The sequence below is a fragment of the Nocardia sp. NPDC004151 genome (assembly GCF_042874235.1).
Taxonomy (GTDB): Bacteria; Actinomycetota; Actinomycetes; order Mycobacteriales; family Mycobacteriaceae; genus Nocardia.
On sequence record NZ_JBIAMR010000001.1, the window covers coordinates 689,061 to 746,731 of the forward strand.

General features: G+C 67.7%; 40 protein-coding genes and 1 pseudogene (2 of these 41 cut by a window edge). 13 read left to right on the forward strand and 28 right to left on the reverse strand.

Annotation, left to right across the window (positions count from 1 at the left end; genetic code table 11):
• On the reverse strand, window positions 1-394 hold the 5' end (the start) of the coding sequence (locus ACFYTS_RS03155) for a helix-turn-helix transcriptional regulator (protein ID WP_357275186.1). It extends 479 nt beyond the left edge of the window; only the first 394 of its 873 coding nucleotides appear in the window; the start codon lies at window positions 392-394; its stop codon lies beyond the left edge, outside the window.
• A gap of 107 nt (window positions 395-501) precedes the next feature.
• Window positions 502-1,083 (reverse strand): DUF4282 domain-containing protein, encoded by a 582-nt coding sequence (locus ACFYTS_RS03160; protein WP_387300935.1) that lies wholly within the window; start codon window positions 1,081-1,083, stop codon window positions 502-504.
• Between the two features lie 371 nt (window positions 1,084-1,454).
• Between ACFYTS_RS03160 and ACFYTS_RS03165 the strand changes: the two genes are divergently transcribed.
• The 3 genes from ACFYTS_RS03165 to ACFYTS_RS03175 all read left to right on the forward strand — a co-directional run bounded on the left by ACFYTS_RS03165 (window position 1,455) and on the right by ACFYTS_RS03175 (window position 5,401).
• The gene (locus tag ACFYTS_RS03165) at window positions 1,455-1,922 is read left to right on the forward strand and encodes a hypothetical protein (RefSeq protein WP_387300937.1); all 468 of its coding nucleotides are present in this window, start codon (window positions 1,455-1,457) and stop codon (window positions 1,920-1,922) included.
• 191 nt (window positions 1,923-2,113) lie between these two features.
• A complete protein-coding gene (locus ACFYTS_RS03170) occupies window positions 2,114-4,372 on the forward strand; it encodes a molybdopterin-dependent oxidoreductase (RefSeq protein WP_387300939.1) in 2,259 nt (752 codons plus the stop codon).
• Between the two features lie 411 nt (window positions 4,373-4,783).
• Complete coding sequence (locus ACFYTS_RS03175) at window positions 4,784-5,401, forward strand: pyridoxamine 5'-phosphate oxidase family protein (RefSeq protein ID WP_357275178.1); 618 nt, start codon at window positions 4,784-4,786, stop codon at window positions 5,399-5,401.
• Window positions 5,402-5,408: 7 nt separating this feature from the next.
• Here the strand turns inward: ACFYTS_RS03175 and ACFYTS_RS03180 are convergent, their stop codons facing one another.
• On the reverse strand, window positions 5,409-5,864 hold the full coding sequence (locus ACFYTS_RS03180) for a GtrA family protein (protein ID WP_387300941.1): 456 nt from the start codon (window positions 5,862-5,864) through the stop codon (window positions 5,409-5,411).
• Between the two features lie 71 nt (window positions 5,865-5,935).
• Between ACFYTS_RS03180 and ACFYTS_RS03185 the strand changes: the two genes are divergently transcribed.
• The 4 genes from ACFYTS_RS03185 to ACFYTS_RS03200 all read left to right on the forward strand — a co-directional run bounded on the left by ACFYTS_RS03185 (window position 5,936) and on the right by ACFYTS_RS03200 (window position 12,297).
• Window positions 5,936-7,438, forward strand: coding sequence for an FAD-binding protein (locus ACFYTS_RS03185; RefSeq protein ID WP_387300943.1), 1,503 nt, complete (start codon window positions 5,936-5,938; stop codon window positions 7,436-7,438).
• Complete coding sequence (locus tag ACFYTS_RS03190; protein ID WP_357275173.1) at window positions 7,435-8,196, forward strand: decaprenylphospho-beta-D-erythro-pentofuranosid-2-ulose 2-reductase; 762 nt, start codon at window positions 7,435-7,437, stop codon at window positions 8,194-8,196. The genes ACFYTS_RS03185 and ACFYTS_RS03190 overlap by 4 nt, the downstream gene beginning before the upstream one ends.
• Before the next feature lie 145 nt (window positions 8,197-8,341).
• On the forward strand, window positions 8,342-10,273 hold the full coding sequence (locus tag ACFYTS_RS03195) for a galactan 5-O-arabinofuranosyltransferase (protein WP_387300945.1): 1,932 nt from the start codon (window positions 8,342-8,344) through the stop codon (window positions 10,271-10,273).
• 203 nt (window positions 10,274-10,476) lie between these two features.
• Window positions 10,477-12,297, forward strand: a complete 1,821-nt coding sequence (locus ACFYTS_RS03200; protein WP_357275169.1) for a glycosyl transferase — start codon at window positions 10,477-10,479, stop codon at window positions 12,295-12,297.
• 7 nt (window positions 12,298-12,304) lie between these two features.
• On the opposite strand, the gene ACFYTS_RS03205 is transcribed toward ACFYTS_RS03200, so the two are convergent.
• The 3 genes from ACFYTS_RS03205 to ACFYTS_RS03215 form a co-directional block, all read right to left on the reverse strand.
• Window positions 12,305-13,825, reverse strand: a complete 1,521-nt coding sequence (locus ACFYTS_RS03205) for a serine/threonine-protein kinase (RefSeq protein ID WP_387300947.1) — start codon at window positions 13,823-13,825, stop codon at window positions 12,305-12,307.
• 118 nt (window positions 13,826-13,943) lie between these two features.
• Window positions 13,944-15,578, reverse strand: a complete 1,635-nt coding sequence (locus ACFYTS_RS03210) for a protein kinase (protein ID WP_387300949.1) — start codon at window positions 15,576-15,578, stop codon at window positions 13,944-13,946.
• A gap of 33 nt (window positions 15,579-15,611) precedes the next feature.
• Window positions 15,612-17,486: a serine/threonine-protein kinase gene (locus ACFYTS_RS03215; RefSeq protein ID WP_387300951.1), complete on the reverse strand. Its 1,875-nt coding sequence runs from the start codon at window positions 17,484-17,486 to the stop codon at window positions 15,612-15,614.
• A gap of 68 nt (window positions 17,487-17,554) precedes the next feature.
• Here ACFYTS_RS03215 and ACFYTS_RS03220 point away from each other — a divergent pair, with 68 nt between their 5' ends.
• A complete protein-coding gene (locus ACFYTS_RS03220) occupies window positions 17,555-20,800 on the forward strand; it encodes an arabinosyltransferase domain-containing protein (RefSeq protein WP_387300953.1) in 3,246 nt (1,081 codons plus the stop codon).
• Window positions 20,801-20,953: 153 nt separating this feature from the next.
• Entirely contained in the window at window positions 20,954-24,313 is a 3,360-nt protein-coding gene (locus ACFYTS_RS03225; protein WP_387300955.1) for an arabinosyltransferase domain-containing protein, read from the forward strand.
• Between the two features lie 82 nt (window positions 24,314-24,395).
• Here ACFYTS_RS03225 and ACFYTS_RS03230 read toward each other — a convergent pair whose 3' ends face one another.
• The 19 genes and pseudogenes from ACFYTS_RS03230 to glf form a co-directional block, all read right to left on the reverse strand.
• Window positions 24,396-24,602 (reverse strand): DUF5988 family protein, encoded by a 207-nt coding sequence (locus tag ACFYTS_RS03230; protein ID WP_357275158.1) that lies wholly within the window; start codon window positions 24,600-24,602, stop codon window positions 24,396-24,398.
• A 61-nt stretch (window positions 24,603-24,663) separates the two neighbouring features.
• The gene (locus ACFYTS_RS03235) at window positions 24,664-25,140 is read right to left on the reverse strand and encodes a hypothetical protein (protein ID WP_387300957.1); all 477 of its coding nucleotides are present in this window, start codon (window positions 25,138-25,140) and stop codon (window positions 24,664-24,666) included.
• Window positions 25,141-25,223: 83 nt separating this feature from the next.
• On the reverse strand, window positions 25,224-26,768 hold the full coding sequence (locus ACFYTS_RS03240) for an acyl-CoA carboxylase subunit beta (RefSeq protein ID WP_387300959.1): 1,545 nt from the start codon (window positions 26,766-26,768) through the stop codon (window positions 25,224-25,226).
• Between the two features lie 52 nt (window positions 26,769-26,820).
• Window positions 26,821-31,947 carry a polyketide synthase Pks13 gene (pks13, locus tag ACFYTS_RS03245; RefSeq protein ID WP_387300961.1) on the reverse strand — a complete coding sequence of 1,709 codons (5,127 nt, stop codon included), beginning with the start codon at window positions 31,945-31,947 and terminating at the stop codon, window positions 26,821-26,823.
• Between the two features lie 104 nt (window positions 31,948-32,051).
• Window positions 32,052-33,974, reverse strand: a complete 1,923-nt coding sequence (gene fadD32 / locus ACFYTS_RS03250; RefSeq protein ID WP_357275150.1) for a long-chain-fatty-acid--AMP ligase FadD32 — start codon at window positions 33,972-33,974, stop codon at window positions 32,052-32,054.
• 415 nt (window positions 33,975-34,389) lie between these two features.
• Complete coding sequence (locus tag ACFYTS_RS03255) at window positions 34,390-35,373, reverse strand: cutinase family protein (protein ID WP_387300963.1); 984 nt, start codon at window positions 35,371-35,373, stop codon at window positions 34,390-34,392.
• Entirely contained in the window at window positions 35,370-35,885 is a 516-nt protein-coding gene (locus ACFYTS_RS03260; RefSeq protein ID WP_357275146.1) for a DUF732 domain-containing protein, read from the reverse strand. Before ACFYTS_RS03260 ends, ACFYTS_RS03255 begins: the two co-directional genes overlap by 4 nt.
• A gap of 505 nt (window positions 35,886-36,390) precedes the next feature.
• Window positions 36,391-38,175, reverse strand: a pseudogene (locus ACFYTS_RS03265) (alpha/beta hydrolase-fold protein); the annotation flags it as partial.
• A 142-nt stretch (window positions 38,176-38,317) separates the two neighbouring features.
• Window positions 38,318-39,343, reverse strand: a complete 1,026-nt coding sequence (locus ACFYTS_RS03270; RefSeq protein WP_387300965.1) for an alpha/beta hydrolase — start codon at window positions 39,341-39,343, stop codon at window positions 38,318-38,320.
• A 135-nt stretch (window positions 39,344-39,478) separates the two neighbouring features.
• A complete protein-coding gene (locus ACFYTS_RS03275; protein WP_387300967.1) occupies window positions 39,479-40,489 on the reverse strand; it encodes an alpha/beta hydrolase in 1,011 nt (336 codons plus the stop codon).
• 87 nt (window positions 40,490-40,576) lie between these two features.
• Window positions 40,577-41,536 (reverse strand): alpha/beta hydrolase family protein, encoded by a 960-nt coding sequence (locus tag ACFYTS_RS03280; protein WP_357275140.1) that lies wholly within the window; start codon window positions 41,534-41,536, stop codon window positions 40,577-40,579.
• Window positions 41,537-42,140: 604 nt separating this feature from the next.
• A complete protein-coding gene (locus tag ACFYTS_RS03285) occupies window positions 42,141-43,139 on the reverse strand; it encodes an alpha/beta hydrolase (RefSeq protein ID WP_387300970.1) in 999 nt (332 codons plus the stop codon).
• Between the two features lie 221 nt (window positions 43,140-43,360).
• The gene (locus ACFYTS_RS03290; RefSeq protein ID WP_387300972.1) at window positions 43,361-44,449 is read right to left on the reverse strand and encodes an alpha/beta hydrolase; all 1,089 of its coding nucleotides are present in this window, start codon (window positions 44,447-44,449) and stop codon (window positions 43,361-43,363) included.
• Between the two features lie 202 nt (window positions 44,450-44,651).
• A complete protein-coding gene (locus ACFYTS_RS03295; RefSeq protein ID WP_357275134.1) occupies window positions 44,652-45,632 on the reverse strand; it encodes an alpha/beta hydrolase family protein in 981 nt (326 codons plus the stop codon).
• Between the two features lie 316 nt (window positions 45,633-45,948).
• Entirely contained in the window at window positions 45,949-47,874 is a 1,926-nt protein-coding gene (gene zomB, locus ACFYTS_RS03300) for a flagellar motor control protein ZomB (protein ID WP_387301085.1), read from the reverse strand.
• 46 nt (window positions 47,875-47,920) lie between these two features.
• Window positions 47,921-48,868, reverse strand: a complete 948-nt coding sequence (locus ACFYTS_RS03305; RefSeq protein ID WP_387300974.1) for a decaprenyl-phosphate phosphoribosyltransferase — start codon at window positions 48,866-48,868, stop codon at window positions 47,921-47,923.
• Between the two features lie 26 nt (window positions 48,869-48,894).
• Window positions 48,895-49,479, reverse strand: a complete 585-nt coding sequence (locus tag ACFYTS_RS03310; RefSeq protein WP_357275130.1) for a phosphatase PAP2 family protein — start codon at window positions 49,477-49,479, stop codon at window positions 48,895-48,897.
• Complete coding sequence (locus ACFYTS_RS03315) at window positions 49,476-51,431, reverse strand: glycosyltransferase (RefSeq protein WP_387300976.1); 1,956 nt, start codon at window positions 51,429-51,431, stop codon at window positions 49,476-49,478. The genes ACFYTS_RS03310 and ACFYTS_RS03315 overlap by 4 nt, the downstream gene beginning before the upstream one ends.
• Window positions 51,431-52,627 (reverse strand): UDP-galactopyranose mutase, encoded by a 1,197-nt coding sequence (glf, locus tag ACFYTS_RS03320; protein WP_246598262.1) that lies wholly within the window; start codon window positions 52,625-52,627, stop codon window positions 51,431-51,433. The genes ACFYTS_RS03315 and glf overlap by 1 nt, the downstream gene beginning before the upstream one ends.
• 300 nt (window positions 52,628-52,927) lie before the next feature.
• Here glf and ACFYTS_RS03325 point away from each other — a divergent pair, with 300 nt between their 5' ends.
• Window positions 52,928-54,151, forward strand: coding sequence for a hypothetical protein (locus tag ACFYTS_RS03325; protein WP_387300979.1), 1,224 nt, complete (start codon window positions 52,928-52,930; stop codon window positions 54,149-54,151).
• Between the two features lie 98 nt (window positions 54,152-54,249).
• Here ACFYTS_RS03325 and ACFYTS_RS03330 read toward each other — a convergent pair whose 3' ends face one another.
• Entirely contained in the window at window positions 54,250-55,005 is a 756-nt protein-coding gene (locus ACFYTS_RS03330) for a MerR family transcriptional regulator (RefSeq protein WP_387300981.1), read from the reverse strand.
• A 113-nt stretch (window positions 55,006-55,118) separates the two neighbouring features.
• Complete coding sequence (locus tag ACFYTS_RS03335; RefSeq protein ID WP_357275118.1) at window positions 55,119-55,571, reverse strand: DUF4189 domain-containing protein; 453 nt, start codon at window positions 55,569-55,571, stop codon at window positions 55,119-55,121.
• 270 nt (window positions 55,572-55,841) lie between these two features.
• On the opposite strand from ACFYTS_RS03335, the gene ACFYTS_RS03340 reads away from it, so the two are divergent.
• From ACFYTS_RS03340 to ACFYTS_RS03350, 3 genes are all read left to right on the forward strand, one after another.
• On the forward strand, window positions 55,842-56,573 hold the full coding sequence (locus ACFYTS_RS03340; RefSeq protein ID WP_357275116.1) for a S1 family peptidase: 732 nt from the start codon (window positions 55,842-55,844) through the stop codon (window positions 56,571-56,573).
• Between the two features lie 162 nt (window positions 56,574-56,735).
• The gene (locus tag ACFYTS_RS03345; protein WP_357275114.1) at window positions 56,736-56,936 is read left to right on the forward strand and encodes a type II toxin-antitoxin system VapB family antitoxin; all 201 of its coding nucleotides are present in this window, start codon (window positions 56,736-56,738) and stop codon (window positions 56,934-56,936) included.
• Window positions 56,927-57,346: a PIN domain nuclease gene (locus tag ACFYTS_RS03350; RefSeq protein WP_357275112.1), complete on the forward strand. Its 420-nt coding sequence runs from the start codon at window positions 56,927-56,929 to the stop codon at window positions 57,344-57,346. The genes ACFYTS_RS03345 and ACFYTS_RS03350 overlap by 10 nt, the downstream gene beginning before the upstream one ends.
• Window positions 57,347-57,464: 118 nt before the next feature.
• Here the strand turns inward: ACFYTS_RS03350 and ACFYTS_RS03355 are convergent, their stop codons facing one another.
• Window positions 57,465-57,671, reverse strand: the 3' portion of a protein-coding gene (locus tag ACFYTS_RS03355; protein WP_387300984.1) for an NAD(P)-dependent oxidoreductase. Its footprint extends 432 nt past the window's final position; 207 of the gene's 639 nt are visible here — the last part of the coding sequence; the start codon falls outside the window, past its right edge; it ends in the stop codon at window positions 57,465-57,467.

Sequence of the window (57,671 nt, forward strand, 5' to 3'; positions counted from 1 at the left end):
ACTGCTCGGTCTGCAGCAGCCCGGGGACCAGCTCGTTCTCGTAGCTGATCAGCTTTCCGGCGGCTTCCTCGAGCCCGATGTAGACCTCGTAGCCCTCGTCGATCACATCGCTGAACTCGGTCCACCAGCCGCGGGCCTTGGTCTCGCGGGCCAGCGCGGTGAGCGGTTCGATAGCGTCCTCCGGCGCGCCGTAGATCCGGCACATGGCCTCGACATCCAGACTGCGCAACGACGTCTGACCGGTTTCGATGCGCCAGATCTTGGCCTCGGACCATTCCAGTCGCTGCGCCGCCACCCGGGTCGTCATGCGCGCGCGATTTCGCAGGTCGCGCAGGTGTCGGCCGAGCTGCCGGCGCGGCACGGTCGATCCGGTAATCCCCTGCGGTAGAGCCATTCGTCCCCCTATACCAGTGTTGCGATCGCATTGTTGCACAGGAAAACTCAGCGATCCATGGACACGGGACACGCTTCGGGCGGAGACGGAACGGGCCGCTATCCAGGCTACTTCCGGGAAGACCGTCGGCGGAAGCGCCAGAATTGCACTGCTTGAACATCTTTGGACAACTGATTGACAGGTTCCGCCACATCCGACAACGCCTGGAACAGATCGTCGGCCATATCGGAAATATGCTCGACCCGCGCCGCCAGCCGGGACGCGTTGAGCACGAACTCCAGCAGCAGGCGCACCACCGCGGCGATCACCAGGCCCAACGGCACCGCGAACACCACCGCGAACACGATTCCCAGCCACGCCGAGATTCGCCAGAGCCCTACGGTTCCCACGATCGGAATCGCGACAGCGCCCGCCAGGCCCAGCAGGTATGCCAGCGGCAGCAGAGTGCGGGTGGCGGCGCGGTGAAACTGCAGGTCCAGCAGGGCGCGGGCGGCATCCACGCTCCACGCGCCGAAAGCTCCTGGACTGGTGAAGGGTTCGACCGGCTCCTCGGCGTCCTCGCCCTCGGCGAGCCGCCGGGACATGCGACGGGTGGCGGCCTCCTTGAAGGCGGCCCAGCGGCCTTCCTCGATGAGCTCCTCGAGCTTCTCGAGCTCCTCGAGTTCCGACTCCCCCGGCTGTTCGGCCATGCCGACGATCTCCTCTCCCGCAGACCCGTTCGGCCGATTCTGTGTCTCCGGTTTCGGCCGATTCAGTGTCTCCGGTAACGCCGGAGGCCCGCACGACGAGAGAGTGTGTTGTAGAACACGTCGCGCCGCCGGCTGATGACGGGCTCCGAACCGAGAGATAGCGCCCTTGACGCGTCGTCGCAGGCGAGAGCCGGTCCGGCAACCGGGTGTCCCAGAAGAGCCACAGCACTTTCCGGACAAAGCGGACTGGACAAACGACGTTCTGCGACAGAACCGAACTCGCGGTGAAAAAGGGTGTGTAACGCCCCGAACCCCCCGCTCCGATACGCCACCAGAGCAGGAACTAGATCTACCGGGGAATGGAGAAACCAGTGCGTACGACGTTTTCGTCAGCCGTTGCGGAATCTGCGCAGGACTACATCCAGCGCGGCTGGACGGTCGCCGAAACCGCCAATGGCGTCTGCCTGGTCACCGACGAGAACATCGCGGGCATCGAGGTCACCGGTGACAGCGCCGCGTTCGTGCGCCGCTACCTGCGGGCCAACGACCTGACCGGCCCGGTCATCGAGATCCCGGGCGCCGAGCGCCGCGAGATCCACCTCGTCACCGGCCTGGCCAAGGCCGCGCGTGCCATCGAGGCGCTGCGCGAGGCCGGCGTGGTCGTCTACTCCGACGGCGCGGGCATCCCGCTGCCGCCGAGCAAGCTGTCCGCCGGTGCGGCCTGCTGGGGCGTCGCCCCGCACGAGGCCCGCTGGATCCCGCCGGTGGTCGCCATCGCCGCGGGCGTCCGCGCCGCCGCCAAAGGAGCCCGGCCGCAGGCGACCCGTATCGCCTCCTGACACCGGCTCCACGAACGACTCGAAACCCGCGAGTGCTCCCCGGCGCTCGCGGGTTTCACCGTATCCAGGTCCGAACGTTGCGAATTAAGAGATAACGGACATCAGCACAGGTCTCGCGATAGCCTGCTCCCCCATCGCGATTCGTCCGCCGCGGGTGTTTCGCCCGATCCGCCGCCGGGCGATCATTGGGTATGACCCACGTCACGGACAGCCCCCGGACCGCGCTGCGCACCTGCCCGCTCTGCGAAGCGGTGTGCGGACTCGAACTCACCCTCGACGGCAGCGACCGCATCGTGTCGGTGCGCGGTGATCATGCCGACCCCTTCAGCAAAGGCTTCGTCTGCCCCAAGGGCGCGACTCTCGGCCACCTGGACGGCGACCCGGACCGGCTCACCCGGCCCATGATTCGCGATCGCGCCACCGATACCTGGCGGGCCACGAGCTGGGACGAGGCCTTCGGGGTGATCCGCGAACGGCTGCCGCAGGTGTCGGCCGCGTACGGCAATCAGGCGGTGGGCCTGTACCTCGGCAACCCCAACGCGCACACCGTGGCCGGTGCGCTGTACGTGCCGCTGCTGATCCGGGCCCTGGCCACCCGCAGCCTGTTCTCCGCCAGCACCGCCGACCAGATGCCCAAGCAGGTGTCGAGCGGGCTCATGTTCGGCGACCCGCTCACCGTGGCGGTGCCCGACCTGGACCGGACCGACTACCTGCTGATGCTGGGCGCGAATCCGCTGGAGTCCAACGGATCCCTGTGCACCGCACCGGATTTCCCGGGTCGATTGAAGGCGCTGCGGCAGCGCGGCGGGCGCTTCGTGGTGGTGGATCCGCGCCGCACCCGCACTGCCAAGCTGGCCGACGAGCATCTGTTCGTGCGACCGGGCAGCGACGCCTACCTGCTGTTCGGGATCGTGCACACGCTGTTCGCGGAGGACCTGACCGACGTCCGGGTCGAGGTGAACGGGCTCGACGAGATCCGCGCCGCCGCGGCCGATTTCCCGCCGGAGCTGGTCGCCGCCCGCACCGGGGTGCCCGCCGAGACCATCGTGCGGCTGACCCGGGAACTGGCCGCCGCGCCCACCGCCGCCGTCTACGCCCGGATCGGGACTTGCACCGCCGAGTTCGGCACGGTCACGCAGTGGCTGGTGGACGTGGTCAATGTGCTGACCGGCAATCTGGATTCGCCCGGCGGAGCCATGTTCGCGACGGGCGCCGCGCTGGGCATCGTGCGGTCGCGGCCGTTCCGGACCGGGCGCTGGGGCAGCCGGGTGCGCGGGCTGCCCGAGGCCATGGGCGAACTGCCGGTGGCGACGCTGGCCGACGAGATCCTGACACCCGGGGACGGGCAGATCCGGGCCATGGTGACGGTGGCCGGCAATCCGGTGCTGTCCGCACCCAGCGGCGCGCGCCTGGATGCCGCTTTCGAGGGCCTGGAATTCATGGTGAGCGTCGATCGGTACCTCAACGAGACCACCCGGCACGCGGACGTGATCCTGCCGCCCCCGCGCGTCACACAGTCCCCGCACTACGACTTCGCGCTGCTCAATTTCGCGGTGCGGAACTACGCGCGCTACTCGCCGCCGGTGGCGCCGCTGGGCGAGGACGAGCTGTCCGAGGCCGAGGTGATGGCCCGGCTGGCGCTCGCGGTGTCCGGGCAGGAGCCCCAACCGGGGCTGGATCCGCTCACCGTGGTCGACGAGATCGTGATCGCCGGGACCCTGCACAAGGCCGGGATGGCCGATCGGCGCGCGGAACTGCTCGGGTCGAACACCACCGAGCAGCGACTGGACCTGATGCTGCGGCTGGGCCCGTTCGGCGAGTGGGCGGCCGCGGCGAACGCGCCCACGGTGCCGTCCGCTCCGGGCGATCCCGATTCCGGGGACTCGACCGAGAACTGGGCGGGTCGGCTGAATCTGCGAGTACTGCTGGACAATCCGCACGGCATCGACCTCGGTCCGCTGCGCCCGCGGCTGCCCGGCGCGCTGCGGACGGCCTCCCGGAAGGTGGAGCTCGCCCCCGCGCAACTGCTGGCCGACGTGGCCCGGCTGCGGGCGCGCGCGGACGACCGGCGGCCGGAAATGGTGCTGGTGGGGCGGCGACAGCTGCGCTCCAACAACAGTTGGCTGCACAATGTTCCACTGTTGGTGGGCGGGTCGAACCGGTGCACGCTGCACATCCATCCCGAGGACGCGACGCGGCTGGGGCTGGACGGGCGGGCCGTGGTGAAGTCGGCGGCGGGCACGGTGACCGTGGAGCTGGAGCCGACCGAGGACATCATGCCGGGGGTGGTGAGCCTGCCGCACGGCTGGGGACACGAGGACAGCGCGCAGGCGGTCGCCCGGACCCATGCCGGGGTGAACGCCAATGTGCTGACCGATGATTCGCTGGTGGATGTCCCGTCGGGGAACGCGGTGTTCAACGGGGTGCCGGTGACGCTCACCCGAGCCTGATTCCGGAGCCGCCTCGAAAAGACCTTTCGGTATTCATGTTTGAGTACCGAAGATCAGCGCCAGCTAGGGGGATGAAAACGATCGAGCCCGGTGCGAACGTCTGCGAAGTGGACAAAACAGGAATGCGAAATCCCCGCGCCCCCTGGGGATCTCGCATACCCGTACCCCGGAAGTGACCGGCAGCATCCCCACAGCTAAGGGACGAAGGTCCCTTGTGAGCCTTTTCATCCGGGAGGATCCTCGCATCGGGAAGGTTTGTCCGGCATCAGTCGAAGCACCCTTACCAGGGCAGATCTGCCGGTTCACGCATTCGCCACACGAAAATAGTTAAACCGTATAGGATTTCGGATGGCCGTAGTTCGTGGCCGAGCCTCTTCCATCCGGTATTTCAGCTACCAAAGGGGGCGCACGATGCCCGGGGTCAGAAACGGCAGCGACGGCGAGCGGGAACTGCAGGATCGGTACGGCACCGAGGACCGAGCGGAGCGCTTCTACTCCGATCAGGTACGGGATCGGCTCAATACCCACATGATCGATTTCATCCACCGGATGGATATGGCCTTCATCGCCACCGCCGACAAGCACGGCGAATGCGATGCCAGTTTCCGCGCCGGCAATCCCGGGTTCCTGCACGTGATCGACGAACGCACCGTCGCCTACCCCGAATACCGCGGTAACGGCGTGATGGCCAGCCTCGGCAATGTGCTCGAGAACCCGCACGTCGGCATTCTGATGATCGACTTCGTGCAGGACCTGATCGGCCTGCACGTCAACGGCACCGCCCGCATCGTGGACGACGCGCTCATGCGCCGCTGTGTCCCGGATCTGCCCGCCGAGTCCCGCGGCCGCATGCCCGAGCGCTGGGTGGTGGTGGATGTGGAGGAGGCCTACATCCACTGCCGCAAGCACATCCCGCACCTGGTGCCCGCGCAGCGGGAGGCCCGGCAGTGGGGCACCGACAATGTGCGCGCCAAGGGCGGCGACTACTTCCGGGCCAAGGAAGAAACCAGCGCCCTCGTCGAATCCTGAACCGCGCCTAATTGATCTTGAAGATCACCGCGCGCTGGACGATGAAGTTGATCACGGTGGCGGTGCCCTGCGCCACGCAGAACGCCAGGGCGATCCGCCACCAGACATCCGGCAGCGCGTAATAGCAGAGCTGGTTGATCCCCACCTGCAAGGCGAAGGTCAGCGCGTACAGGGCGATCACCGCCAGGAACCGCTTGCGATTCGGCTCGGCCTGGAAGGTCCAGCGCCGGTTGATCAGATACGCCGTCGTGGTGCCGGCGATGAAGCTGATCGACTTGGCCACCGGCAACGGCAGGCCCACCACCGTGAAAAGCAGGGTGTACAGGCCGAAGTCCACCACCGCGGAGAAGATGCCCGTCGCCAGGAAGCGAATGATCTGCGTCTTGAGATCGACATCCGTGCCACCCGGTTCGTCGACAAGGGGCAGCTCGGGCGGGAGGGGCAGATGGGGTTCCGCGGTCACAACGCAGAAGACTAATGCCCGCGACATTGGACACAAGCCTCGGAACGGTTATGCCTGTAGCCTCTATGCCGATGTCCACGAAAGCTCAGACCACTACCGAGGCCGCCGCCGAGCCCAGCTCGAACGGTGACAGCCCTGTAGTCGGCAAAGAAAAAGAGGGCACCGTGTCACAGCAGGGTTCGTTCGACCTGCCGACGCAGACTCGGCGCTTGACCGGTTGGGGACGCACCGCGGCCACCACCTCGGAAGTGCTCTCCACCAGCGACCCGGAACTGATCGCCAAGGCGGTCGCCATGGTCGCGGAGGACAACGACTCGAAGCCCGCGCACCTGCGTCGCGGCGTCATCGCCCGCGGCCTGGGCCGCTCCTACGGCGATCACGCGCAGAACGCCGGCGGCCTGGTCGTCGACATGACCGCGCTCAACCGCATCCACCGCATCGACCGGGACTCCCGGCTGGTTGACGTGGACGCGGGCGTGTCCCTCGATCAGCTGATGAAGGCGGCGCTGCCGTTCGGCCTGTGGGTTCCGGTGCTCCCGGGCACCCGGCAGGTCACCGTGGGCGGCGCGATCGGCTCCGACATCCACGGCAAGAACCACCACAGCGCGGGCAGCTTCGGCAATCACGTGCGGTCCATCGATCTGCTCACCGCCGACGGCAAGGTGCAGACCATCGGGCCGAAGAAGAACGCCAAGCTGTTCTGGGCGACCGTCGGCGGCAACGGGCTGACCGGCATCGTGTTGCGCGCGACCATCGAGATGACGCCGACCGAGACGGCGTACTTCATCTCCGACGGCATCAAGACCGTCGACCTGGAAGAGACCATCGCCGTCCACAAGGACGGGTCCGAGGCGAATTACACCTACTCCTCGACCTGGTTCGACGTGATCTCCGGGCCGCCGAAGCTGGGACGCGCCAATGTCTCTCGCGGTCGGCTGGCGAAACTCGATGAACTGCCGAAGAAGCTGCGCAAGAATCCGCTGAAGTTCGACGCCCCGAATCTGCTGACGGTGCCGGATATCTTCCCGAGCTTCGCGGTCAACAAGTTCACGCTGGGCATGGTCGGTGAGGCGTATTACGCGCTCGGCGGTAACTACACCGGCAAACTGATGAACTTGACGCAGTTCTATCACATGCTGGACGTCATCTCGGAGTGGAATCGGGCCTACGGCTCGAAGGGATTCCTGCAGTACCAGTTCGTGGTGCCGCCGGAAGCCCTCGACGAATTCACCAAGATCATCATTGATATTCAGGCATCCGGCCATCACTCGGCGCTCAATGTGCTGAAGTTCTTCGGTCCCGGGAACCAGGCTCCGCTCAGCTTCCCCATGGAGGGCTGGAACACCTGCTTCGACTTCCCGATTCGTCCGGGTCTCAACGAACTGGTCCGGGAACTGGACCGCCGTGTGCTCGAGTTCGGCGGCCGTATCTACACTGCCAAGGATTCGCGCACCGACGCGGAGACCTTCCACAAGATGTACCCCCGGATCGACGAGTGGATCAAGATCCGCCGGAGCGTCGACCCCACAGGCGTTTTCATGTCCGATATGGCGAGAAGGCTGGAGCTTCAGTGATCAATGCGGTAGGCAACCCGCAGTCCATTCTGCTGCTGGGCGGCACCTCGGAGATCGGCTTGGCGATCTGCGCCGAGTACCTGAAGAAGGGCCCCGCGCGCATCGTCCTCGCGGCCCTGCCGGGTGACCCGCTGCGCGAGGACGCCGTGTCGCAGATGAAGGCGGCCGGGGCCTCCGAGGTCCAGGTCGTCGACTTCGACGCGCTCGACACCGGCAGCCACCCGGCCGTGATCGACGCGGCCTGGGCCACCAGCGATATCGACGTGGCCATCGTCGCGTTCGGCATCGACGGCGACGGCGAGATCTTCTGGCAGGACCAGCGCAAGGCCGTCATGATGGCCGAGATCAACTACACCGCCGCCGTGTCGGTGGGTGTGCTGCTCGGCGAGAAGATGAAGGCGCAGGGCTTCGGCCGCATCCTGGCCATGTCCTCGGTCGCCGGCGAGCGGGTGCGCCGCTTCAACTTCGTCTACGGCTCCACCAAGGCCGGCCTGGACGGCTTCTACCTGGGCCTGGGCGAGGCGATCGCCCCGTTCGGCCCGCGCGTCACGGTCATCCGCCCCGGCATGGTGCGTACCCGGCTCTCCGCGCACGCCAAGGAGAACGGCCTCACCGTGAACAAGGAAGACGTCGCGCTGCTCGCGGTGTCCGCCTCGGAGAAGGGCAAGGAAATCGTCTGGGCCCCCGGCGTTTTCCGCTACGTCATGATGATCCTGCGGCACGTGCCGCGTCCGATCTTCCGCAAGCTGCCCATCTAGGCGAGTTTGCGATCAACGCCGCATTCCGGTCCCGGGGTGCGGCGTTTTTCATTTCCGGCGGGTCGGCCCCGGCGAGAGGTCCGCGCACGCGGCACTGGCTAGGCTGACCGGCGGTCCATGACACGAATGCGGAGGGCTGGTGCGGATGAGCGAGCGGGCGAGCGGGCGAGCGGCGGTGCTGGCGCGGCAGGCCGGTAGTGCGGCCGGGGAGGCCGTGCTCGCCGCCGTGGTGGCGGCCGTGGTGGCCGCGATCGGGCTCGAGGCGTTCTCGGTCGTGCACTGGCCGGCGTTCAACTCCTCCAACGTGACCCGCGCGCTCACCACGGTCGGGCAGGTGGTGGCACTGGCCATGCTGGTGGTCGCGGTCGTGTTGCTGCGCTTGCGTACGTGGGGGTGGGTAGCGAAACTGCTGTCCTGGGGCGGACTTTCGGCCTTCGTCACCGTGACGCTCGGCATGCCGCTGGCCGCGACCAAGCTGTACCTGTTCGGCATGTCCGTGGACCAGGAGTTCCGGACGCAGTATTTGACGCGGCTGACCGACAGCGCTGCGCTGCGCGATATGAACTACGCCGAACTGCCGCCGTACTACCCGGCCGGATGGTTCTGGTTCGGCGGGCGGTTCGCGAACCTGGTCGGCCTGGCCGGATGGGAGGCGTTCAAGCCCTACGCCATCATCGGGCTCGCCGTCGCCGCCGTGGTGGCACTCGTGCTGTGGTCCAACCTGATTCGCGCCGACTGGGCGGTGGCCGTGGCCGCCGCGACAACCGCGGTGACCCTGGCCTACGGCGCGCCGGAGGCGTACAGCGCGGTCCTGGTGCTACTGCTCGGACCGCTGCTGCTGCTGGCGTGGGGCGCGTTGTACCGGCCGGACGAGACCGGAGATGCCACGAAGTTGCGGACCGCGGGCGGCTGGGGCGCGGTGATCGGCGCGGGACTGCTGCTGGGATTGTTCGCCACCTTCTACACCCTGTACTTCCTGGTGGCCGTGTTCGCGGTCTGCCTGATGGCGCTGATCGCCTTCGGGCTCACCTATCGGGCGCAGCGGACGTGGCGCGCGCTGACTCCGATCCTGCTGCGGCTCATCGGAATCGGTGCGATCTCGGGTGTGCTGGCGCTGATCGTGTGGTTGCCGTACTTCCTGAAGGCGCTGCGCGGCGCGACGGCCAGCTCCGGAACCGCGCTGCACTACCTGCCCGAGACCGGGTCGCGGCTGCCGCTGCCCATGTTCGATTTCGATCTGCGCGGCGTGCTGTGCCTGGCCGGAACCATCTGGCTGGTGCTGCGCGCGGGCAGTTCACGGCGCGCGCAGGCACTGGGCATCGGCGTGGTCGCCATCTACCTGTGGTGCCTGCTGTCCATGGCCGCGACGGCGGCCGGGACCACCCTGCTGTCGTTCCGGCTGGAGTCGCCGCTGCTGGCGCTGCTGTCGGCGGCGGGTGTGTTCGCGTTCGCCGAGGGGGCGCGGGCGGTCTACCAGGCGCTGAACGAGCCGAGCCGGTTCCGGATCGCGGCGGCCGCGGTGGCGCTGGCCGGGGCGATCGGGTTCAGCCAGGGCATTCCAACAGTGCTGGCCACCGAGATCACCACGGCCTACACCGATACCGACGGCAATGGGGATCGCGCCGACAAGCGGGCTCCGTCGGCGGTTTCCTATTACCGCGAGATCGACGCGAAATTGCTGGAGCAGACCGGGCGGCCGCGCGACGGCAGCGTGGTGCTGACCGCGGACACCAGCTTCCTGGCGATCTACCCATACTTCGGATTCCAGGCGCTCACTTCGCATTACGCGAACCCGCTGGCCGACTTCGCGGCGCGCACCGCCGAGATCCAGCGCTGGAGCACGCTGAAGACGCCGCAGGAGCTGACCGACGCGCTCGAGCACTGCCCGTGGCGGGCGCCGGACGCGTTCCTGTTCCGGCGCTCCGGCGACGGCTACACGCTGCGGCTGTCCCAGGACGTCTATCCGAACGATCCGAATGTGAAGCGCATCACGGTGACGCTGCCCAAGGCATTGTTCGATGACGGGCACTACCGCATCACCGATATCGGACCGTTCACCCTCGTCGTGCGTGTCTGAGGGGTGGGGCGAGACAAGGATCACTTATCCCCAAAAATGAGTCGGAATCTGGGGATAACTGTCCGATTCTGTGGATAACTTCTCGACTCGCCAGTGCAATCTCAGCCGGAAGCTGTAGCGTGGGCCGCTGATTGCAAGGCACAAGGAGTTACGCGTTGACACAGGGGCGGGAAACCGATCGGGGGAACGAAACGGGCTCGGCGGTGGCGGTTCTCGACCGCGTCACGCCGAATACGGTCCGTCCCAATCTGACTCGCGCGCAGCGCACGGCCGCACGGCTACGCCTGGCCCGGGCCGATCTGCTCGTCGCGGGCGCGTACCTGTCGCTGGCGGTACTGGTGCTGTCCGGTCAGTGGATGCACACCGACCGCGGCTACCTGATCAAGAGTGGCCAGGACCAGACCATGTGGGAGTGGTTCTTCGCGGTCACCGCCCACGATGTCTCGCATCTGCACAATCCGCTGGGCACCACGCTGCAGAACTATCCCGACGGCGTGAACATGATGGCCAATACCGCCATGTTCGGAGTCGGGGTGCCGCTCACCCCGGTCACGCTGCTGTTCGGCCCGACGGTCACGTTCGTGCTGGTGCTCACCCTGGGCCTGTGCGGCACCGCGTTCGCCTGGTACTGGCTGTTCTCCCGCGAGCTCGTCTCGTCCAAATTCGCTGCGGCCGTGGGCGGTCTGTTCTGCGGGTTCGCGCCCGCCATGATCTCGCACGCCAACGCCCACCCGAATTTCGTGCTGCTGGCGCTGCTGCCGGTGATCGCCTTGAAGGTGATTCGGATGGCGCGTCGCGCGGCCGCGGGCACCGAGGTGATCCGAGGTCGCCGCAACAAGGACGCCTTCGTGCTGGGCCTGCTGGTGGCGATGCAGATCGCGCTCGGTGAGGAGCCGCTGCTCATCTTCGCGCTCGCGTTCGGACTCTTCGCGCTGGTCTACCACCTGCACGCCCCGAAGACCGGGCTGCGGATGGTGCGCAGCCTGGCCCCGCCGGTGCTGCTGGCGGCGCTGATCACGGTGGCGCTGACCGACATTCCGCTGTGGTGGCAGTTCTTCGGGCCGCAGTCCTACCGTTCCATCGACCACGGGCCGATGAAGAACGACCTGAAGGCGCTGTTCCAGTTCCCGTCCGAGTCCCTGGGCGGCCTGTTCTCGCACGGCCAGAACGTGGCCATCAATGCGACCGAGGAGAACTCGTACTTCGGCTGGCCGCTGTGGATCGTGGTGTCGGTGGCCATCGCCCTCATGTGGCGGGAACGCGCGGTGCGGGCCGCCGCCGCGGTGATCGCCCTGTTCACGATCCTGTCGCTGGGCGCCTCGGCCACCATCGGCCTCGGCGACACCGGTATCGTGCTGCCGTGGAAGTGGCTCGACCATGTGCCGCTGCTGAATTCGGTCCTGGAGTCCCGCTTCACCATGGCCGCCATCCCCGCCATCGCCGTGGTGCTGGTCCTGGCCACCCAGCGCGCCCTGGACTATTGGAGCGTCTCCGCCACCGACTGGCGCCCGCTGGCCCTGTTCGCCGCCCTGGTCTTCGCCCTGCTGCCGCTCACCCCCACCGTCCTGCCGGTGGTCCAGCGCGCCCCCACGCCCGCGTTCTTCACCGACGGCACGGTGCGCCACTACGTGTCGGGCGGCTCCGTGGTGATCGCCCCGCCACCCACGGCCCCCGACGCCCGCGCCCTGCGCTGGCAGGTCGACTCCGGCTTCGAATTCCCCCTCGCCGGAGGGTATTTCGTCGGCCCCACCGGCTCCTCCAAGAAGGGCCGCTACGGCCCCGACGACCGCCCCACCGCCACCCTGCTGACGAAAGCCCAGCAGACCAACAAGATTCCGTCGATCGAGGAATCCGACCGCATCCGCGCCCTGGTCGACCTCCGCTACTGGCGAGCCGATGTCGTCGTCCTCCCCCCCACCGACAACGCCGACACCCTCCGCCTGACCCTGGACCAACTCCTCGGCTTCCCCGCCAAGTACGTCGACGGCGTCTGGCTGTGGGACGTCCGCGGCCTCCTGCACTGACCCCGCGTCAGCGCGGCGGCGGCGCGCTCACCTTGGTGTAGGTCGCTCCGGCGTAATTCGCGCCGGAGCGCACCAGCGTGCCGCCGCGAAACTCGACATCGGTCCGGGGTGCGGACACCGGGCAGCCGTGGTCGCTGCCGGTGGGTTCGAGCCGGGACTCGCCGACCGAGATGCGGGTCGACAGATTGCTGGACTCCAGCAGCGCGGTGTACGAGCAGATGCCCTGGCCGCCGCCGGGCAGCGTGATCTTCTCGGTGAGGGTGAAGACCTGGTCGCCGATATTGCCGCCGTTGATGGTCAGCGCGTAGTCGCCGTCGCCCGAGGGACCGGTCTTCGCCGACCAGCGACCCAGCACGGACCCGGGCACCTGCCCGTCGGTCGCCGGGCGACCGGCGGAGGTGGGGCTGACGGTCGAGACCGGCGAGAACGCCTGGGTGCTGGACGCGTTCGTCACCTCCGCCGTCGAACCGAGGTACCGGAACAGGCCGTATCCCAGGCCGCCGGCGGTGACCACGCACAGCAGACCGAGGGCAGCGACGAGGACACCGCGCCGCGGGCTGGTCGGACCGGCGACGGGTGCGCTCTGGGCGGGCGGTGGGGATTCCGGTGGCGTGGGCTGGACGGCGTGCGGCGATGGAATCGAGGGTGCGCCGCCCGGCAGCGGCGGTGTCACGAAATAGGTTGTCGGCGTGCGGGACTCCGCCGCGTCCCGGGCGGCGTTCATGAAGTCGGCGCAGGTCGGGTAGCGCTGCGCCGGATCCTTGGCGAGCGCGCGACTCAGCACGTCGTCGAGCGCCCGCGGTAGATCGGGCCGCACCTGGCCCAGTCGCAGCGGCGCGACCGTCGTGTGCGCGTGCACCCAGCCCAGTGGATTGTCGGCGTCGAAGGGGCGGCGGTCGGTCAGCAGCACGAAAAGCGTGCAGGCCAACGAGTATTGGTCCGATTGCGGTCCGATGGGCGCGCCCGACACCTGTTCGGGTGAGGCGAAGGCGAAGGTGGCGGCGATGACGCCGGTCGCGGTCAGTTTGGTGGATTCGTCGCGCAGCCGGGCGATGCCGAAGTCGGTCAGCAGGGCGCGTTCGGTGCGGCCGTTGTCGGCGGGCGCGAGCAACAGGTTGGAGGGCTTCACATCCCGGTGCAGGACGCCCTTGCCGTGCGCGTAGTCCAGGGCCCCGGCGATCTCGGCCCCGATGCGCAGGGCCCGCGAGGGCGCCACGGCCCGCAGCAGTCCGGCGTCCGGGCCGTCGACGTACTGCATGGAGATCCACAGCAGGTCGTCGGCGACGCCGCGGTCGTAGACGGACACGATGTGCGGGTGGTCGAAGCGGGCGGTGAGGTCGGCTTCGCGCTGGAAGCGCCGCCAGGTGTCCGCCTCGGTCATCAGCGCGCTCTGGTGCATGATCTTGAGCGCCACCATGCGGGGCAATCGGGGGTGTCGCGCCACGTAGACCGATCCCGACCCCCCGGTCCCGATCCTCCGCTGAATCACATGCCCGGCCACGATCTCACCGGGACGGAGTTCCGCCATGCCCCCGCTTCTCCATTCCTCGCCGACGCCGCGCACCGACGACCTGTCGATCTTCGCCGAAGCTCGCGTGTCGTGGGAACCCTATCGAATTCCGGTCGGTTGAAGGACTTTTCGGCTCTCAGTTGGTGCGGGTGTAGGTGACGGCGCCGCTGCGGGAGAGGGCTCGGGTGATGCGGCCGTCGGTGAGGACGAGTTCGTGGGTTCCTTGGACCAGGCAGCCGTCGGCGTCGCCGGTGACCAGGTTGCCCGAGCCCACGGTGATGTCGGCGGTGCCGGAGACGGCGAGGAGGCGGTAGTCGAAGACGCAGATCGGGCGGTTGTCCCGGAGGACGGTCGAGGTGACGACCACGTCGTCGAGGTTGCCCTGGCGGATGGAGAGGCGGTAGCGGTCGGCGTTGGCGGTGCTGGTGCCGGACCAGTCGCCGACGAAGGCGGAGGGGATGCGGCCCGCGGGGGCGGGTGGGGTGGCGGCGACCGTTGCGAGGGCGGTGGGGGCGGCCGAGGCGACGGTGGGGACCGCGGCGGACAGCGGTGTGCCGGTGGATCTTCCGTGGCTTTCGAGGTTCATGGTGACGACGATGGCGCTGCCGCCGATCACGGCGGCGGCCAGCACGGCCAGCAGGCCGGTGACCACGCCGCGGCTCACACCCGTCGACACCGGGACGGGTTCGGGGGCCCGATGCCGGTGGGGCGCGGCGTCTTCGAAGGGTCCGGTGCGCGCGCCGTAGGCGACGCCGTAGGCCGGTGCGTCAGGGTTGGTGCGGTAGCCGTCGGCGAGGGCGGTGGGGTCGGTACGGGAGGAGCGGAGCAGGGTCGGGTCGGTGCGGGGGGAGCGCAGGACGGACGGGTCGGTGACGAACCCGGGCGGTGGCGGGTTCGGGGCCGCGGCGGCCGGGTTCAGGACGGTTCGGGCTGAACCCGTCTGCCAGGCGTGCCAGGCGGCATCGGCGAAATCGGTGCAGCTGGGGAATCTTTCGTCCGGGTGTTTGGCCAGGGCGCGGTCGAAGACGGGGTCGAAGGCCGCGGACAGGTCCGGGCGGAGCTGGGTGACGTGCAGGGGCGGCGTGCTGGTGTGGGCGTAGATCCAGCCCGCCAGGTCGGTGGCGAGGAACGGGCGGGTGCCGGTGAGTAGCACGAAAAGGGTGCAGGCCAAGGAGTACTGGTCGGTGCGCGGGTCGAGGTAGCGGCCCGAGACCTGTTCGGGGGACGCGAAGGCGAAGGTGGCGGAGATGTCGCCGGTCTTGGTGACGTGGGTGGTCTCGTCGCGCAGACGCGCGATGCCGAAGTCGGTGAGCAGGGCGCGTTCGGGGCGGCCGTCGGCGGCCGGGGAGAGCAGGATGTTGGAGGGCTTCACATCCCGGTGCAGCACGCCCTGGCCGTGCGCGTAGTCGAGGGCCGAGGCGATGCCGTCGCCGATGCGCAGCGCCCGTTCGGGGGCCAGCCCGGTGAGGCCGTCGGCGTCGGGACCGGCCACGAATTGCATGGCGATCCACAGTCTTCCGGCGTCCATGCCGCGGTCGTAGACCGACACGATGTTCGGATGGTCGAAGCGGGCGGTGATGTCGGCCTCGCGTTCGAAGCGCCGCCAGCCCTCGGTATCGGCGTCCACCTCGTCGCGGTTGAACACCTTGAGAGCGGCCAGGCGGGGTAGCCGGGGATGGCGGGCGGCGTAGACGGTGCCCGATCCTCCGGCACCGATCCAGCGTTCGATGCCATATCCGGCGATCTCCTCGCCCGGCTTCGGATCGGCCATGATCGCGCACCTACCTACGTCAGTGGAACCCTGCTACTTCAGTGGAGCTCTGTCGAGCCAGTCGGTCAGGAGGTTGTTCACCGTGTGCCCGGGCCAGTGCAGCACCATGACGAAACGCGACCGCGGATCGCCGTCGGGGAAGGAGACCGCGGCCAGCGCGCGCTGGCTCTCGCTGTCCCGGGTGACGGCCGGATCCACCGAGGCCGCCGTGGTGACGGTGAGATCACCCGCCACGTCCTGATGCGTTACCGGGGTGACGCGGGCATTGCCGCCGAAGAACAGCGCGGCCACGGATTTGCCCGGGCGGGTGTCGAAGTCGAGGAAGTCGAAGCGCGGCTGACCGGTGGCGTCCTCGGCATTGCAGCGCACCCGGTGCGCGCCCTGGACCGCCTCGTCCGGACCGGGATCCTTGGGCTGGCAGGACCCGCCCTGCCAGCCGACCGCGGTGCCGTTGGCGGCGAGCTGACCGATCAGGCTGGGGAAGGCGCGGGCGATGGCGGCGTCCTCGCGGCCCCAGGAGGAGATCAGGGTGTCGGCGCTGGTGTACGTGATCAGGCCGCTCACATCGGTTTTGCGGCTGACCCGCCCGTCGGGCAGCAGGGTGAGGGTGGTGGGCCCGTTGGCGCGGCAGGCATTGGAGGGCTCGCGCACCACGATCTCGGAGGTCCCGATGATGAGCCGGTCGCCGTCGCCGGGCACCTGGTCCAGCGGGGCGGAGAATTCGCAGTGGAACGGAAACCCGTTGGGTAGAACGCCGTCCACCCGGTTGGACAGCACCGGATCGCCGATCTTGGCCTGTTGCACGGTGAGCCGGTAGTTGGTCTGGCCCTCGGTGGCCAGCCAGGTGCCCACGAACCGGTCGGGCACCATTCCTCGCGCGGTCGGCGGGGATGGCGAGTTGCCCTGGTCGAGCGCGAATCCCACGCCCGCCGCGGTCACCGCCGCCACCGCGGCGGGGATCAGCACACGCCGCTGTAAGCGGCCGTGCCACAGTGGTTTCCGTCTTTGCCTGCCGACGGTCCGAGGCGGCGGATGCAACAGGCGGGCACGGGCGGTGACGGCCAGAGCCGGATCGGAGTAGTACGCCTCGGTGGCGGCACAGGCGAAATCGACGCAGCTGTCGAAGCGGTCCTCCGGGTCCTTGGCCAGGGCGCGGTCGAACACGTCGTCCAGGGCTTCCGGGAGCGCCGGGTTCAGTTCGCTCAGCCGCCGCGGCTTCTCCTGCGTGTGGGCGTGCACCCAGGCCAGCGGATTGTCGGCGGTGAAGGGCCGCTGGTCGGTGAGCAGCACGAAAAGCGTGCAGGCCAGCGAGTATTGATCAGATCGCGGACCGACTGGCTTCCCGCTCACCTGCTCGGGTGATGCGAAAGCGAAAGTGGCGGAGATATTTCCGGTATGGGTGAGCTTGGTGGTCTCGTCGCGCAGCCGGGCGATGCCGAAGTCGGTGAGCAGCGCCCGCTCCGGGCGGCCGCTCTCGGGATCGGCGATGAGGATATTGGACGGCTTCACATCCCGGTGCAGGACGCCCTTGCCGTGCGCGTAATCCAGCGCGGCCCCGATCTCAGCGCCGATGCTCAACGCCCGATCCGGCGAAACATGATGCAGCTCACCGGCATCCGCGCCGTCCACGAACTGCATGGAGATCCAGAACCGGTCCTCGGCGACGCCGCGGTCGTAGATCTGCACGATATTGGGATGGTCGAAATGCGCCGCGATATCGGCCTCACGCTCGAAACGCCGCCATACCTCGTCGTCTTCGGCGACCTCGTCACGTTTCAAGATCTTCAGAGCCGTGAGCCGGGGTAACCGCGGATGCCGGGCCGCATAGACCACGCCCGATCCCCCGGCCCCGACCCGCCGCGCGATCACATACCCGGCGAGAACTTCGCCAGGTCGCAGCTCGGTCATGATTCCTCTTGTCTTCCGGCCCGGCCCCACGCCCAGTTCGGATAACAACCATCATAGAGTCGTTCTTCGTGCGCGCAGACTCCCGAGCGTTCCACCGCATCCGCATCCTCGCCCTGGTGTCCGGTCTTCTCGGATTCCTGCTGGCGGTGATCACACCGATCCTGCCGGTGCAGCAGGACCGGCCCACTCTGCGTTGGCCGCAAGGGGATACGGCCGACGTGGCCGCGCCCCTGGTTTCCTACGTGCCGTTGAGCCTGGACGTGACGCTGCCGTGCCAGGTGCTGCGGGAGTTGCCGAGCGGGACGCTGTTCTCGACGGTGCCCGCCGCCTCCGGGCAGGCCGAGACCAAGGGCTTGGTGGTCAAGGTCACCGACGAACCCGGCAAGGGGCCCGTGCTCTCGGTGCTGGTGCGGTTGATTCCGCTGCTGTCCGCGCCCGTCGCGGAGATCGGCGACTGCGGCGCCGTGACCGTGCGCTCGGACGCCACCCAGACCCGCGTGGAATTCACCGGGGTCGCGCGCAAGGACGGGACGCCGTTCGTCGGCGGCGACACCCGGCCACAGGTGGTGGGCCTGTTCACCGACCTGAAGCGGGAGCAGCTCGGGAACGCCTCCGCCACCGTGCGGATCGACGCGCGCTTCACCTCCAGCCCGACCTGGCTCAAGCGACTGGCGATCATCGGCGCGGTGCTGTTCACCCTGCTGTCGCTGTACGCGCTGCACCTGCTCGACACCGCCGACGGCCGCAAGCCGCGCCGCTTCCTGCCCGCGCACTGGTGGCGGGTGCGGCTCGCCGATGTCGCGGTGCTGGGCACGCTGGTGGTGTGGCACTTCATCGGGGCCAACACCTCCGATGACGGCTACATCCTGAATATGGCCCGGGCCTCGAAGTATTCGGGCTACATGGCCAACTACTACCGCTGGTTCGGGGTCGCCGAGGCGCCCTTCGGGTGGCCGTACGAGGTCCTGGCCTGGATGACCCGGATCAGTGATTCCAGCCCGTGGATGCGGCTGCCCGCGCTGCTGGCCGGCATCGTGTGCTGGCTGGTCATCAGCCGGGAAGTGCTGCCGCGCTTGGGCTCCCGGGTGCGCCGCGACCAGGTCGCGATCTGGACCGCGGGCCTGGTGTTCCTGGCCGCCTGGATGCCCTACGACAACGGCCTGCGACCGGAACCGCTGATCGCCGCGGGCGCCCTGCTGACCTGGTGCTCCATCGAACGCGCCATCGCCACCGGACGGCTGCTGCCCGCGGCCGTCGGCGTGCTGATCGCCGGCTTCTCGCTGGCCGCCGGGCCGACCGGCCTGATCTGCATCGCGGCCCTGATCGCGGGCGCGCGGCCGGTGCTCATGGTGATCATCAAACGCGCCGGGCAGCAGCGCGGTTCGTGGCTGTCGCGCTACGGCGCGTTGCTCGCGCCCGGCATCGCGGCCGGAACCCTGGTGCTGGTGGTCGTTTTCGGTGATCAGACCCTGGCCTCGGTCATGGAGGCCACCCGGGTGCGCACCCTGATCGGCCCCAATGTGGCCTGGTTCGACGAGCGCACCCGCTGGGACTCGCTGCTCATGCTCTCCCCCGACGGCTCGCTGGCCCGTCGATTCGGCATCCTCGCCATGCTGCTGAGCCTGGGCGTGTGCGTGATGGTGATGCTGCGCAAGAACGGCCGCATCCCGGGCACCTCACGCGGTCCGTCGGCGCGGGTGCTGGGCATCGTGTTCATGTCGCTGTTCCTGATGATGTTCACGCCCACCAAGTGGACCCACCATTTCGGCGTGTACGCGGGCCTGGCCGGATCGCTGGCGGCGCTGGCCGCGGTCGCGGTGGGGGTCAACGGGATTCGCTCGCCGCGCAACCGGACGCTGTTCACGGCGGCGGTGTTCTTCCTGCTGGCCATGACCTTCACCGGATCCAATGGCTGGTGGTACGTGTCCAGCTACGGCGTGCCGTGGTTCGACAAGGCCCCGCTCGTCGCGGGCAAGGGCTTCTCCACACTGTTCCTGGGACTGGCGGTGCTGTGCCTGCTGGTCGCGGCCTACCAGCACTTCCGGGAGCCGTACACGACGTCGCGGCCGGTGCGCGGCTTCGACAAGTTCGCCAGCATGCCGCTCACCATCGCGGCCGCCGTACTGGTGCTGTTCGAGGTGTTGTCGCTGGCCAAGGCGGCCATCGGCCAGTACCCGGCCTACTCCATCGCCCAGTCGAATCTGCGCGCGCTGAAGGGCGATTCGTGTGCCCTGGCCAACGAGGTGCTGGTGGAGACCGACACCCCCGGGTCGCTGCTGCACCCGTGGACCGGCTCCGACGCCGACGGCCTGGCCGCGCAGAACACCGGGTTCACCCCCAACGGCGTGGCCACCGACCTCACCGCGGACGCCGAGGAGACCGTCACCGGCGGCGCCAACTCGGTGAACGACAAGTCCGGCAACAAGACCTCCAAGACCACCGGGGCCGGCACCGGCGGCGGCAAGAGCGAGCAGGCCGGCATCAACGGCAGCTCGGTCGCCCTGCCCTTCGGCCTGGATCCGGCCAAGACCCCCGTGCTGGGCAGCTACACCGATGGCGAGCAGCAGGTTTCGAAGCTCACCACCCAGTGGTACAACGCCGAGAAGCTGAACACCGTGCGCGATAACCCGGCCTACCAGGTGCTGGTGGTGACCGCGGCGGGCCGGATCAAGTCCTTCGACAAGGACGGCGTCCAGACCTATGGACAGGATCTGATCGTCGAGTACGGCACCCGCGACGCCGCGGGCGAGGTCCGCGAGGTCGGCCAGATCCGGCCCATCGACATCGGCCCGAACCCGTCCTGGCGCAACCTGCGCATCCCGCTGGACCAGATTCCCGCGGGCGCGAACGCGATTCGCCTGGTCCTGAATGATGCCGACATCACCCCGCGCCAGTGGCTGGCGGTCACCCCGCCCCGGCTGCCCGAACTGCGGACGCTGAATTCCCTTGTCGGCGACCAGGCCCCGGTGCTCGAGGACTGGCACGTGGGCCTCGCGTTCCCGTGCCAGCGCCCGTTCGACCACCACGACGGCGTGGCCGAGGTGCCCGAATGGCGCATCCTGCCCGACCGCGTGGGCCAGGACGCCTCCAATGCCTGGCAGGACGATATCGGCGGCGGGCCGCTCGGCTGGACCGGTCTGCTGCTGCAGTCCGAGACCCGGCCGTCGTACCTGAACCACGACTGGCGACGGGACTGGGGCGCCCTCGAGAAGTTCACCCCGTATGCCCCCAACGCGAATTCACGCCCGACCCTGGACGTGACCGTCGAAACGCGGTCCGGTCTGGCCAAGGACTCACCGATCAAGGCGAAATAGAAGGTGACAACCGATTTCGTGAGCCGAGGGTAACTCGTCGGGTACGTCCAGAATCGGGTTGGCACACGACCGCCGGCACGCGTGCGAATCCGGCAACGGCTCCCAAGCCGTGTGCCAAGTCTCGGAGAGGTGGGGAAGCTACGATCAGCAACCGTGCCAGACGCCTCCGCAGTGCTCACGAAGCCGAACCCTCCGGCGACCGACCCCGCGAACCCGCGTGATTACCGGGTAGCGAAGCTGATAGCGATCGTCGCGGGCCTGCTCGGGGCGCTGTTCGCGCTGGCGACGCCGTTCCTGCCGGTGCAGCAGACCCAGGCGGAGGTGAGCTGGCCGCAGCGTGGTTCGCTGGATCCGGTGCAGGCGGCCCTGGTGTCGCAGGTGCCGATCGACGTGAACATCACCATCCCCTGTTCCGCGGTCGGGCAATTGGATCCGCGTGGCGGCATCCTGCTGGCAACGGCACCGCCGCAGGGCAAGAGCGCGGACCTGGAGGCCATGTTCGTCCGCGTCTCCGGCGACAGCGTGGACGTGCTGGACCGGAATGCCGTGGTGGCCACCGCCACCCGTGCGGAGATGAACGAGTGCTCGAAGCTCGTCATCACCTCCGACAGCAAGGAGACCTACGCCGGCTTCGAGGGCGTCACCCGCACGGTCGAGAAGACCACCCCCGACGGCGGCCGGGAACTGGTCACCGTGCCGATCGAGGGCCGGCTGCTGGGCGACCTGCGGCCGCAGGTGGTGGGCGTCTTCACCGATATGAAAGGCGGCGTCCCGGAGGGCCTTTCGTTCCACATGACGGTGGACTCGCGGTACTCGTCCTCGCCGACGCTGATCAAGCTGGTCGCGATCATCGCCGCCGTGCTGCTCACCCTGCTGGCCATGGGCGCGCTCGCGGTGCTGGACACCAGCGACGGCCGCGGGCACCGGCGCATCCTGCCCGCGCACTGGCTGAAGCCGACCTGGGCGGACGGCGGCATCATCGGCACCCTGCTGCTGTGGCATTTCGTGGGCGCCAACACCTCCGACGACGGCTACATCCTGACCATGGTGCGGGCGGCCCCGCACGCCGGCTACCTGGCCAACTACTTCCGTTGGTACGGCGTGCCGGAAGCGCCGTTCGGCTGGTACTACTACGTCATCCAGGCCTTCGCCGAGATCTCCACCGCCAGCCCGTGGGTGCGAATTCCCGCGCTGCTCTGCGGAATCCTGTGCTGGCTGGTGATCAGCCGCGAGGTGGTGCCGCGCCTGGGCAATGCGGTGGCGCGCTCCAAGGTCGCGCTGTGGACCGGCGGCCTGGTGTTCCTGGCCTTCTGGCTGCCCTACGACAACGGCCTGCGCTCGGAGCCGATCGTGGCCTTGGGCGCGCTGCTGACCTGGGTCTCGATCGAGCGGGCCATCGCGACCTCGCGACTGCTGCCAGCCGCGGTCGCGGTGCTGGTGGCGGCGTTCACGCTGGCGGCGGCGCCGACCGGTCTGATGTGCGTGGCGGCCCTGCTCGCGGGCATCCGGCCGCTGGTCGCCATCGTGGTGCGGCGGCGCAAGCAGTTCGGTGACGTGGCGCTGCTGGCCCCCATCGCGGCGGCCGGAACCCTGGTGCTGGTGGCGGTTTTCGCCGATCAGACCTTCGCCGGGATCATGGAGGCCAACCGGGTGCGGCAGGTGACCGGACCGAATCTGGCCTGGTACAAGGACTATCTGCGCTACTACTACCTGTTCGTCGAGACGGTGGACGGCTCGCTGGCCCGCCGCTTCGCGTTCCTGCTCATGATCCTGTGCCTGATGACCACCATGCTGGTGCTGCTGCGCCGGCGACAGGTGCCGGGCATCGCGAGCGCGCCGACCTGGCGGCTCATGGGCGTGGTCTTCGGAACCATCTTCTTCATGATGTTCAACCCGACCAAGTGGACCCACCACTTCGGTTCGTACGCGGGCATCGCGGGCTCGCTGGCGGCGGTGACCGCGGTCGCGGTGTCCGCCACCGCCCTGCGGTCCCGCAAGAACCGCTCGGTCTTCCTGGCCGGGCTGCTGTTCACCCTCGCCGTCGCCTTCTCCGGCATCAACGGCTACTGGTACGTCTCCAGCTACGGCGTGCCGTGGTACGACAAGACCGTCTCCCTGCACGGCTTCCAGTCCAACACCCTGATGCTCATGCTGTTCGGGCTGGCGCTGGCGGTGGTGGCGTGGCAGTCGCTGCGCGAGGGCTACGCCAAGCCGATGGAGAGCGGGAAGACCCGGCGCGGCAAGCGGATCCGCAGGTTCGCCGCGATTCCGCTCACCGTGGTCGCCGCGCTCATGGTGATCTTCGAGGTGGTGTCGCTGCTCAAGGGCGCGGTGCAGCAGTACCCGGCCTATTCGCTGGCCCGCTCGAACATCGACGCGGTCACCGGCAAGACCTGCGGACTGGCCAATGACGTGCTGGTCGAGGGCAATGTCAACAGCGGCAACCTGACTCCGATCATCGACCCCGCCCACCCGCCGCTGAACGGTGACCCGCTGGCCGGGGAGAACCCCGTCGGCTTCTCCTCCAACGGCGTCGCCGCCAAGCTCGACGCGGACGCCGTCGAGGTGAAGCCGGGCACCGGCAATACCTCCACCCAGACCGTCGGCCCGGCCTTCGAGGAGGGCCAGAACGCGGGCACCGGCGGCGGCAAGGGCGCGCAGGGCGTCAACGGATCGACCGTTGCGCTGCCGTTCGGCCTGGACCCGGCCACCACCCCGGTGATGGGCAGCTACCAGGACGGCGTGCAGCAGCCCGCCTCGCTCACCTCGAGCTGGTACCAGCTGCCGCAGCGTTCGGAGGACTCCCCGCTGATCGTCATCTCGGCGGCCGGGCGCGCGATGTCGTTCGACGACACCGGCAATATGACCTACGGCCAGGACATCTTCCTGGAGTACGCGCACCGCAATCCGGACGGCAGCCTCGGTGAGATCCGGGCCTACCGGCCGCTGGACATCGGCCCCGCCCCGTCCTGGCGGAACCTGCGCATCCCGTTCTCGGCGCTGTCCGACGACGCCAATGTGGTGCGCATCCGGGCCAATGACCCGATCCTGATCGGTGATCAGTGGCTGGCGTTCACGCCGCCGCGGGTGCCCAAGCTGGTATCGCTCGACAGCTACCTGGGCCGGACGCAGCCGATCCTGCTGGACTGGGCGGTGGGCCTGCAGTTCCCGTGCCAGCACCCGTTCGACCACCACAACGGCGTGGTCGACGCGGCCCCCAAGTACCGTATCCTGCCCGATCGCCCGCTCGCGATCAGTTCCACGAACACCTGGCAGGCGCAGGAATTCGGTGGCCCGCTCGGCTGGGCGCAGATGCTCGCGTCGTCGAAGACCGTTCCGACGTATCTGAAGGACAACTACGACCGCGACTGGGGTTCGCTGGAGCAGTACGTGCCGTACTACTCGAACCCGGCCGATCCGGGCAAGGGTGACTTCCCCAAGCCCGCGCAGATCGACACCCATGTGGTGAACCGCTCCGGGTTCTGGTCACCGGGCAAGATGCGGGTCTTCTGACCCGAGGCGTCCGGCATTCGGTGGCCGCCCGCGACCATGCGGGCGGCCACCGCCGTGTTCGGGGCCGATCGAATTCCGGTGGCTACTTCTCGGTGTCCACGTGGGCGACCCACTCGTAGACGGGCAGACTGCCGTCCGGAGTGTCCTGCCACCGTGACGTCACTTTGAAACGCTCGTACCCGTTCCCATACGCGACCCGCAGTTCGACGCCCGGTGGAGTGATCCGAACGATCCGTGTTTCGAGGCCTTCCGGCCCGCCTTCGAGTAGCGCCAGCGGTGAGGTACTCATAGCTGAAGGCTCTCACATTCATGCCTTACAGCCGATAGATTCAGCGCAATCGGCGAGCCGCCTAGACCAGGCCCATCAGCTTCATCAGGGCCACCAGCGGCCCGCCGATGACCGGGATAGCGCTGAAGCTGCCGGTGCCGCCCATGCTGCCCTCGGGCACCGCGGTCGCCTGAATGCCGAGGGTCGAGCCGCCGTTGGGGCCGACCGTGAGGTCGTCGTTCGCGGTGAAGGTGTACTGCCCGGCCACCGACGGGGACCAGGTCATGCTCGCGTTGCCCGAGGCGTCGACCGGAACGGTGCCGAGGCTGATCACCGTGCTGCTACCCGGGTTCACGACCCAGAAGCCCACCTGCGTCCCCGCGTTCGGGGCGCCGACATGAGTGCTGAGGGTGTACGTGGTGCCGACGTGCGCCAGGCCGTTGACGCCGGTGATTCCGTAGGTCACCGCGGACGCGTTCGGTGCGGCGACGACCGCCAGGGCGGTGGCGGCGGTGGCCGCGCCACCGATGATGAGTTGCCGAATTCGACGGGTAGCCATTAGTGCTTCGCTCCCAAGGCTCGCATTTCAAAATGAAATGCGAGCTTTTCACACGCGGGAGCGACCCGCAACGGTTTCGGAATCTACAACGGAAGCAGGTGATGCTTGCGCGGGTTGCGAGGAATTCTCTTGTCCCTGAGCAAGCGCAACGCCCGCCGGATTTCCAGCCGGGTACTCGACGGCTCGATGACCGCGTCGATATAGCCGCGCTCGGCCGCCACCCATGGCGTCGCCACCGTCGCGTTGTAGAAATCGATCATCTGCTGACGGATGGCGGCACGCTGATCCTCCGGCGCCGCCGCCAAGGTCTTCGCCCCGATCAGCGACACCGCGCTCTCCGCGCCCATGACCGCGATCCGCGCCGTCGGCCAGGCCAGATTCACATCCGCGCCCAGCTGCTTGGAACCCATCACCGCGTACCCGCCGCCATAGGACTTGCGGATCACCACGGTCACCTTCGGGACCGTCGCCTCCACGAACGAGAAGATGAACCGGCCACCCCGCTTGATGACACCGATCTTCTCCTGCTCCACGCCGGGTAGGAAGCCCGGCGTATCCACCACGAAGACCAGCGGAATCTCGAAGGCGTCGCAGAGTCGCACGAAATGTGCGGCCTTGTCCGAGGCCCGGGCGTCGAGCGCACCCGCGTAGACCATGGGCTGATTGGCCACCACGCCGACACTGCGACCGTCGACCCGCGCGAAACCGCAGATCACATTGCGGCCCGCGGATTCACCGAATTCGTGGAAGGCGCCGTCGTCGAAGATGCGCAGCAGGATCTCGTGCATGTCGTAGCCGGCATTGTCGGCGTCGGGCACGATGGCCTCGAGTTCCCGGTCCGACTCCGTGATCTCCGGTTCCAGACCGGGATTCACCACCGGCGGCAGCTCCTGACAGCTGGAGGGCAGGTAGCTCAGGTAGTCGCGCACCCACTCGAACGCGGCCTTCTCATCCCGGGCCACATGATGGATATTGCCGTACTGCGCTTGGGAATTCGCGCCGCCCAGCTCCTCGAGACTGACATCCTCGCCGGTGACCTCGCGAATCACCTTGGGACCGGTGACGAACATGTACGCCTTTTCGGTGGCGACCACGACGTCGGTATTGATCGGCGCGTACACCGCGCCGCCCGCGCAGCTGCCCAGAATCATCGAGATCTGGGGTACCAAGCCGGACAACGGTTCCTGGCGTCTGCCCAGCTCGGCGTACCAGGCCAGCGAGGTCACCGCCTCCTGCACGCGGGCGCCGCCGGAGTCGTTGATGCCGACCACCGGGCAACCCACCTTGGCCGCGAATTCCATGATGCCCGCGACCTTGCGGCCGAACATCTCGCCGACCGAACCGCCGTACACGGTCTGGTCGTGCGAGAAGACCGCCACCGGGCGGCCGTCCACCAGGCCGTGCCCGGTGACCACACCGTCGCCGTAGAGCGCGTTCTTGTCGCCCGGATTGCGCACCAGCGCACCGATTTCCACGAAAGTTCCGGAGTCCAGCAGCATGTCGATGCGGTCACGGGCGGAAGGAATGGACTTCCGCGCCCGCTTGGCGATTCCCGCGTCACCCGCCGGTTCCCTCGCGATGTCGAGTTTGAGTCGAAGGTCGGCGAGTTTCTCGGCGGAGGTGCTCACTGGACTCCTTTCGGCAAAAACCTACTTTCGCAGAACCCGTGTCGCGGTGGTGTTATTTCCCGGTGGTGTCGATCTCCGCGAGTTTCTTGGTGAGGTCGGCACCAATGGTCGCGATCCGCGGCTCATCGACGATCTGGAGATGGTCACCCGGAATGTGGATGACTTCCAGCGACGGGATGTGCTCCGACCAACCACCATTCGGGCGGCGATCGCCGAAGCGCGGCTCCAGTTCGATGATGCCGTCGTGGTAACGGTCGGCGAGGTAGAGCGTCACGTCGCCATCGTAGTTCGACAGCTCGACCTTCTGAAGTTCCCGACCCTCGATGAACGAGGTGCGCTGGTGTTCCATCACACCGCCCGGAATATTCGCACCTGCGAACTTCACCAGTTCCATGATGATTTGGATCTGGTCCTCGTCCGAGGCCGCAGCCAGCTCCTCCAGCTGTTCATCGTCGAGTTCGCCGTTGAAGCCGTAGGTCTTCTGCGCGAACGCCTGGTACCGGCGCATGCGCTCCAGGCGTTCCTGAGGCGTATCACGCTCCGGCTCAACCGGAATTGCCAGGTCGATCAGGCCGACCAAGCGAACGTCCGCACCTTCGGCGCGCATGAGCTGCGCGACGGTCAGCGCGAACACCGCACCCAGCGACCAGCCGTAGAAGACGTACGGACCCTCCGGCTGCCGCTTGCGAATCTCCGGGATGTACTGGCGCGCACGCTCTTCGATGGTGCCATCGACCCGCTCGAAACCGAACATCGGGGTTCCGGCCGGGAGCCGCTTCAGCAGCGGCTCGTATACCAGGGTGTTGCCGCCCGACGGGTGGAACACGAAGACCGGCACGGCGTTCGATCCGGCTTCCTTCGCACGCAAGGTACGGACGAAACCCTCGACATCGTCGCTGTGCTCCTGGTACTCCGCGACCACATCCGACATCTTCTCGATGGTCACGCAGGCGCGGATCCGCTCGGGATCGATCTGCGCCTTGGCGCGTTCCGACAATCGAGCAACCAGCTTGCCGAAGGTCTCGGCGTCGAGCGTCGGCAACGGGTTGAAGATGCCGCCCGCCGACTTGCCCGTCACCAACGCCCAGGTCGCGAATACCAGCCGCTCGGGCGCGTTACGTGGCGGGACGTTGTCGGCGTCGGTCTCGGCCACCGGCGCGGACGCCTCATAGTCGGCTACAACAGGTTCGGCGACAAGCGCTTCGGCCTCGGCCACCGGAGAGGGGGTCTCGACCTTCGGCAGCAGCGCGGCCGGATCCTTGCCCTCGGACATGGCGGTCCGGGCGGCCGTGATGAAGTCGGCGTCGACGGCGATGTCCTCACCGGCAGCCTGGCGGGCGGCGATATCCTCGAGCTGCGCGCGGTTCTCCAGCGCGTAGCGCAGCACCTTTCCGACCTCGAGCAGGCTGGCGTCGCGGACCGCCTGCAATTGCAGCTGCGGGATGTCGAACTCGTACTCGACGCGGTTCTTGATGCGCATCGCCATCAGCGAGTCCAGACCCAGCTCCATGAGCGGGATCTCCATCGGCAGGTCCTCGACCGCGTAACCCATGGACTCGGCCACGATGATCGCCAGGCGCGCCTCGATGGTCTGGGTGCCGTTCGGATCCCAGCGCTCACCGGCCGACTCCGCGACCTCGACCGCGGCGGCCGGAGCCGCCTCGACGGCCGCGACCGGCTGCGCCACCGCCGATTCCGGCAGCGGAGCGCCGGAGGTGACGACCGCGTCGAACAGCGGACGGAAGACATTGCCCGCCTTGGCGTGCACCGATACCGACGCACCACCCGGATGCGGAGTAAGCGTGGTGGTCAGAGTGCCGCTCACTGGAATCGCCTCGTGCGCCAGCGACGCGCCGACGGTGACATCCGAGAGCACCTGCGCGGCAGCGGCATTCACCAGCGCGGACAGGTCGGTGACGGCTTGGGCCTGCACCTCCCACACGTGGCGGCCGTCCGGCAGCGCCACGTGCGAGCCCGGCACCACGGTGTCGCCCGAGCCGCCGAAGCTGCCGGACACCTTGGGCCAGTACTCCTTACGCAGGAACGCGGTGCGCGGCACCGGCGCGTACTCACCGGCGGGAAGCAGCGAGGGCAGGTCGACCTTGTGGCCCTGCACGTACAGCTGCGCCAGAGCGGAGACGACGCCGGCGGCCTCGTCTTCCTTACGCTTCAGCGTCGGAATGAGCGCGGCATCATGCACGCCCGCCGCGAAGGTGGTGCCCAGCACCTGCATCAGCGCCACCGAGTTCGGGGCCAGCTCGAGATAGGTGGTGATGCCGTTGTCCACAGCCTGGCGGATCGCGTTGGTGAAGTACACCGAACCGCGCATGTTCATGACCCAGTAGTCCACGTCGTGCACCGGTGCGTTGCCACCGCGGTAGACGGCCGCCGCGTGGACGGTGGAGTAGAGGTCGCGCTTGAGCTTGGTGGGCTCGATACCGGCCAGCTCGGCGGCGAGTTCGCCCAGCAGCATGTCCATCTGCGAGGTGTGGCCCGCGCCGCGGGTCTGCAGCACGCGCGCGAACTTGCCCTCGGACTCGGCGCGCGCCACGATCGCATGCACCTGGTCCGGCATGCCGCCGATCACCGTGTTGTTCGGCGCGGCGTACACCGCGACCTCGATGTCGGGGAACTCGGTCTCGACGAGCTTGGCGATTTCCTCCGCGGAGTACTCCAGCAGCGCCATGTTGCGCACCTGATCGTCGGTCAGCATGGCTTCGCCCTCGGCCATCAGCCTCGAACGAGCGCAGATCACGCGCACGGCGTCCTCGAGCGGCAGACCGCCCGAGATGTACGCGCCCGCGACCTCACCCTGCGAATGACCCACGACGCCTTCGGGTTCCGCACCGTGCGCCCGCAGCACCGAGGCCAGACCCACCTGAATGGTGAAGGTGCCGACCTGGCCCGTGCCGATGTCCCAGTCCTGCTCGTCGTCCAGGATCATCTCCCGGACCGAGTATCCGGCCTCGTCCATCACGAGCTCGTCGACCTGGTCGACGGCCTTGCGGAAGATCGAGTTCTCCAGGTAGAGCTGCTTGCCCATCTTCCGGTGCTGCGCACCGAAACCGGCCATCACCCACAGCGCGCCACGGGCGGCCGGGGAATCAGCCGTGTAGACGCCGGTGCCCGGCTTACCCGCCTCGATGGCGCGCAGGCCCGCGATGGCCTCCTCGTGCGTCTTGGCGACGACCACACCGCGCGAGCGGCCGTGGTTGCGCTTGGCCAGCGCGCGGGCCACATCCTCGAGCGGAGTCGCCTGTCCCGCTTCGGATTCCAGCCAGTCAGCCAGATCCTTGGCGGCGCGCTTGCGGCGCGAGGGCAGGTAGGCCGACACCGGGATGATCAGCGGCAGCGGCTCGTCGCGGGTCCACTCTGCTTCCGGTGCGGCAGCTTCGGTGAGAGCCTCGGCCTCGGTGAGCACATCGGTGGACTCGTCGTCGAGCCCATCGGTCGCGGCGACGGAGGGAGCCGCAGCGGCGGGCACGTACTCCTGGATGACCACGTGCGCATTGGTGCCGCCGAAGCCGAAGCCGGAGACACCGATGGTGGCCTTGCCGCTGTAGCGCGGGAATTCGGTGGGCTCGTCGACGACCTTCAGGTGCGCTTGGTCCCACGCGATGAGCGGGTTGGGGCCCACGTAGTTGATGCTCGGCGGAATGACGTTGTTCTGCAGCGCCATGATCACCTTGGCCAGGCTGGCCGCGCCCGCACCGGACTCGATGTGGCCGAAGTTGGACTTGGCCGAACCCAGCAGCGCGGGCTTGTCGTCCTCACGGCCGCGACCGACGACCCGGCCGAGGGCGTCGGCCTCGAGCGGATCTCCGAGCAGCGTGCCGGTGCCGTGCGCCTCGATGTAATCGACTGTGGAAGGCGGGATTCCAGCGTCCCGGTACGCCCGGCGCAGCACCTCGGCCTGCGCATCCGGGTTCGGGGCCAGCATGCCGTTGGAGCGACCGTCGTTGTTGACGGCGGAGCCCTTGATGACACCGTAGATCTTGTCGCCGTCGCGCTCCGCGTCGGCGAGACGCTTGAGCACGATCAGGCCCGCGCCCTCGGAACGGATGAAACCGTCGGCATCGGACGAGAACGCCTTGAGACGGCCGTTCTTCGCGAAGACGCCGTTGATCTCGAAACCGAGGGTGGCGGCCGGAGCCAGGATCAGGTTGACGCCACCGGCCAGGGCCAGCTCGGCGTCACCGGCGCGCAGCGCGCGCACGGCCTCGTGTACCGCCACCAGGGTGGACGAGCACGCGGTGTCGAGTGCCACGGACGGGCCGCGGAAGTCGTAGAAGTACGAGACGCGATTGGCGATGATGGCCGTCGACGAGCCGGTGAGCATGTAGCCCTCGGCCGAGATCGGCAGGTTCGGGTCACGCGGCCCGCCCAGGGCCTGCATGCCGATGTAGGTGAAGTCGTTGGTGGACGTGCCGACGAAGAAACCGACAGGCTTGCCCTTGAGCTCGTTCGCGGGAATCCGCGCGTGCTCCAGAGCCTCCCAGGTCAGCTCGAGCATGAGCCGCTGCTGCGGGTCCATGCGCTCGACCTCGACCGGGGAATGGGCGAAGAACTCCGCGTCGAAGCCCTTCACGACCTCCTGATCGAGGTATCCACCGAGGGTATTGGCCTGCTCGATCTGCGCGGCGACCTGCGGGTTCGACTTGAACTCGTCCCAGCGGCCCTCGGGTAGTTCGCGAATCGCGTCGCCGCGGTTGATCAGAAATTCCCAGGTGGATTCAGGCGTATCACCCGCACCCGGCAGACGGGTGGACAAGCCGACGATCGCGATGTCGTGCGCGTCGCCGGGCTGGAAACCCTGGGTGTAGAACGAGTCGTCGGCCGCCTCGGCCGGAAGGTCTGGCTCACCGTTGATGATTCGCTCCGCCAGCGAACCGATCGTCGGGTGCTGGAACACGATGGTCGCGTTCAGCACGACCCCGGTCAGCTCCTCGATGTCGCCGCCGAGCGCGAGAGCGTCGCGCGAGGCCAAGCCGAATTCCTCCAGCGGCCGGTCCACCGTGATGTTGTCGAGCGGCTGCCCGGTCGCATCGGAGACCCAGCGGCGCAACCACTCCCGCAGATCCTGCACCGACATGTCGGTGCCCGCAGGTTTCGCCGCGGCATCCGTGGTCGGCGCGTTCTCGGTCGTCTGGGTGGGGTCCGTGCCCTCGTTCTCAGCCATCAGTTCCTCAAGCTACCTGTCTGCTTACGGTGCGCGGCGGTGTTTTCATGCATGAATGGCGCGAACCTTATCGGCTCGCGCCATCCAACTTCGAGACGGTCGTCTCACTCCTCGTCTGGTGCATCGGGGAAGGCCTGCTGCGTGTAACCACCACGCAGGGTCCCGCCCATATATTCCGCCTTGCAGGCGCGACGCGCGATCTTGCCACTCGAGGTACGCGGAATCGACCCGGCGGGAACGAGGAGGATGTCACGAGCGGTGACACCGTGCCGGGAGGAAATGGCCGCGCGGACCGCGTCGGCGATGGGGGCCGGATCGGCCTTGCCCGCGCCCGGACCGCGCTCGGCAACGATCACCAGCTGTTCGCTGGCATCGTCGGCGTCGTAGCTCAGACCGGAGTGGCTGTCCTGCGCGAAGACCTCGGCGGGCAGCTGGTTGGCCGGCACCGCGAAGGCGGCGACGAAACCGGGACGCAGCATGTTCGAGGCCTCCTGCGCGGAGTACTCGAGATCCTGCGGGTAGTGGTTGCGGCCGTCCACGATGACCAGGTCCTTGACGCGGCCGGTGATGTACAGCTCGCCGTCCACGTAGACGCCGTAGTCACCGGTGCGCAGCCAGTTGCCGTCCAGCGGGACGTCGCCGGCCTTGCTGCCCTCGGGCAGGCGGTTGGTGAGACGGTTCCGGAAGGTCTTCTGGGTCTCCTCGGCGCGGCCCCAGTAGCCGATGCCGATGTTGTTGCCGTGCAACCAGATCTCGCCGACCTCGCCCTCGGGGAGCTCACGCGCGCCCTCGGGATTGTCGACGGTCTCCGGGTCCACGATCGCGCCCCACTGCGACAGCGAGACGTAACCGCACGACACCTGCGCGATGGAGTTCTCGGTGCCCTGCTCGACCTTCACCACGCGACCGGCGTTGAGCTCGGTGCGGTCCACATAGATGACCTTGGCCTCGTCCTCGTGCCGGGTGGCCGACACGAACAGGGTGGCCTCGGCCATGCCGTAGCACGGCTTGATGGCGGTCTTGGGCAGGCCGTACGGGGCGAACGCCTCGTTGAACTTCTTCATCGAGGTGGTGGTCACCGGCTCGGAGCCGTTGATCAGGCCGAGCACGTTCGACAGGTCCAGCGATTCGCCCGCCTTGGGCAGGCCGCGCACGGCGGCGTGCTCGAAGGCGAAGTTCGGTGCGGCGGCGAAGGTTCCGGCGCCGTCGGAGACCGCGGCCAGCTCGTTGATCCACCGCGAGGGACGGCGCACGAAGGAGGCCGGCGACATGATGGTGATGTACTTGCCGCCCACGGCGGGCAGGATCACCGTCAGCAGACCCATGTCGTGGTACAGCGGCAGCCAGGTCACACCGCGCGAGTTCTCGTTCAGATCCAGCGCGTTCACCATCTGCAGCACATTGGTGCCGACACCGCGGTGGGTGATCTCGACGCCGGCCGGCACGCGCGTGGAGCCGGAGGTGTACTGCAGGTAGGCGATGTCGTCGACGCGAATGTCGGGGCGGATCCAGGACTCACCGACACTATCGGGGATGGCGTCGACCGCGATGATGCGCGGGCGCTGGGCCGCGGGCAGCGAGCGGAAGAACTGCCGCACGCCGGCGGCGGAGGAGCTCGCGGTCAGGATCGCGGAGGGCGTGCAGTCGCCGAGCACGGCGTGCAGCCGGTCGGTGTGGCCCGGCTCGTCCGGATCGAACAGCGGCACCGAGATGGTGCCCGCGTAGATCGCCGCGAAGAAGGAGATGACGTAATCCAGGCCCTGCGGGGCCAGGATGGCGACCCGATCGCCCCGCTTGGTCACCTGCTGCAGTCGGGCGGCCACCGCGCGCAGCCGGGTGCCGAACTGGCTCCAAGTGAGGTCCTGGTACTCACCGTCGCGCTCGCGTGAGTAGTCGATGTAGCGGTAGGCAAGGTCGTTCGCGTCATTGCCCGCAGTGTGCATCTCGACGTAGTCGACGAGGGTACGTCCCTCGGGAATCGTGATGTTCCCCGTTTCGTCGAGGTAATCGTCGAAAGTCTCGTCCATTCCTTCTTCTCCTCCGAGGCACACGCGGCATGGAACGGCTGCTTTGCCGCTGTTACCTGTGAGGCCCCGACTGTGTTCGCCCGCGGGAGCTCCATGGGAGAGCCAACCTGCAGAATTTCGTTGCGGTCTGCGCGGTGACCGTCTATTGGCTAGATGTTCTCGAGCCAGGGACATGTTACAGAGGAGCGATCCGGCCATGCTTCGGAGCGGCCGAACATCTCCCAGCTCACACCACTGGACTATGGCTTCACCGGCGCGAATGCCTCCAAATGGGTGGGGAGCGCCCCGGATAGGACACAACTAGGACAGGGATGTGAGTTGCCGCACCCACCGGGTCTCGGCAGTGTCGCAACCCGGAGCACTTTACCGGGTGACCCCCAAACTGGGGGGTTGGTCGGCGGGGGTCACCATTGACTCACGAATGTGCTGGGTGCGGGGCGTTTTCGATGAGACCTGAGGCCCAGTTCACCGTCCACTGGGTGGCGGTGGTCCCGGTGTCGTCCACCTGGTAGCCGTTGTAGAGGCTGTGGACTGGGTTGCCCGCGGCCTTGACCAGGATATTCAGGCTGCCGAGGATGTTTCCGGGGTTGAGCGCCTGCCGGGGCGAATCACAGATCAAATCACCTGCGGCGCAGATGGTGAAGGCCCGGTCGGACAGCTTGCCGAAGCCGCCGCGCGGTCCGGTCATGGTGATGCCCGGCACGTTCAGGCCCCGCAGCGCGACCTCCGCGCCGACGCCCGCCGGGGACGGTCCGATGGCCGTGGCCTCGCCCGGGTCGCCGATATCGCGGCGGCCGTCGGCGATGGTGGTCACACCCAGCACCAGGTCCTCGGGCACCGGGCCCTTGCCCGCGCCGATCTGCGCGGCCACGTCACCCGCGATCACCGCGCCCTGTGAGAAGCCCGCCAGCACGAAGGTGGTGAGCGGGCAGTCGGCGTGGGTCTTGGCCAGCTTCTCCGAAGCCCGCTTGGCGCCCTCGGACCGGCTGTTGTTGTACGACGTCTGCCCGTCCGGCGGAATGGCGACCGGATTCGAGAACTGGGCGACGTAGGGAACGGTGTAGACCTCGAGCCGTTCGTTCGGGAACTTGGCCCGAATCGGGTTGGAGATGTTCAACATCAGCGACGCCGGGTTCGCGGTCGGGTTGTAGGGGTCGTCGGTGGCGTTCGACTCCCAGGTGCCCGGAAGGGACAGCAACAGCACATCCGGGCAGGCGGCCGGCTGCGAACTCGGACGGGTGGGTCCCGGCGGCTTGGGGCCGGGCAGCCGCAGCCGGCCGGCCAGCAGGTACCACAGCAGCAGCGCCACCACGACCACGATCACGATCGCGGCGATGGCGAGGAGCAGGCAACCTACGGGCCGGGTCCGGCGTCGTCCGTTTCGGCGTCGTGTCGTCACTTGTTGCAGTAGCTCTTCGTGGCGACGTCGTAGTAGGTCTTACCCGCCTGCTCGACCGACATCTTGGCCGGATCGAAGGCCGGGTCGGAGCCGGCGATGGCGGTCACGTACGTGATGATCTGGTCCTGCGGCGCGTTCTCCGCCTTGCCCTGGCAGACCAGATTCGCCGCGGTGATGGCGATATCCGAGGAGCCCGGGGTGATGCCGGCCTTCTTCAGCTCCTCGAGGAAGCCCTTCTCCTTGTCCGTCAGCGCCGGGGAACCGGGCGGCGTGGTCAGGAACTGGCTCGGGATCGGGTCCGGGCGCTGGGAGGTCCCGCTGTCGGGCGCGGCCGAGGGGGCCTGCTGATCGGCCGACGGCGTGGCGGCACCGGAGGCGGCGGCCGTGGTCTTGGTGGCGCTCAGCGTGGGAGTGCTCTTGGCGGTCGAGTCGTTGCTACCGCACGCGGCGAGCAGGCCGGCGGCGGCGAGGGCGGCCACCACGCCGAATACCTTTCCACGGGTTCCGTGCATCTATTCGCTTCCTATTTCTGTCCAAGGGCAAAGGTCGCCCCCAGGCTAGCCGCAACCCGGACGCGGAGCCCGAACCACAACGGACCCTCATCCGTTTCTTAGGGGCGATTAGGGCCTGTTCGTCGTGAAAGTCGTCGCAAAAGTCTCAGTTGGGACGGACTTCAGGGCCCAGCGCGGGGATGGGCGCCGGGGACGGCGGTTCGGCCGGAGTGGGTTCCGGGGCCGGGACCGGAGCCGCCGCCGGAGCCGGGATCGCGGCGGGGCCCCCGGCCGGAGCCGGAGCCGAGGCGGGTGCGGCTGCCGCCGGAGCGGGAGCAGGGGCCGCAGGGGCAGGTGCGGCTGCCGGCGGGACGGGAACCTCGGGGGCCGGGGCCGGAGCCGGGGCGTTCGCGGGAGCCGGAGCCGGAGCCGGGGTGGCGGCCGGAGCTGCCGCCGGGGCCGGGTCGGGTTTGGGGGCCTCGCTGCCGGGGATGGCGATGGGCCGCCCGTCGAAGGTGGCCGCGACGGCGCGGCCGTCGTGGATGGTGATGGTGCCGCCCTGGAAGGTCTGCTGCAGGCCGCCCGGGGTCTGCCCCTCGTCGGAGATCGGGAAGCCGAGCGGTCCGTTCTCGAATCCGGTTGCGCCCCAGGCATCCATGATCTGGCCGGTGCGCACGCCCCAGGCGCCCGAGATCGGGCTCCAGTAGATATTGCCGCCCTCGAAGGCGCTGTAGCGGCCGAAGTCGCGCAGCCCCTGCTCACCGCTGGTCGGGAAACCGTAGGGGCCGTTCTCGAATCCGAGCTGGGAGTATTTGCCCAGGATCAGGCCCTGCACCAGGTGCGCGCCGGTCTTGGCGGTGAAGTACACCGGTCCGTTCTCGAAACTCTGGGCCACGCCGTCCTTCTGGGGCGTGCGCGCCTCCTGCCCGTTCGGGTAGCCCGCGGGGCCGTTCTCGAAGCCCTGCCGGGCCCATTCGTCGAGGATCGCGCCGCGCACCGCCTGGGCCCCGGTCTGTGGGGTCCAGTAGATGGATCCGTTCTGGAAGTGCTGCACCCGGCCGCGGCCGTCGGGCAGCCCGCCCTCGCCGCCGGTCGGGAAGCCGAGGGCGCCGGTTGCGGCGCCCAGTCCGGCGTAGCTGCCGCCGATCGCGCCCGCGACCGGCTGCGCGCCGGTGCCCTGGGAGAACATCACCCGGCCGCCGCGGAAGTCCTGGCCGACGCCGCCGGTCATCGGGTATTCGCCGGTCAGGCAGTCGCCGAGCCAGTTGTTGCCCTGCACCACGGGGGCGATCGCACCGCCGGTCCTGCAGTTGGGCGGGGTGGAGTCCACGCCGAGCGCGGCCGCGGTCTGCGGCCAGGCCTGACGCATCTCGAAGTCCCAGTACGGCCAGGTGTGGGTGCCGGAGGCGCGGTAGTTCACCGAGACCGGGATATTCAGCTTGTTGAGCTTGGCCACGAAGTTCTGGGTGCTCAGCCGCGACAGCACCTCGAGCCCGAGGCCGGCGTAGTTGGTGCTGATGCCGGGAATGTCGGAGAGCGGGTCGGCGGCGCCCGCGACGCCGTTGCCGCTGGAGACGTACAGCGCGGTGCCCTTGAGCTTCTCGGCCTGCTCGTAGGGGTCGTGTTCCTTCCACGCGGCGCTGGTGGGCGGACCGAACATCTTCGACGAGTCGAAGCCGCCCGCGTCGTGCATGGCGAAGTTGACCGCCTGCGGCATGCCCAGCGAGGTCAGGGTGAGGAACCCGGAGTAGGAGGACGCCGAGCGGACCCAGCCCGGATTGCGCGCGGCCAGCATCATGGCGGCGGTGCCGCCCATCGAGAGGCCCTCCACCGCACGCACGTCGGTGGCCCGGAACTGGCTCTCCAGCAGCGGCGGGAGTTCCTTCACCAGGAAGGTCTCCCACTGGTAGTTGTGGCCGTTGTCGGGGGCCAGCCAGTCGGCGTAGAAGCTGGACTGGCCGCCGATGGGCAGCACCACCAGGGCGTTCTTGTCGGCGTAGAAGCCGGCCGCGCCCGCGTCCTTGGTCCAGCCGTTCTCGTCGTCGGTCGCGCGCAGGCCGTCGAGCATGTAGACGACCGGGAATTTGGCGTCCGGTTTGGTGTTCCAGTCACGCGGCAGCAAAAGCTGAATCTGGAGTGGGGAACCGGTCGCCGGGGAGTTCACCCACACGTTGACCCGGTGGTCGTTCAGCCAGTTCACCTTCTGGACCGAGGCCGCCGGAGCCGGGGCCTCGGGGGCGGCGCTCGCCGCCCCCGGCACTAAGAAAGTGCCCGCTGCCAGCGGAAATACCGCCGCTATGGCGCATGCCATCCTGCGCATGCGCCCTGTTCTGATCCCACGGACAACTCCAGCCACATTAGTGTTGTACCTCCGGAACCTTGTGAGTTCCGGTAGGACACACGCAAATCTGCCGTTCCGCAGCAAACGCCCAGTTGCCGGTCCGGGCCGGGCGTCAAGCCCCCAGCGCGGCCAGGATGTCGGGCCGGGCGTCGGCGAGCTGGTCCTGCCAGTAGCCCCAGGAGTGGGTGCCCTGAACCGGCAGGTTGTAGTGCGCGTCGATGCCCAGCTGTTCCATGCGGCCGATGAACGACATGGTGTTCACCATCGACAAGGTCTCCAGCGCAACGGCGTTCACGGTGTTGAACATGCCGGTCGCCGAGTCCGGACTGTCGTGCGGGCCGAGCACGCCCCACGAGGCGGAGATGTACAGCGGCAGGTTGCGCAGCTGCGGCGCGAATACGAACGGGTCCATGCGCAGCCACTGCGGGCTCCACGGCCAGGCCATCGAATCCACGTTGAAACGGCCCGCGTCGAGCATGGCGATCCGGATCGCCTCCCGCATACCGGGCGCGGAGATGTTCAGGTAGCCCGAGAACGAGGACGCGTGTTTGAACTGGTCGCGGTGGTAGGCGGCCAACGCCAGCGCCGCCGAGCCGCCCATGGACAGTCCGGCCACCGCGTTGTTGGTACGGGAGACGCCGTAGCCCTCGAGGAACGCCGGCAGCTCCTCGGTCAGGAAGGTCTCCCACTTGTAGGTGAGCTTCTGCCCGTTGGTCGAGGAGGGCGCGCGCCAGTCCGTATAGAAGCTGGACTGACCGCCGACCGGCATCACCAGGGTGACGTTGTCCTCGGCGAACTGTTTCAAGGCATCCGTCTCGAAAGTCCAGGCATTGAAGTCATTTCGGGCACGTAGCCCGTCGAGCAGGTACAGCGCGGCGTTGCCGCCGTGCCGCGCCCACTGCACCTGAACCTTGATCGGGCCCATGCTCGAGGGCACGTACAGCTCCTCGAATCCGCCCTCGGGAGTGCGATGCACCGGGTGCGTGGGCATGGCGGCCGCGGGCCCGGCCAACGCCGGGAGCACGGCCACCGCCAGGGCCGTGACCAGGGCGCGCCGCCAGAACCTCCGGACGCGAACGCGCGTGGTGAGCCGAACCGAACCGTGCTGTGGGCATGACGAAGCGCCCTGTACTGCCATAGAGATCGATCTCCTGAACCGCAGGGGGAACCACACCGACGTGACGGGAGTCACGGACAACGGTGCACTCTACAGTCGGCTCGGAGGTATTGGGGGCAACCGGCGGGTATCCCGTTCAGCAGGCGTGTATTTCGATCACTGCTCCACACCGAGCGCGGCCGCGGCCTGCGGCCAGGACTGTCGCATCTCGAAATCCCAGTACGGCCAAGCGTGCGTGCCGGCCGCCCGGTAGTTCACCGAGACCGGAATGCTCAATTTGTCGAGTTTCGCGGCGAATTGCCGGGATGACATGAGCGCCAGGATCTCCAGCGCCGTACCCGACCAGTCGGTACTCACTCCGGGGATCGTCGCACCACCCCGGACACCCCCGGACCCACTGCCGCTGGAGATGTAGAGGCTGACGCCCTTGAGCCGTTCGGCCAGTTCATAGGGATCGTGCGCGGACCACTCCGCGGCGCCCGGCGGCCCCCACATGAAGTCGGCGTTGTTCTCCCCCGCCGCCCGCTGCGCGAGCTGGATCGCCTGCGGCATACCGATAGTCGTGGCCGTGAGCAGTCCGGAGAACGAGGCGGCGAAACGCGCGAAGCCCTTGTCCCGCGCGGCCAGCGTCATCGCGGCCGAACCACCCATCGACAATCCAGCGATGCCGCGCACATCGGTGGTGCGCCAGTCGCGTTCGAGCAGCGGCGGTAATTCCTTGGTGAGGAACGTTTCCCACCGATTGGTCTTGCCTTCCGAAGCCTGTCTCCAGTCGGTGTAGTAGCTCGCCGCGCCACCGACGGGCAGGGCGACCACCACGTTCTTGTCAGCGTAGAACGACTGTGCCCCAGCCTCTTTCGTCCATCCGCTCTCCTCATCGCCGGCGCGTGTTCCGTCCAGCAGGAACAGCACCGGGAACTTGGCGGCGGGCCGCGCGTCCCAATCGCGCGGCAGCAACAGCTGTACCTGCACCCGGCCGTGCATGGCGGGCGAATCCACCCACAGCGCAACACGTCTCGCGCCGAGCGGGATGACCTGACTGATGACGGGCGCCGCGGCGGGCGCCGGCTCCGCGGCGGCCGGAGCACCGGTGAGCACTATCGCGACGGCCGCCGCGATGGCGACCGTCCCCCTGATCCGGCACGAGCGCCGTCGTCGCGATACCACCTGTGCCACATTAGCTTTCGAACCCGTCCGGGAAACGGCGAATGCCGGTCACCCCGAGGGGTGACCGGCATTCGGGCTATCGGAAGATCAGATCGCGTGCAGCGCCTGCAGGATGCCGATGCGGGACTTCCACAGCTCGGCCTCCCAGTACTTCCAGGAGTGGGTGCCGGTGGCCGGGAAGTCGAAGTCCGCCGGGATACCCAGCTGCGCCAGGCGGGCCTGGAACGAGCGGGTGTTGAGCAGGCAGACCGCCTCGATGCCCATACCGACGCCGGTGTCGAACACCGCGCCGACATTGGCCGGCCGGTCGAACTCACCGGGCAGCGCGCCACCGGCCGAGATACGCATAGGCAGGCCACGCAGCTGCGGGGCGAACACGAACGGGTCCATGCGCAGCCACTGCGGGCTCCACGGCGGCGCCATCGAGTCGATGTTGTAGGCGCCCCAGCGCAGGACGGCCACGCGCAGGGCCTCCCGCATACCGGGGGCGGAGACGTTCAGCGCGCCGGAGTACGAGCCGGCCCACTTGAACTGGTCGCGGTGGAAGGCGGCCAGCGCGAGCGCGGCGCCACCGCTCATCGACAGACCGACGACCGCGTTGTTGGTGCGGGAGACGCCGTAGCCCTCGAGGAAGGCGGGCAGCTCCTTGGTCAGGAAGGTCTCCCACTTGTAGGTGAACTTCTGGCCGTTGGTGTTACTCGGGGCCAGCCAGTCGGTGTAGAAGCTGGACTGACCACCGACCGGCATCACCAGGGTGATGTCGTCGTTCGAGAACTGCTGGTTGGCGTTGGTCTCGAAGCTCCACGCGTTGCGGTCGTCGCGCGCGGCCATGCCGTCGAGCATGTAGAGCGCGCCGTTGCCGCCGTTGCGGGCCCACTGGACCTGGACCTTGATCGGGCCCATGCTCGAGGGAACCATCAGGTCCTCCGTGGCGCCCGGGTTCATCCGGTGGGTGATGCCATGAGCGGGCAGGGCCTGCGCCGGAGCGCCGCCCACCACCACCGGCAGTGCGAGAGCGGCGACCGATGCGACCAGCGTCCGCCTCATCCATGTACCCGCACCGCGTGTCGGACGCGCCGCAGTACTCCCCCCGTTCCTGCCGAACCTCATGAATCCTGCTTTCTTTACTCCGGCTACTTCGCTGCTGACGGCCAACCCGCCCCATGAGTGCAGCCGACATCGGCCGCGACATCACCGGACAGCGAGATCCCCGACAACCTCATCAGATTGGTTCCGCGTGACAATATGTCACGGAGCCCACTCTCGGCAACAGGACCGAATGATCTTTCGGCACAATGAGAAACACGCCGACTCGCGAGTGTCGCGGCACTGACGGGAAGGGCATCCGACGCGTACACGAACTCGCATTTCACCTATGCGCAAACAGCGATTCAGTACCAGTGACTTGTGTCACTCACCTGTCTATTCGCCATTCCTATGACAACAGCTCAGCCGGTAATCGACAGCCCCCAATCCCGCTGGTCGGCAAAGTCTTCGATGCACCGGGCAATGCTCCGATGCACAGGCAATGCCTCCGATGCGCTCCGACCAGGCACAACAAAACAGCGGCATGAGACTCGGTCTCATGCCGCTGATCGAACATCGGGCGAACTCGTGTCGAACCGTGTTGCTGTGGCGCGGATTTCGGACGTCAGCCGATATTCGCCGACATGTCCGGAATCATCCGGTACGCGTCGTCCTGCCAGTTGGTCCAGGCGTGCAGTCCGGCGGACGGGAAGTCGTAGACCACGTTGCTCGCGCCCAGCGTCATCATGCGGACCTGGAACGCGCGGGTATTGGCCAGCGCCAACGCTTCCAGCGGGGTGCCGCGGACGATGCGGTCGGCGGCCGCGCCGAACGGAATCTGGAGGTCCTGCTGCATCGGCAGGCCGCTGCCGGCCGAGACCCAGACGCGAGTGTTGTTCGCGATCAGGGTGGGCGCGAAGACGAAGGGATCCATGCGCAACCACTGCGGACCCCACGGCGGCGCCATGCAGTCGACGTTGTAACCGCCGGCGTCGATCATGGCCGCGCGAATGCCCTCGCGCATACCCGGCGCGGAAATGTTCAGATAACCGGAGAATGATCCGGCGAAACTGAATTGGTCGGCGTGGTACGCCGACAGCGTGAGCGCGGCACTGCCGCCCATCGACAATCCGAACACGCCATTGCGATTCGGATTGAAGCCCAGGCGATCCCGCAATGCCCAGCGCAGCTGATTGGTGAGCAGTGATTCCCAGGTGTAGCGGTAGCTCTTGCCCTCACCACCGCCCAGCGCCTCGGTCACGCCGGATCCGGAATTCGACGCGGACGAGCCGCTGCCGGGCCGCAGGCCGAAGAACGAACTGGGTGAATCCCAGTCCGCGTAGAAGCTGGACTGGCCGCCGACCGGCATCACCACATTGATGTTCCAGCTCTGCAGGACCTCGGCGACATTGGTGTTGATCTCCCAGCCGTTCATGTCGCCCTGGGCGCGTTCGCCGTCGAGCACGTAGACGACGCGGTTGGTATTGCCGTCGGCGGCGCGGAAGATCCGGGACTTGATCGGGCCCATCTCGGGAGAATCGACCCAGAAGTCGAATCCCGACGGATTGAATCCGGCTGATGCGGGCGGGGAGACGACCACCCCGGCGCCTAATGGCAGCAGCATCGCCGTCGCGATACCCAGCACAGTTCGTTTGAAGCCACGCACCAGCATCGACCCAGCCTCTCATCGGAGCACAGACGATCCAGCAGAACGATCTTCTCTTCGAAACTGCTCAAGTATCGGACGTCCGCGTCGGCGTGTCGGGCGTGTCGACGCACGAGTCCCCCGGGCGAGTCCAGATCTTGACCTACGCCCGGGGGACTTTACGCGCTGAGCGCGGGTTTCTAGCCGATGTTGTTGGAGAGGTCCGGGATCATGCGGTAGACCTCGGCCTCCCAGTTCCGCCAGTTGTGCACACCGCTGGCCGGGAAGTCATAGGTGACGTTCTGCGCGCCCAGGGTGGACATCCGGACCTGGAAGGCCCGGGTGTTGGCGAGCGCGAGCGCCTCCAGCGGCATGCCCTGGATCACCGACATGACGCCGGTGACGTCGCCGGCGGCCGGGATGGCGCTGGCGGCGGAGATCCACAGGCGGGTGTTGTTGGCGATCAGGCGCGGCGCGAACACGAACGGGTCCATGCGCAGCCACTGCTGACCCCACGGCGGGGCCATCGAGTCCACGTTGTAGCCGCCGGCGTCGATCATGGCGACGCGGATGGCCTCACGCATGCCCGGCGCGGAGACGTTCAGGTAGCCGGAGAACGAGCCCGCGTAGCTGAACTGGTCCGGGTGGTAGGCGGCCAGGGTCAGCGCGCCCGAACCGCCCATGGACAGGCCGAACACGCCGTTGCGGTTGGGGTTGAAGCCCAGCCGGTCACGCAGCGCGTTGCGCAGGTCCTGGGTGATGAAGGTTTCCCAGGTGTAGCGGTAGCTCTTGCCGGGGCCGCCGGCGAACAGGCCGAACGCGCCGGAGCCCGACTGCGAGCCCGAGGCGGAACCCGAGGAGGAACCGGCCGAGCCGCTGCCGCCGCCGATGCCGAGGATGGAGCTGGGCTCGGCCCAGTCGGCGTAGAAGCTGGACTCGCCGCCGACCGGCATGACCACGTTGATGTTCGCGGCGGTCAGCGCGCGGACGACCTCGGTATCGTTCTCCCAGCCGTTGAGGATCTGGGTGGCACGCATGCCGTCGAGGGCGTAGACGACCCGCGAGGTGTTGCCGTCAGCGGCACGGAAGACGCGGGTCTTGACCGGGCCCATGCTGGCCGAGTCGACCCAGAAGTCGAATCCGGACGGGTTGAAGGCGGCGTGCGCGACGCCGCTGACTCCGGCCACCGACGCGCCCAGGGGAACCATGAGGGCCGCGGCGAGCCCGAGTGCCGATCGTTTCAACCATCCGCCGCCCATCGCTGGACGTCTAACCCACTCGCCTCGCATGCCTTCGTCCGGCCTTTCGTGTCCTGTTCATTCCGTGCAATTCCGCCGGTTCGGTCATCGCCCGGCAGAAGGTCTCGGGGAGCCTATCGTGCGTTGGCGAACTGTTCGTTATCGGTTTGTGACAGAAGTGACGGGCGCCACACTTTTCCGGAAACGTGCCCTGAGCTGCATTGATACAGGGCTCGAGACAAAACCCGGCGCCTTACCCGATGTGTGAGGAGAGATCGGGCAATTGCTTGATGAGTTGCGGCTCCCAGGTGTGCCAGTTGTGGATGCCGGTGGGCGGGAAGTCGTAGGCGACATTGCCGAGACCGACAACGGCCAAGCGGGCCTGGAACATCCGGGTGCTCGCCAGCGCCACCGCCTCGATGCCCATGCCCTCCTTGGTCGCCATCGCGGAGATGTCACCGCCGCCCGGAATGGCGCTCGCCGCGGAGATCCACAGCCGGGTGTTGTTGGCCTTCAACCGCGTTGCGAACACGGCCGGGTCGAGGTGCTGCCATCTGGCCTCGGACGAAGCCAGGGCATCCACGTTGTAGCCGCCGCAGTCCAGCATCGCGGCGCGGATCGCCGCCCGCATGCCGGGCGTGCTCATATTCGGCACACCCGAATTCGAACTGGCGTAACTGAACTGGTCCGGGTGGAAGGCCGCGAGCATGAGCGCGGCACTGCCGCTCATGGACACGCCGACCACGCCGTTGCGGTTCGGGCTGAAGCCCAGCCGATCCCGCAGCGCGTTGCGCAGGTCGCTGGTGATGAAGGTTTCCCACTTGTAGGTGTAGGACTTGCCCGGACCACCCGAGAACACCGACGAGGCGCCGGAACCGGTCACGTCGCCCGGCGCGGTGCCGGGCTTCATGCCCAGGAAGGTGCTGGGCTGGGTCCAGTCGGCGTAGAAGCTGGACGCGCCGCCGACCGGCATCACCACATTGATATTGGCGTCCATCAACGCCTGGGCGACGTTGGTCTCGATCTCCCAGCCGTTGAGGTCCTCGCGGGCGCGCATGCCGTCGAGCAGGTAGACCACGCGATTGGTGTTGCCGTCATTGGCGCGGAAGACGCGCGACTTGATCGGGCCCATCGCGGAATCCACGTAGAAATCGAAACCGGCCGGATTCAGAGCCGCCTGCGCGGTGCCGCCGGTGCCGGCGACCGACGCCCCGAACGGCAGCATCAGCGCCATGGCCAGGCCGAATGTCGCCCTCGTGAACCACGCTCGCCGCGGTCGAGTTCCCCGTTTCCCACGCACAGTGGTGGCAGCGCTAGGCATCGTGTTGTTCCGGCCTTTCCAAACTCATGACATCCGCTGTGACACATAGGAAGATCACCCGCAGCGGCCTGCCGAGTAGCGTATCGCGGAACCCCCCGCCAGGCGTTACCTAATTGAGACAGAATTTCAAATTTCATCTTCAGTTCGTGACAAAACGCCCAAATTAATTGCCGTACAGCGCAAAGCAGCCCCGTATCCGCGATGGATACGGGGCTGCTGTACTGTCCGGTTACTTCGGCGGCTCGGTCGGGTCGACCAATCCGCAGCGCTGGATCTCGTACTTCGGGACCCGATCGATCCGGTACTTGGCGAAGTCGAGCGACTGCACCAGGTTGTGCCGCCAGCGGTCGAAGGTCAGCGGCGCGCGCACCGAGGCCAGCATGTCCTGGGTGGCGGGGCAGGACAGCGCCGTGCGCGCCTGCATGGTCCACTTCTCGTCCAGGAACCACGGCATCCACGGGTGCTTGTCCACCATGCCGGTGTCCACGACCACCCAGTCGGAGTAGAGGTTCTTGTCGTGGCCGATCCGGCCGTCGGTCAGCCGATCGGTGTGCGAGGCAAGCGGATACGCCAGGCCCATCTGATCGATGACGCGCACCTCCAGCGGCACGTTCATACTGGTCATGCCGAGATTCAGGAAGAACACCACGTGCTCCTGATTGCCCTCGGGGACCGGTGCGGGCACCAGATACCAGTTCGTGAACGAGGGCGAGCTGAGCAGCAGCGCGCCGTCCGGCGTATTACCGATGTCCCGGACCATGGCGCGAATGCGCGGATAGTCCAGGTAGTCCTCCGCGCGGATCGGGTGATCGTGGCCGGTGTTGAGCACGTAGTAGATGCGCTCGTCCACGATGCCGTTGGCCCGGATCTTGGTGCCGGTCGTGATGGCGGTGGTGTCGGCCGCGAACAGCGCCCACCCCGTGGTTCCGGCGAACGCGGCCAGCACGACCACGAAAGCCCAGTCCATGCGGCGCATTCCGGTCGCGCCCGCCGCCACCGTGCGCGGCAGCCGCAGCGGCAGCACCGCGACGGGCAGGATCAGGCAGAACACCTGCGGCAGCAGCATGCGGCCGTGCATGAAGTCGCCGCCGACCCGGATCTCGTAGACGGTGAGCACGAATCCGCTGCCCAGCATGAGCGCGACCACCGCGGCGGGGGTCCGCAGCCAATGACTGAAACTGTCAATCCGCCCGCGCCATCCGGGTTTCCGGGATTCGCCCGCGTGATAGGAACCGGAGAGTTGGTCGCGGCGCTGCCGCCCGACCACCACACCGGCCACCAGCAGCACCAGCAGCGGCAGCCACAGCCAGTACGGCCCGACCAGATCCCAGAGATATTCCATGCCCTGGCCCCACTTCGCGCCGCCGGCGTCCTTGGCCACCGCGGTGTTCGGGTAGGGCAGGCCGTAGTAGCCCATCCGCCAGATCTGGTACGCCACGGGCAGCAGACCCGCGACCGCCACGATCAGCACCCGGAACAGCCAGGGCCGCAAGCGGGTCTCGGGCACCGGGGCGCAGAACAGCATGAGCAGCGCGAGCGCGCCGACCAGTGTCATCTCCGGGCGGATCAGCGGGGCCAATCCGGCGAAGAAGACGAGCGCGAGAAAGCCTGCGGGGCGCACCTTCTCGGCCTGACTCCAGCGCACCATCCCCCACCAGAGCACCGCCAGCCAGAAGATGACGAGGCAGGACTCCAGTCCGGAGGTGGCGTAGTCACGCGCCGGGGGCAGGGCGATGTAGACCAGCACGCCCGCGGGAAGCAGCAGCGCGGAACCCGTTCCGCCCCACAGCCGGGCGGTGCCGAGCATCGCGAACACGATGGCCAGCACCGACAGCGTGAGCGCGATCCCGAGCACCACGTATTCCAGCCGGGCCTGGGTCAGCCAGCTGAAGACGTAGACGATGTAGGTCCAGGCCGTACTGGTATTGGCCTCGACGCGTTCGTCGACATTGAAGACCGGACCGTTGCCCGCCAGCAGGTTTCGCACCGTGCGGAGAACGATCAGGCCGTCGTCGGCGATCCAGCGCCGCTGCCACGCACCGGCCGCGAACAGTGTCGCGGTCAGTGCGATCCCACCGATGAACGTGGCTCGGGATAGTCGCGAGGCACCGCGCGCGGAGTCATCCGCACGCCGACGGGCGCGACCGACCGGCAATTGTGCCGTCGGCGCGCCCGTCTCTCGCTCTTCTCCCTCTACCACGTCAGGTGAGATAGACAGCGACACCCAGAGCTCCGATCAAGGCGAGTGCGAGTAACTGGAGGACCCGGTCCCCCAGGACGATCTCTTCCGGCTCACCCGCTTCGCCGCCGTCGACATCCACCGCGTACCGCATGATGGCGATCACGAACGGAATCATCGAGATGGCGAACCAGATGGTGTCCTTGGCGCGATCCTGCTCGAACGCCCACAGACCGTAGAACACGACGACCGCGGTGGCCGACAGGGTCCAGACGAAACGCAGGTAGGTAGGCGTGTAGTACTCCAGCGACTTGCGGATCTTCGCGCCGGTGTCGAGCGCGAGCTTCAGTTCGGCGTAACGCTTTCCGGCCGCCATGAACAGCGAGCCGAACGCCATGATCAGTAGGAACCACTGCGACAGACGGATATCCGAGGACACACCGCCGGCGACCGCGCGCAGCACGAAGCCCGACGACACGATGCAGATGTCCAGCACCGCCTGGTGCTTGAGACCGAAGCAGTAGGCCAGCTGGATGCCGACGTAGACCGCCATCACCACTGCCAGATGCCAATTCGCCGCGAAGGACAGCACGATCGAGCCGATCAGCAGCACCGCCGAGAGCGCATAGGCCAGATTCACCGGCACCACACCGGCCGCGATGGGCCGGAAGCGCTTGGTCGGGTGGGCCCGGTCGGCCTCCACATCCATGGCGTCATTGACCAGGTAGATGCCCGACGCGGCCATGCAGAACACCACGAAGGCCAGGGCCACGTGCCCGAGCACCGAGGCGTCACCGATCACCAGCTGACCGGCGGCGGTCTTGCCCGCCGCCAGTGGCGCGGCCAGGACCAGCACGTTCTTGATCCACTGGCGCGGGCGCATGGCCTTGATCAAGCCGCCGCCCAACGTCTTCGGCGGTCCCTTGACGACCGCCTCTGCTAGGTCGGTGCTGGTCGGCTCTTCGCTCATGTCAACGATGGCTTCTTCCTGGGCGGTCACTTCGCGAGTCTCTTTTCGGCGGCGAGCACGGCGGCGGCTGATGCTGCGCCCAGCGCGGAACCCGCCAGCACGTCGGAGGGGTAATGCACACCGAGGACCACCCGCGAGAGCAGCATCGGCGGGACGAGCACCGCAGGCAAGGGTAGCCCGGTCAGTCGGCCGAGCAACACCGCCGCCGCCGTGGTCGAGGTGGCGTGCGAGGACGGGAAGCTGAGCTTCGACGGCGTCGACACGTTGACCTGCACGGACGGATCGTTAGGACGCGGGCGGCGGACCACCCGCTTGATCACCACCGACGCGGCGTGCGCGCCGAACGCGCCGACCGCGACCCCGGCCCACTGGCGGCGGCGCGGCTTGTCGACCAGCGCACCGACCGCCGCGATGCCGATCCAGCCCAGCGAGTGCTCACCGAAATGCGACATGCCGCGGGCGGCCTTCACGACCGCCGGGTTCTGTCCGATGGTGCCCTGCACCAGGTTGAGAATCTTGACCTCGGCCGGGGGTGCGGCCGGAGTCGCCGGCGCGTCCGGGACCGCGTGCAGTCCGCGGTCCACGCCGGAAGCTGGCTGTGCAGCCGTCATTTGGGCTCATTCCTCGTCTGGGCGGCGGAAGCGTCGATACCGAAGACGTTCTCCCACGCGGCCTGGCTGGTGAGATGCGCGTGCGCGCGACGATACTGCTCGCGCACCTCCGGGAAGCGCTCGGCCAGCTCCTTACGCAGGCGCATGGCCTCGGTGAACAGCTCCTTGGCCTTGCGCGGATCCCGCTTACGGTAGACGACGCCGCGGCCGTCGGCGGTGGTGACGGTGACTCCGTCGACCTGCGAGAGCAGGAACCAGCGCGCGTCCAGGGTCGGCACGTTCAGCTGCGGGGTGTCGTGATGCTTCGGGTTGGCCTTGCGGAAGTTGTGCAGCACGCCCTTGCCGAGGCGCACCACCTTGGCGATCGGGTTACCTGGCTCGCCCACCGCGCCGACCTCGGCACGTGAGGCCAGGGGCAGTTCGGTGGAGGACGGCACCACGACCGCGTCCGGGTATTCCTTGCGCATGGCGTGCACCTTGCCGAGCGCGGTCGGCAGCAGCTCGAACAGCTTCTCCGGTCCGGCGAGGTAGTCGCGGATCGCCTCGTTCTGAATGGCGACCGTCGAATACTCCAGGCACAGTAGGTGTTTCAGCGTGGCCTTGACGGTGTTGACCACCATCGGGCGGCCGTCGTTGGGCAGGTGCAGCGAGGCGACCACCAGGCGGTTGCGCAGATGGAAGTAGGCCTGCCAGTCGATGGCGTCGTCCTTGTCGGACCAGGCCATGTGCCACACCGCCGCACCCGGCAGGGTGACCGTCGGGTAGCCGTGTTCCCTTGCGCGCAAGCCGTATTCGGCGTCGTCCCACTTCAGGAACAGCGGCAGCGGCTGCCCGATCTCCTCGGCCACCTGGCGCGGGATGACGCAGGTCCACCAGCCGTTGAAGTCGACGTCGATGCGCCGGTGCAGCAGCTTGGAGTTGTCGCGGTCGCGCAGCGGGTTCTTGGCGAAGTCGTGGTCGTACTCGACATTGGGGGCCGCGGTCCACATGAAGATGGAGCGGTCCACCACCTCGCCCATCACGTGCAGGTGCGAGCGCTCCTGCAGGTTGAGCATCTGGCCGCCGGTCAGGATGGGCGACTTGGCGAAACGCGAGAAGGCCAGGGCCCGCAGAATGCAGTCCGGCTCGATCTCGATGTCGTCGTCCATATAGACGATGTACTCGGCGTCGGTGGTCTTGAGCGCCTCGTACATGACGCGGCTGTAGCCGCCGGAACCGCCGAGGTTCGGCTGGTCGTGGATGGCGAGGCGACCGGCCAGGCGGGCCGCGGCCTCGGCGAAGCCGGGCTCGTCCACGACCTTCTTGGTGCCCTGGTCGGGGATGATGACGGCCTGGATCTTCTCCAGCACCAGCGGGTCGGAGCCGAGCGCGGTCAGCGTCTTGACCGCGTCGGTGGGGCGGTTGAAGGTCGGCATGCCGACGGCGATGCTGCCCTCACCCGGCGCCTCGATGGGCGCGTACCAGCCGCCGCTGCGCATTTCGACGTGGCTGTCGGTGGTGATGTCGAACCAGATCCAGCCGCCGTCCTCGAACGGGCCCAGATCCACCTCGAACTCGACGAAGTCGGCGGCGGCCGCACCCTCGCCCGGCGTGCTGAACTCGTTGCCCTGCACGTGGATTCGGGAGCCGTCGGCCTTGGAGCGGTAGACGTCGACGCGGCCGTGGCCGGAGAGTTCCAGGCGCAGCACGACCGACGTCAGCACGCTCCAGCGCCGCCAGTAGCTGGCCGGGACCGCGTTGAAGTAAGTGCAGAACGACACCTCCGACTCCGCGCCGATGGCCAGCGCGGTGCGCGTAATGGCATGCGCGCGACGGGAATTGGTGTCGGATTCCTCGAGGTACAGCTTGCGGACGTCCAGCGGTTCACCCGGCCGGGGCAGGATGATGCGCTGGAGCAGGGATACGGCGCGAGTCTCGGTGCTCATGTCTTCCCGCGTGAGTTGTGCGGTCATCAGGCCTCATCCACCAGCGGCGCACCGGATTCCAGGTGCGGGCGCAGCACGTTGTCGAACATGCTGAGCGCGGCGCCGATGGCCATGTGCATGTCCAGGTACTGGTAGGTGCCCAGGCGGCCACCGAACAGCACCTTGGCCGAAGCGGTTTCGGCCTTGGCGCGCTCGCGGTAGGCGAGCACCTTGGCGCGGTCTTCGGGGGTGTTGATGGGGTAGTACGGCTCGTCGCCGGTCTGGGCGAAGCGCGAGAACTCGCGCATGATGACCGTCTTGTCGGCCGGGTAGTTGTCGCGCTCGGGGTGGAAGTGGCGCGGCTCGATGATGCGGGTGAAGGGGACGTCCGCATCGTTGTAGTTCATCACCGGGATGCCCTGGAAATCACCGGTTTCCAGCACCTCGGTCTCGAAATCGATGGTGCGCCAGCCGAGTTCGCCCTCGCTGTAGTCGAAGTAGTGGTCCAGCGGGCCGGTGTAGACGACCGGGGCGTCCGGGCTCTGGGCGCGGACCTCGTCGCGCACGTCGAACCAGTCGGTGTCCAGGCGCACCTCGATGTTCGGGTTCTCGGCCATCTTCGTCAGCCACGCGGTGTAGCCGTCCTTGGGCAGACCCTCGTAGGTGTCGTTGAAGTATCGGCTGTCGAAGGTGTAGCGGACCGGCAGCCGGGTGATGATGTTCGCCGGCAGCTCCTTGGGATCGGTCTGCCACTGCTTGGCCGTGTAGTCGCGGATGAACGCCTCGTAGAGCGGGCGGCCGATCAGCGAGATGCCCTTCTCCTCGAGATTGGTCACATCGTCGCTGGCGACCTCCGCCGACTGCTCAGCGATCAGCGCACGCGCCTCGTCCGGGGTGTAGTAGCGGCCGAAGAACTGGGAGATCATGCCCAGCCCCATGGGCAGCGGGTACGCCTGGCCCTTGTGCAGGCCGAAAACGCGATGCTGGTAATTCGTGAACTCGGTGAACTGGTTCACGTAGTCCCACACCCGCTTGTTGGAGGTGTGGAAGAGGTGGGCACCGTACTTGTGGATCTCGATGCCGGTTTCGGGGTCCGCCTCCGAGTAGGCGTTACCGCCCAGGTGGTAGCGGCGTTCAACCACCAGGACTCGCTTGCCGAGCAGGTTGGCGGTGCGTTCCGCGATGGTCAGCCCGAAGAAGCCGGAGCCGACAACGATCAGATCGAAGGGGGATGCGACGGTCACGGTCGCCCAGACTACCGGCAGTGACCGTAGGCGCGCGTGGGCTCCGCCGGGGCGGGCGCGCAGGCCGGGCGCTGGGGCGATGCCAGGCCTTTGCCGGGGACCGTGGCCGGGCGGCCGGGAGCTCGCGGCAGCGCGTGGCGCAGGTCATCCCGGCGAGCGGGATTGGTCGCCGGGTTTTCGCTCAGAGTTCACGAAACGGCTGACGGTCGCGTCATGGGAGCGGTATTACATATCGACTCGATTTGTAAACCGACCAGTTTGTTGCCGTGCGCTTGCGCGGCCCCTCGAAAGACCGTGTGCATGCGCCTTGCTCGATTCGCCCCGCTCGTGGGGGCACTGTCCATCACCGCCGTCCTGGGCACCGCCGCCCTCGTCCCGGGCGCGGCCCCCGCTCGCGCCGACGAGGGCGACGCGCTCGCCGCGGCGCAGATCGCGGATGCCGACGAGATCTGCGGCAAGCCCGCGGCGACCTTCGACGACGTCATCACCGCGGCCGCCACGGCCATTCGCACGGTGGTTCCGGCCGAGCAGCAGACTGCCTACGACCGATCGGTCGAGGACTTCCGGCAGAACGTCGCGTCGATCCGCGTACACCGCAACGGCCTGCCCCTGGGGCCGGACGAGGTGAACGACCGCACCCAGTTCCTCGACGACCCGATCGTCACCTACATCGTCAACAACCTCGACGCCGTCAAGACCGGCAAGCTGCACAAGACCATCGCGGTCTCGCAGCTGAAGGTGCGCGATGTGGTCGAGGTGTTCATTCTCGCCACCCGCATCGTGAAGATCCCCGCCCAGTTCGCGGCCAGCCTGGTGCCGACCGTCGGCTTCGTGCTCAAGCCGGTGGTGGGCGCGCTGTTCAACGGCGTGAAGTCGCTGGCGCGGTCGGTGCAGTCGCAGCTGTCGGTGGGCTGCGGCGCCACCGGCACGTATCGGAAGCTGCAGCTCGAGCTGCCCGACGAGCGCGTGGACGTGCCGCAGCCGCTCATCGATCTGGCCAACCAGCTCACCAAGGCCGACGGCAGCTGCACGCCGCTGGCCGAATTGAAGACCGCCGACCTGGTCGAACGCACCCGCAAGTTCCTCACCACCGCAGCCGGGCTGCCCGTCGACCCGGCGTCGGTGAACGCCAATGCCGATGCGCTGCAAGGCTTCCTGCACGACAACCGGGTCGCCGACGTGATGATGCTGCGCCGCACCGAGCAGCTCGGCCCGATCGTGGACTCGCTGGACTACGGCCCGCTGACCTTCCTGGCCAACCTGGGCTTCGACATCTACGAGGGCCGCGCGCTCGACACGGTGCCGCTCGCGGATGTGAAGGTGGAGAACGTCTTCTCGCTCATCACTTTCGCGCTCGACACCACCAGCCTGCTGCTCACCATCGGCAATACGATCGCCGGATTCACCGGGGTGGCCTCCACCATCACCACGCCCCTCGGCATCGCCCAGACCATCGCCTTCGCACCCGCCACCTACGGCGCGCCGATCCTGCGCGGTGTCATGCAGTCGATGTGCGCGGCCTGACCACCCGCTGACCTGAAACAGCCGCCCGGCCGAAAGGCCGGGCGGCTGTTCACTTCTCGGGCCACTCCCCCGCGCGGCTACAGTTCACTGCCCGGGGACTACAGCCGGGCGGCGGAGTACACCCGCATCGCGTCGCGGACGTACACGGCGGTGCCGTCGCCGTGCTTGTCGTAGTTCTTCGCGAAACGCGGGTCGGCGACGTACATGTCGCCGAGTCCGTTGAAGTACTGAGCGGTCACCGGACCATTCGTGGGCGTCGTCGCGAGCCAGTCGTAGTGCCGCCGCACGATGGCCTGCACCTCGTCGCTGTCGACCGCCAGGCCCGCCGCGTGGGCGCGACCGTAGTCGGCGGCGATGTCCAGGTGGGTCTGGAGGTGGGCCTTCTTCTCGGCCTCACTCTTGGAGTTCCACCACTGGTTGCCGCTGTCCCAGGCGTTCTTGCCCCAGCGTTCGATGACCTCGTCCTTGTACTGGGCGTGGTCGAATCCGTCGAATACCTCGTCTGCCATCAGTTGTTCACCTGCTTCCGTCTTGCGCAATGTTGTTTGCACCGAGGTGATCTGGCGCGCGATCCGGTCCTGCTCGTTTTTCAGCAATTCCAGATGGGTGCGCAGGGCGGCGGCGGTGTCTTTTTGCCCGGCGAGCACTTCGGCGATGGCCGGCAGGCCGAGACCGAGCTCGCGGAGTAAAAGGATGCGCTGCAACCGGACGAGGGATTCCTGGTCGTAATAACGGTAACCGTTCGACCCGATCCGGCTCGGCGGCAATAACCCGAGCTCACCATAATGCCGCAGGGTGCGGCTGGTGGTTCGGGCGACTGCGGCCAATTGCTGGATGGACCATTCGGTTGCCACGTTCCGGCCTTTCGTATCCTCTCGTTCTCCTCGACGAATTCAGGATGCAAGTTGACGCAGCGTCAAGGTCAAGCCCCGACCAGTATGCGCCGGTCGGGGCTTGTTCGAGGGGCTTACGCGCCGGCGGTGCACTCGCTGTAGCGCACGTGCACGGACTGCTTCGGCGGGGCCGAGCTGCCGAACATGGCCGGCGGGGACGGCAGCCAGTTGGTCAGCCGGTCCATGGCGTCGCGCTCGGCCTCGGCGCGGTTACGGCCCGAACCGCCGTAGTAGTAGGTGTGGTCGGCACTCTCGGCGATGGCGCCGCAGCCATTGGCGAACTGCACCATCACCTTGCAGCCGCGGTGGGCGCACTTGTTCAGCGCGGCCGCGTCGGAAGCGCCCCAGCTCGGGTAGTTCCACGCGGCGCCGTAGAAGGTGCCACCGTCGGTGCTCAGCGCGAGTGTGCCGTAGAGCGATCCATCCGGTCCCCGCTCGGCATTGGCGGTACCGGCCCCCAGCGACGTCATCAGCACGGCGGCCGCGGAAACGAACATGGTCAAGGCGAGCTTGCCCGAGAAAGCCATTCGAATTCTCCCCAATTTCGCAGCGGCCGCTGCGCATGGGCCGCTACTGCTCTCGGTGGTGCGATCACCACTGCCCGATTTCTATCACGGGCCACCGACACGGCCAAGTCTGTTTCCGCTGGAACCGGCTGTCGGGCATAGCTTTTCCGAATAGCTCCGGAAGTGGGGACTTGCCAATCACTTGCGGGCGTGACATGCTCCACGCGCGCGCCCCCGGACTCCCGAATTCGGCGCGCTGGAATCGATTTTTCGTGGGATGGGGAAAACCTGATGAAGTCTGCGGGCCGCGCCCGAGTTCTGCACTGGGCGGCCGCGGCCGTCACTGCGGTGAGCTCCACCCTCCTGTTCGCCGGCTCCGCGGACGCCGCCCCGGTGGTGACGCTCGGCGGTGGCTCCGGCGTCTACGTCGAAGACCTCCAGGACGCCACCTCGGTCAGCGAGTGCACCATCACCGCGATGGGCTACGACAACAAGAACCAGCTGGTCGGACTGACCGCCGGCCACTGCGGTGAGGTCGGCGCGCGCATCGCCGCCGAGTACACCCGCTCCGGCGGTATCGGCGTCATCGCCGAGAAGGACGAGGAGATGGACTGGGCCATCATCGTCTTCAACGCCGACCGGGTGATCCCGACCCGTCAGGTCGCGCAGTCGGTCATCAACTCGGTCGGCGCGCCGCCGCGGATCGGCGAGAACGTCTGCAAGAACGGCCGCACCACCGGTTTCACCTGCGGTCCGGTGTGGGAGACCAAGTCCACCTACTTCCGTAGCCAGGTGTGTGCCAACCACGGCGACTCGGGCGCGCCCGTGCTGCGCGGCGACCAGCTGGTCGGCATGGTGGTGGCGGGCACCGACTTCCGGGCCGGGCCGATCAGCATCGAACTGCCGCTGTGCACCGGTGGCGGCAACCTGATCCACGAGCCGGAGCTGTCCACCAACATCACCACCGTGCTGGCCGACATCGACCGCCACGGCGGGGCGGGCGCGGGTTTCCGCGTGGCGTAAAGCCTTCGGGCCGTGAGGAATCGGCCGACACGTGGGGCGTGACCGAACCATCGGTCACGCCCCACGGTCGTTTTGCCGGACTGCCAACCGCCCAGTTCATATCACTGCGAGCGAATCGCTGATATCATGAGTTCATATTTCCTGATATCAACGAGGTGGGCCATGTCTCGAACCCTGATCGACATCGACGACGAAGCCCTCGAGCTCGCAGCCGAGGAGCTAGGTACGAAAACGAAGGTGGCCACGGTTAATGCGGCCCTGCGCGAAGTCGCCAATCGCCGTGCGGTCGCGAAGGTGCTGCAGCAGTTGCGTGACAGCGAAACCGATCTGTCGCCCGAGGGTATGCGAGGTGCATGGCGCTGAGAACACTGTTCATGCTGGCGGACAAGTCGGCCTTCGAGTGGGTGCTCCGCGATGATCGCGCGGCCGCGGATTTCGCCGAAATCACCAGCACTCCAGGCGCTCTGGTTGCGGCCTGCCATCTGACCGCACTGGAGATCGGCTATTCCGCCCGATCACATCAGGATTACCTCGACAAGATCAGCGGCCAGAAGGCGCTGGTCTGGTTACCGATAACCGAGGAGGTGATGGATCGAGCCCTCCAAGTGCAGGGCCTGCTGGCCGAACGCGGCGCACACCGCCTACCCCTCCCCGATCTGATCATCGCCGCAACGGCCGAGGTCCACGGCGCGATCGTGGTTCATGTCGACAGTGACTATCAGACCATCGCCGACGTGACCGGCCAGCCGCAGCGCAGATTGCAGACGTCCTGACGGAACCTGATTCCTCCGAACACTGGGATCTGCAACCGGTGAACCGGCGATACACCGCGGGGGCGTGACCGGATCATCGGTCACGCCCCGCGGTGTTTTCGTTGTGCGGTAGCGGCTTTCAGTAGCCGACGGTGAATCGGACGCGGTGGTGGCGGGGATTCTCGATCTCGTCGAGCAGCGCGATGGCCATGTCCTCCATGGAGATCGAGGAATTGCCCTGGTCGTCGGCGATCATCTCGTCGAGGCCGAACCGGAAGACGCCGGTCCGCTCACCGGGCTCGAACAGCGCGGGCGGGCTGACGTAGGTCCAGTTCACCGGGTGCGC

Coding starts and splice junctions, on each gene's coding strand:
- ACFYTS_RS03160 (WP_387300935.1), bottom strand. CDS start 1,083: ATGGCCGAACAGCCGGGGGAGTCGGAACTCGAGGAGCTCGAGAAGCTC.
- ACFYTS_RS03235 (WP_387300957.1), bottom strand. CDS start 25,140: ATGGCTACCCGTCGAATTCGGCAACTCATCATCGGTGGCGCGGCCACC.
- ACFYTS_RS03280 (WP_357275140.1), bottom strand. CDS start 41,536: ATGAGGCGGACGCTGGTCGCATCGGTCGCCGCTCTCGCACTGCCGGTG.
- ACFYTS_RS03285 (WP_387300970.1), bottom strand. CDS start 43,139: ATGCTGCTGCCATTAGGCGCCGGGGTGGTCGTCTCCCCGCCCGCATCA.
- ACFYTS_RS03345 (WP_357275114.1), top strand. CDS start 56,736: ATGTCTCGAACCCTGATCGACATCGACGACGAAGCCCTCGAGCTCGCA.
- ACFYTS_RS03170 (WP_387300939.1), top strand. CDS start 2,114: ATGACCCACGTCACGGACAGCCCCCGGACCGCGCTGCGCACCTGCCCG.
- ACFYTS_RS03185 (WP_387300943.1), top strand. CDS start 5,936: ATGTCCACGAAAGCTCAGACCACTACCGAGGCCGCCGCCGAGCCCAGC.
- ACFYTS_RS03195 (WP_387300945.1), top strand. CDS start 8,342: ATGAGCGAGCGGGCGAGCGGGCGAGCGGCGGTGCTGGCGCGGCAGGCC.
- ACFYTS_RS03340 (WP_357275116.1), top strand. CDS start 55,842: ATGAAGTCTGCGGGCCGCGCCCGAGTTCTGCACTGGGCGGCCGCGGCC.
- fadD32 (WP_357275150.1), bottom strand. CDS start 33,974: ATGGACGAGACTTTCGACGATTACCTCGACGAAACGGGGAACATCACG.
- ACFYTS_RS03270 (WP_387300965.1), bottom strand. CDS start 39,343: ATGGCAGTACAGGGCGCTTCGTCATGCCCACAGCACGGTTCGGTTCGG.
- ACFYTS_RS03295 (WP_357275134.1), bottom strand. CDS start 45,632: ATGGCGCTGATGCTGCCGTTCGGGGCGTCGGTCGCCGGCACCGGCGGC.
- pks13 (WP_387300961.1), bottom strand. CDS start 31,947: ATGGCTGAGAACGAGGGCACGGACCCCACCCAGACGACCGAGAACGCG.
- ACFYTS_RS03305 (WP_387300974.1), bottom strand. CDS start 48,868: ATGAGCGAAGAGCCGACCAGCACCGACCTAGCAGAGGCGGTCGTCAAG.
- ACFYTS_RS03205 (WP_387300947.1), bottom strand. CDS start 13,825: ATGGCGGAACTCCGTCCCGGTGAGATCGTGGCCGGGCATGTGATTCAG.
- ACFYTS_RS03260 (WP_357275146.1), bottom strand. CDS start 35,885: ATGCACGGAACCCGTGGAAAGGTATTCGGCGTGGTGGCCGCCCTCGCC.
- ACFYTS_RS03325 (WP_387300979.1), top strand. CDS start 52,928: ATGCGCCTTGCTCGATTCGCCCCGCTCGTGGGGGCACTGTCCATCACC.
- ACFYTS_RS03350 (WP_357275112.1), top strand. CDS start 56,927: ATGGCGCTGAGAACACTGTTCATGCTGGCGGACAAGTCGGCCTTCGAG.
- ACFYTS_RS03315 (WP_387300976.1), bottom strand. CDS start 51,431: ATGACCGCACAACTCACGCGGGAAGACATGAGCACCGAGACTCGCGCC.
- ACFYTS_RS03230 (WP_357275158.1), bottom strand. CDS start 24,602: ATGAGTACCTCACCGCTGGCGCTACTCGAAGGCGGGCCGGAAGGCCTC.
- ACFYTS_RS03210 (WP_387300949.1), bottom strand. CDS start 15,578: ATGGCCGATCCGAAGCCGGGCGAGGAGATCGCCGGATATGGCATCGAA.
- ACFYTS_RS03335 (WP_357275118.1), bottom strand. CDS start 55,571: ATGGCTTTCTCGGGCAAGCTCGCCTTGACCATGTTCGTTTCCGCGGCC.
- ACFYTS_RS03175 (WP_357275178.1), top strand. CDS start 4,784: ATGCCCGGGGTCAGAAACGGCAGCGACGGCGAGCGGGAACTGCAGGAT.
- ACFYTS_RS03310 (WP_357275130.1), bottom strand. CDS start 49,479: ATGACGGCTGCACAGCCAGCTTCCGGCGTGGACCGCGGACTGCACGCG.
- ACFYTS_RS03215 (WP_387300951.1), bottom strand. CDS start 17,486: ATGACCGAGCTGCGACCTGGCGAAGTTCTCGCCGGGTATGTGATCGCG.
- ACFYTS_RS03290 (WP_387300972.1), bottom strand. CDS start 44,449: ATGCGAGGCGAGTGGGTTAGACGTCCAGCGATGGGCGGCGGATGGTTG.